The organism is Rhodococcus sp. GXMU-t2271, from assembly GCF_041414735.1.
GTDB classification, from domain to species: domain Bacteria; phylum Actinomycetota; class Actinomycetes; order Mycobacteriales; family Mycobacteriaceae; genus Rhodococcus; species Rhodococcus indonesiensis.
On sequence record NZ_JAUIZP010000067.1, the window covers coordinates 1 to 57,671 of the forward strand.

A 57,671-nucleotide genomic window follows, 5' to 3' on the forward strand; every position below is an offset into this window, starting at 1 on the left:
CATCTACTTCTGGTTCCCGAAGATGACCGGGCGCATGCTCGACGACCGCCTCGCCAAGTGGCACTTCTGGCTGACCTTCCTCGGTTTCCACACCACGTTCCTGGTGCAGCACTGGGTGGGCAACGAGGGCATGCCGCGTCGCTACGCCGACTACCTGCCGTCGGACGGGTTCACCACCTTGAACATCGTCTCGACCATCGGTGCCTTCGTGCTCGGCGCCTCGACCCTGCCGTTCCTGTGGAACGTGTTCAAGAGCTACCGGTACGGGCAGGTCGTCACCGTCGACGACCCGTGGGGCTACGGCAACTCCCTCGAGTGGGCGACGAGCTGCCCGCCGCCGCGGCACAACTTCTACGAGCTGCCGCGCATCCGCTCCGAGCGGCCCGCGTTCGAGCTGCACTACCCGCACATGAGCGAGAAGATGCGCTCCGAGGCCCACGTAGGCTGGGGTTCGCACGCCCAGACCGCCCGCGCGCTCGAGGGGACGCGCTGACATGGAGGACGGACGCCGGTTCCGCCGGTACGCGACGCTCGGCGAGACCCGTACCCGGCCCGACCCGACGGCCCTGCTGGTCGCGATGCTGGTGCTGGCGGTGCTGCTCGCCTCCCCGTGGTGGCTGTCGCCGGTCCCGGCCGTGCTGCTGATCGTCGCGGCGGCCGTCGGAACGGTCGCGGTCGGCGCTACGAGCCGCAGAACCATCGTGCCGACCCGCTGGTCGTAGCTGCACAGTCGGTCAGCCGGACCTGCCGGCCGGGCCCCGACGGTTCCCGGCGGTCCGGCTACCCTCGATCCCATGGGCAGGCAGCGGGAGCGTCGGGCCGCGGCGGGGTCCGGTCGCGGTCCGGCCGAGGGCATCCACGACATCGACACCGGCACCTGTGAACTCGTCAAGGATCGGTACCGGCCCGACGGCTGGGTGCTCGAGGTCAACGGCGTGCCCAGCTCCCATATCGATCTCACCGATCCCACGCTGCTCGAGTTCGAGTACATGCGGTGGATCGCTCACCTGCTCGAGTCGCAACGGCCGCGCGACGAACGGCTGCGGGTCCTGCACCTCGGCGGCGGAGCCTGCACGATGGCCCGCTACCTCGCCGCCACCTACCCGGACGCGCGGCAGGTGGTGGTCGAGATCGACGGCCGGCTCGCCGAATTGGTGCGGGACTGGTTCGACCTGCCCCGCGCCCCGCTGCTGCGGATTCGGGTGGGGGAGGCCCGCGCGGTCCTGACCTCCCTGACCGACGCGACCCGCGACGTGATCATCCGCGACGTCTTCGCGATCAACCGCACGCCCGTCGCGCTGACCACCGTCGAGTTCACCCGGCACGCCCGCCGGGTCCTCGATGCGGGCGGTGTCTACGTCGTCAACTGCGGTGACACCCGGGATCTGACCACCGCCCGGCGGGAAGCAGCCACCATCGGCAGCGTCTTCGCGCACACCGCGATCATCGCCGATCCCGCGATGCTCAAGGGCCGGCGCTACGGCAACATCGTCATCGCCGGTAGCGACGCACCGCTCGGCGAGTCACCGGCACTCGCCCGCGAACTGCTCGGCGGCGGCGTGCCCGCCCAGGTGTGGACCGACGCGCAGGTCCGCCGGTTCGCCGCCGACGCCCGCGTCCTCCTCGACGCCGAGTGCCGCCCGGGCGGCGAAGTCGCGGCCGGCTGACCTCGTCACCGGGACCGGCCCGCGGTCCAGGCGAGCAGGTCCTCGACCGGCCAGGCGTTGACCACGTCCTCGGGTTCCACCCCGCGTTCGGCGGCACGTTCACAGCCGTACCCGATCCAGTCCAGCTGTCCGGGCGCGTGCGCGTCGGTGTCGATCGCGAAGCGGCAGCCGAGATTCAGCGCCAGGTCGATCAGCCGCTCCGGCGGGTCCTGCCGCTCGGGGCGGGCGTTGATCTCCACCGCCGTGCCGTGATCGCGGCACGCCGAGAACACCGCCTCGGCGTCGAAACGCGACTCCGGGCGGGTGCCGCGACCGCCCTGCACCAGCCGGCCCGTGCAGTGCCCGAGCACGTCGACGTGCGGATTCTGCACCGCCTTCAGCATCCGCTTCGTCAGGATCGACCGGTCGGCCCGCAGATTCGAGTGCACGCTGGCCACCACGACGTCGAGTTCGGCCAACAGTCCCTCGTCCTGGTCGAGCGTGCCGTCGTCGAGGATGTCCACCTCGATCCCGGTGAGAATGCGGAAGGAGCTGCCGCTGTCGGCGAAGACCCGATTGAGATCGGCGACGACTCCCAGCTGGTTGCGCAGCCGCTCGGCGGTGAGACCGTTGGCCACCTTCAGCCGGGGTGAGTGGTCGGTCAGCGCGCAGTACCGGCGTCCGAGCGCTGCGGCGGTCCGCATCATCTCGGCGATCGGGCTGCCGCCGTCCGACCAGTCCGAGTGCACGTGGAGATCGCCCTGCAGAGCCTCGAGCAGGCCCGCGCCGCCGCGGCCGATCGGCTCGGCCTCCTCGCGCAGTTGCCGCAGGTAGGCGGGGACGCCGTCGAAGGATTCGCGGATCACGGTGGCGGTCTTCGGCCCGATTCCGGGCAGGGCCGTCCAGCTGTCCGCCCGGCGCCGCGCGGCACGTTGGTCCGGGTCGAGCCGGGCGACGATGTCGGCGGCGTGGCGGTACGCCTTCACGCGGTAGCTCTCGGCGCGGTCGCGTTCGAGCCAGAACGCGACCTCCCGCAGGGCGTCCACCGGGTCCATGCGTCCATTCTGGCCACGGTGGTCCGTAGCGTGGGGCGCATGCGCACAAATGCGAGGTGGCGACGGACACTGACCGGAACCGCGATGGGGGTGGCCGGCGGGACGCTGGTACTGGCCGGCGTCGCGGCCCGGGTCGCGACGCCCGCGGCCGGGCGGTTGTACACCGTCGCCGATGCGCCGAGCGCGCCGGTGGTGATCGTGCCGGGTGCCCGCGTCCGGAACGGATGGCCCATGGCGATGCTGCGCGGACGCCTCGACGTGGCTGTCGCGCTGCTCGCGGACGGCCGCGCGTGCCGCGTACTCGTCTCGGGCGACGCGGCAGGCCGCTCCGGGGACGAGATCGCGGCGATGACCGGTTATCTGGTGGCGCACGGCGTGGGACGGGAAGTCATCGCCACCGACCCGTACGGGCTCGACACGTACGACACCTGCCTGCGCGCCGCGCAGGTCTACGGGGTGACGACGGCGGTGATCGCCACCCAGGGATTCCATCTGCCGCGGGCCGTCGCGCTGGGGAGGCGGGCGGGGATCGACATGGCCGGGGTGATCGCGGAGTGCGACTGCCGGCTGCGCACCCGGGTGCGCAACGTCCTGCGTGAGTATGTGCTGTCTCGTCCGAAAGCACTTGTGGAGATGCATTTTCCGCGCCCTCCGCGCGTGACGGCGACCGCGGGCGAGGCGTCGGCGGGGATCCTCGCCTAGGGTCGTCGCATGCGACCTTCAGCCCTGATCACCGGTGGCAGCCGCGGCGTCGGCGCCGCCATCGCCCGGGAACTCGCCCCCAGTCACGACCTGCTGCTCGGCGGCCGCCGCGCGGAGTCGCTCCGGGCGATCTGCGCGGAGCTTCCGCAGGCGGCCCCGTGGCCGGTCGACCTGCTCGACCACGAGGCGGTGGCTGCGGCCTGCTCGGGAATCGACCGGTTGGACGTGCTGGTGCACAACGCGGGGCTCGCCGAACTCGGGACGATCGCCGACGGCGGAATCGCGCAGTGGCGGGAGATGTTCGAGGCGAACGTGGTGGCGGTGGTGGAGCTGACGCGGCTGCTCCTGCCGGCGCTGCGGGCTGCGAAAGGCCATGTCGTGCTGCTCAATTCGGGGGCCGGGCTGAACGCGAAGGCCGGCTGGGGCGCATACGCCGCCAGCAAGTTCGCGTTGCGGGCCTTCGCCGACGTTCTGCGGCAGGAGGAGCCGGCGCTGCGGGTGACGTCGGTGCATCCGGGCCGGATCGACACCGACATGCAGCGTGCGATCGTTGCGAGCGAGGGCCGAAGCTACGAGCCGGAGCGCTTCCTGAAGGCGTCGACCGTGGCACTGGCGGTGGGGCAGGCCGTTCGGACCCCGTCGGACGCGCACCCGACCGAGATCGTACTGCGGCCCCGCTAGCCGTCGGCGCAGGAACGACAGCGGCCGCGCCGTCGGCGCCGGAACGACAGGGTCGGCGTCAGAACGGCAGTGGAATCACGACCGGCGCCCCGTTCGGCAACTGGATTCGGATCTGGGGTGGCGGCGGTGGGGCAGGGGCCGGTACCGGGGCAGGGGCCGGTGCCGGAGGAGGTGGCTCCGGCGCAGGCGGTGGGGGAGGTGGTGGGGGTGGCGGCGGTGGAGGCGGCGGTGGAGGCGGCGGTGGAGGCGGTGGCGGCGCCGGTGCCCGCGGCGCGGGCGCTGCGATCTCCGCGTCCGGCGCCGGCGGTACGGGTGCCGGTTCCGGTGCGGGCGGCGGTAGCGGGTCGGCAGCCCCGGGCGCCGGCTGCTTGGGACCGGCACCGATGGGCACCGCCAGCAGATTCCCGGTGGTGACGTCGACGACGGTCAGTTCGCCGACCGGCACGGCTCCCGGCTGCACGACGAACAACCGCTCCTCGTCGAGGCCGGACCAGCGTTCCCCTTCGATCTCCTGACCCGAGGACAGAACGGGGGAGAGCAGGGGACTGCCCGGCGCACATCGCACGCGGGGCACTCCCCGGTCGTCGACCAGCACGACGGTTCCGGTCTCGAGGACCGACTGCACGGGCACCGCACGTCCCTCGCGGTACTCGTGATCGGTGACCCGGGTGTCCGCCCGCAGCAGCACCGGTGTCAGGGTGCGCAGGTATCCGCGGGCGTCGGCGATGTCGAACACGTCGAGCCAGGCCTCCCGCTTGACCGGGTCCTGCTCGAGCGTGCCGGCGAGCCGCTCCCGGTCGCACAGCTCACGTTCGAGGCTGCCGCCGTAGAGCCCGGTCCGGTCCCCGGACACCGTCACCGGGCCACCGTCGGGCACGGGAAGCTCGGCCTGCGGTGCCGGTGGAACGGCGACCGGCACCTGATCCGGCAGGAGCAGACCGCTCCACGGATGCTCGCCCCGCGAGGTCGCCAGGTCCAGGCGAACCAGCTCGGTCCGCGACGGACCGTCCGTGGAGCATCCCCCCACGGCGAGCGCAGTCAGCGCGAGTACCATCCCGAATCCGCGCGCAGCGGTGCCGGCGGCCACCCGCCCATGGTAGGCGGAACCCCTCCGCGCCTCGGGTGCTTTCGGTCGGCTTCAGCCGTCGGACGTCAGGCGCACGCGGGCGATCCTGTGGCCGTCCAGTTCGCTCACGGTGAGACGGTGACCGTCGAGGGTGATGCTGTCGCCGAGTCGTGGCAGCCGCTGGAGACGGTGGACCACGCACCCCGCGACGGTCTCGTAGGGGCCCTTCGGCAGCCCGATCCCGGTGGCGCGTTCGAAGTCCTCGACGATCAGCAGACCGTCCACCTGCTGCGTGCCGGCCTGCGCCGGCGCGGACGGGGGCGCAGCCTGCTGGGTGGGTTCGAATTCGTCGCCGATCTCGCCGACGATCTCCTCGACGATGTCTTCGAGTGTCGCGATTCCGGCGGTGCCGCCGTACTCGTCGACGACTTGGACGATCTGGTCGTTGGTGTGTCGCATCAGCGACAGTGTCGCGAGCGCCGGTTTGGAGGCGGGCAGCGAGAGGATGGGCCGGCACACGTCGGCGACGGTCGGGGCGGTCGCCGGATCGGCGAGCAGCAGGTCACGCAGGTGCACGAAGCCCACGACGTCGTCGAGCGACGTGCCGACGACCGGATACCGGCTGTGCGCGCCTGCCAGTGCCTGTTCGCACGCCGCCGGGAGCGGGGTGTCGGCGGGCAGGAAGTCGACCTCGGTGCGCGGGCGCATCACCTCGAGCAGCGATCGCTGTCCGGCGTCGAACACCTCGGCGAGCACCGTGCGCTCGTCCTCCGGCACCGCCGAATGACTGAGCAACAGATCGCGCAACTCCTCGTGGGTGATCTCCTCGGTCCGGCGCGCCGGATCGGCTCCGAGCAGCCGGACGAGCCCGTCCGTGGAGACCGACAACAGCCAGATCACCGGTCGCATCAGGGTGGCGAACCGGTCCAGGGCCGGTGCGGTCAGCAACGACACCCCGGTGGACCGTTGCAGAGCGATGCGCTTGGGGACGAGTTCACCGAGGACCAGGGAGAGGTAGGCGATCACCAGCGTGGTGCCCGTCAAGGCGACGGCGCTCGCCGCTGCGGCGGGCAGCCCCCACGATTCGAGCGTCGGGACGAGATCGGGGGCGATAGTGGAGGCACCGTAGGCGGCGGAGAAGAACCCGGCCACGGTGACGCCGATCTGCACCGCGGACAGGAAGCGGTTGGGGTTCTTCGCCAGCTCGGCCGTCCGGCGACCCCGCCGGCCCCGCTCCTCGAGCGCACGGATCTGGCTCTCCCGCAGAGACACGAGGGCCAGCTCGGTGCCGGCGAAGACGCCGCCGATCAGGACGAACACCAGGACCAGGAGGATGTCGGCGAGCGCGGTCATGGCGGCCACCCGGGACCGTCGGCCATGTCGTGTCACCTCATCGGGAAGACGCGAAATACGACTTCCAGTCTAGGAGAGCCCCGACTATTCGGACACCGGCCGCGCCTAGGGGCGGATGTTCCACGTGAAACAGCTCAGGAGGCGGGGACGGTCTGCATGTCCTCCTGGCTCCAGTAGGCCTTCATGCTGGTGATCCGGGCGTCGTCGTCGAACGTCATGACATCGACGACCTCCATGACGAGGTCCTGCTCGCCGAGATGCGTGGTCAGCCGGAAGAGAAAGGCGACGTTGCCGCCGGCGATCTTCAGGGTGAGCAGCTCGCCGGTCTGGGTGAGCGGCTCGATCATCGCGTAGAACTCGCGCAGGGACTCCTCGGTGGTGCGCACGTCGGTGCCCACCGGGTCCTCGACCGTGGCTCCGGGAGCGTAGAGGGCGAGCACCTCGTCGGTGGTCCCTTTCGCCACCGACCGGATGTAGGACTCGACGGTGGCGCGGATCGCGGCGGGAGTGGGGGCCATGCGGAAACCTCCATTGCTAGAACGCGTTCTAGCAATGGAGGTTAGCAGCGCACGCCGGGACTGGGAATGCCCGGCGTGCGCCGCTGCCTCGCGGCTGTGGGCCCGGAACGGCTCAGGGGCCCGGAACGGCTCAGGGGCCCGGAACGGCTCAGGCCCCCGCGTCGACGGTCGGCAGCAGCCGTTCGAGGACGTCGGCGAGGGTGATCAACCCGACCACCTGTCCGTCGTCGGTGACGGTGGCCAGGTGGTTGCGGGTCTCGCGCATGGTGCGCAGCGCCTCGTACACCGGAACCGTCGCCTCGAGCGTCAGCGCCGGGCGCATCAACTCGGCGGCGGTGATCCCCGCCGCGGCGTGCAGACTGTCCCGCACGTGCACCACCCCGTCCACATGTCCGTTGCCGCGCACGAGCAGGCGCAGGTGCCCGGTGCGCCGGGCGGTGTCCTGGATCTGCGCGGCGTCCGCGTCGGGCCGGACACTGCTCGGGCGGGCGTTGGGGCGGACGATGTCGCCGACGGTCAGCGCCTCGAGTTCGAGGGCGCTGGTCAGGTGGCCGTGGTAGCGCTCGTCGAGGGTGCCCACGGTGGCCGAGTGCTCGACCAGGTGCCGCAACGCGTCCGGGTCCTGTCCGGTACCGACCTGGTCGACCGGGACGACCCCGACCCGCCGCAGGCACCAGTTGGCCAGGTGGTTGAGCTGCACGATCACCGGGCGGGTGACCCACATGAACGCCCGCATCGGAAGCGCGAGCAGGGTCGCCGACTTCTCCGGGTGCGCGATCGCCCAGGACTTCGGGGCCATCTCGCCGACCACCAGATGCAGGAACGTCACGATGATCAGCGCCAGGACGAACCCGGCGACGTCCGCCAGCCACAGCGGCGCACCCCAGTTCTCGAAGGCCGGGGTGAGCCAATGGTGCACGGCGGGCTTGGTCACCGCGCCGAGGGCCAGGGTGCACACGGTGATGCCGAGCTGGGACCCGGCGAGCAGGACCGACAGTTCCGAGGCGCTGCGCAACGCCGCGCGGGCCGAGCGGCTGTGCGGGGCGGCGTCCTCGAGGCGGTGCCGGCGCGCGGCGATGAGCGCGAACTCCACCGCGACGAAGAAGGCACTCGCCGCGATCAGGCCGACCGTCACCGCGAGCACGATCCAGGGGTTACTCATCGTCGCTCACCTCGTGATCGGTCCGTACGGTCACCAGCACCGACGCCGGCACGTGCCGGTCGATCCCACGGACCTCCGCGAGCAGGGTCCGCGTCGGGGGCGAGTTCCCGTGCACCAGCTCCGCCGGATCGGGTTCGAGCGGGATCGCGACGGTGTCGCCGACGGCGGGCAGGCCGCCGAACTCGGCGATAACCAGCCCGGCGAGGGTCTCGAAGTCGCCCTCCGGCAGCTCGTGGCCGAGGGTGCGGGCGACCTCGTCGAGGTGCACGTCGCCGCGGATCACCCAACCCTCACCCTGACGGGTGATCACCTGCGTCTCGACGGCGGTGTCGTGTTCGTCGGCGATCTCCCCGACGAGTTCCTCGGCCATGTCCTCGACGGTGACGATGCCGGCGAAGCCGCCGTACTCGTCGACCACCAGGGCCATCTCCTCGTGCCCCTCGGTGAGCCGGGCCAGCACGTCCGGCAGCGGCAGGGTGGTGGGCACGATCACCGCGGGCCGGCACACCACCTCGGCCGTCCCGGCCGAGGTGTCGCGTGCGAGCAGATCGTGCAGGTGCACGACCCCGCGCAGATCGTCGGCGGACTCACCGACCACCGGGTACCGGGTGTGCCCCGCGCTCATCCGTGTCAGCACCTGCGTGATCGGCTCCCCGGCCCGGACGTAGTCCACCCGCGCCCGCGGGATCATGGCGTGCTCGGCGGTGCGGGTCGGGAAGTCGAGGATCCGGTCGAGCAGCGTCGACAACTCCTTGGGCAGCTCGCCGGCCTCCCGGGATTCGGCCACGATGTGCTCGAGGTCGCGGACGGTGGCCGAGTGCTCCACGTCGTGCACCGGTTCGATCCGCAGCGCGCGCAGCAGCAGGTTCGACGAGGCGTCGAACAACTTGATCAGCCAGCCGAACAGTTTCAGATACAGCGTGGTCGACAGCGCCAGCCACCGCGCGACCGGCTCGGGCCGGGCGATGGCCAGGTTCTTCGGGAACAGCTCACCGAACACCATCTGCACCACGGTCGAGAACAGCACCGCCAGCACCGTGCCAACCGCCACTCCGACTGCGGTGGGGATCCCGACACCGCCGAGGAGTTCGCCGAGGCCGCTGCCGATGAGCGGTTCGGCGACGTAGCCGACGAGCAGGCCGGTGACCGTGATGCCCAGCTGAGCGCCGGAGAGCATGAAGGAGGTGCGGCGGGTGACCGACAGGGCGCGGGCAGCGGCAGTGTCACCGGCTTCGGCACGCGCCTTGAGCCGGGACCGGTCCACCGCCATGTAGGCGAATTCCTGGGCCACGAAATAGCCGGTCAGGGCCGTGATGGCCAGGACCACGAGGATGCCGAGTGCGATACCGAGGGCGGTCAGCACGGTCGGCTCCGATGAGCGGTGACGGGCGGGCCGTCACTCGGGGGCGGGGAGGGTCTTCGAGGTTTGCGCTTGGCGCGTCTCATGGCTCTCTCTGCGATAGACGACGAATTCCTGTCACAGAATACGACGAACCGGGCCGCGGACGAGTTCCCGCGTGCGAGGCCGACCCGGTCACAGCGTCCGGCGTCGAGGCCCGACACCCGGCGCGGATACCGCGCCGGAGCCGCCGGTAGTGCTTGGCTGTCCTGGCACACGGCCACACCACGAGGAGCCTCGATGAGCGAGACCACCACCTTCCCCCTGCCCGGGCACGCCGGCACCCTGGACGCCCGGTGCTGGTACCACGACCACCCGCGGTACGTCGTGCTGCTGTGCCACGGCTACGGCGAGCACGCCGGTCGCTACGAGTACGTGGCCACCCGGCTGGTCGCCGACGGTGCCGTGGTCTACGCCGTCGACCATGCAGGGCACGGGCTCAGCGACGGCGAACGCGTCCTGATCGAGGATTTCGAGAGGGTCGTCGACGACTTCCGCCTGCTCCACGCCAAAGCCCGCAGCGAGCATCCCGGCCTGCCCGTGGTGCTCGTCGGGCACTCGATGGGCGGGATGATCGCCGCCCGGTACGCGCAGCGCTACGGCTCCGAACTCGCCGCGGTGGTCCTGTCCGGCCCGGTGCTGGGCCGCTGGCCCGCGCTCGAAGCGATGCTCGCGGCGGAGGAGATCCCGGACGCCCCCCTCGACCCGTCGACGCTGTCACGCGATCCGGAGGTGGGCCGCGCGTACGTGGCGGATCCGCTCGTGTGGCACGGTCCGTTCAAGCGGCCGACCGTCGAGGCGCTGCAGTACTGTCTCGACGCGATCACCGCCGCCGGTGCTGTCGGCGACGTGCCCGTGCTGTGGCTGCACGGCGAGGACGACCTGCTCGTCCCGATCGCGGGCAGCCGCGAGGGCTGGGCCACGTTTGCCGGACCGCGGTCGACGTCGAAGGTGTATCCCGGTGCGCGGCACGAGATCTTCAACGAGACCAACCGCGACGAGGTGCTCGACGACGTGGTCGATTTCGTGCGTGGTGTCCTTCCGGATCGGAGGTGATCCGGAAGGACACCATGTCACAGCGCGTCAGCGCACCGCGTCACGGCGCGTCAGCGCACCACGTTCACCATCTTGCCCGGCACGACGATCACCTTCCGGGGCGCCGCGCCCTCGAGGAGAGTGGTGATCTTCTCGTCCGCGAGGGCGGCGGCCTCGATCGCCTCCCGAGCCGCGTCCGCCGGCACGGTGATGCGGCTGCGCACCTTGCCGTTGACCTGGATCGGGTACTCGACCGTGTCCTCGACGAGCCACTTCTCGTCCGCGACGGGGAAGGGGCCGTGCGCGAGCGACTCGGTGTGCCCGAGCCGGGACCACAGTTCCTCGGCGAGGTGCGGGGCGACGGGCGCCAGCATGAGCACGAGCGGTTCCACCGCCGTCCGCGGCGCACCGTCCGGGTACGCCGTGGTGAGGTGGTTGGTGTACTCGATCAGCTTGGCGATGGCAGTGTTGTCGCGCAGGCCCGCGTAGTCGTCGGACACACCCGCGATCGCCTTGTTGAGGGCGCGCAGGGTCTCGTCGGTCGGCTCGGCGTCGGTGACCCGCAGCGTGCCGGTCTCCTCGTCGATCGCGGCTCGCCACACCCGCTGCAGGAACCGCTGCGCGCCGACGACGTCCTTGGTCGCCCACGGCCGGGACTGGTCCAGCGGGCCCATCGACATCTCGTACACCCGCAGCGTGTCGGCGCCGTAGTCGTCGCAGATCTGGTCCGGCCCGACGGAGTTCTTCAGGGACTTGCCCATCTTGCCGTACTCGCGGTGCACTTCCTCGCCCTGGTAGAGGAACTTCCCGTCGCGCTCCTCGACCTCCTCGGCGGGCACGTACACGCCACGCGAATCGGTGTAGGCGTACGCCTGGATGTAGCCCTGGTTGAACAGACGCCGGTACGGCTCGGACGACGTGACGTAGCCGAGGTCGAACAGCACCTTGTGCCAGAACCGCGCGTAGAGCAGGTGCAGCACGGCGTGCTCGACACCGCCGACGTACAGGTCGACGCCGCCGGGGTCGTGCGGACCGTGGATCTGCGGACGCGGACCGGTCCAGTACGCCTCGTTCTCCTTGGCGCAGAACTCGTCGCTGTTCGTCGGATCGATGTAGCGGAGCTGGTACCACGAGCTGCCGGCCCACTGCGGCATCACGTTGGTGTCGCGCGTGTAGTGCTGCAGCCCGTCACCGAGGTCGAGCTCGACGTTCACCCACTCCTCGGCCTTGGCCAGCGGCGGCGACGGCTCCGAGCTCGCGTCCTCGGGATCGAACGACACCGGCGCGTAGTCCTCGACGTCCGGAAGTTCCACCGGCAGAGCCGATTCCGGCAGGGCGTGCGGATTGCCGTCGGCGTCGTAGACGACGGGGAACGGCTCGCCCCAGTACCGCTGCCGCGCGAACAGCCAGTCCCGCAGCTTGTACTGGATGGTGCCGGTGCCCGCGCCGGACTCCTCGAGCGTCGCGATGATCGCCTTCTTCGCGTCCGCGACGCTCAGCCCGTTCAGCTCACCGGAGTTCACGAGGGTTCCGTCGCCGGTGTACGCCTCTTGCGAGATGTCACCGCCCGCAATCACTTCCACGATCGGCAGACCGAACTCGGTGGCGAACTCCCAGTCGCGCTGATCGTGACCGGGCACGGCCATGATCGCGCCCGTGCCGTACCCGGTGAGCACGTAGTCCGCGATGAACACCGGCAGCGACTGCCCGTTGACCGGGTTGACGGCGTAGGCGCCGAGGAAGACGCCGGTCTTCTCCTTGCTCTCCTGCCGCTCGAGATCCGACTTCGCGGCGATGGATGCCCGGTAGCCGGCGACGGCCTCTGCCGGGGTGGCAGCGCCACCGGTCCAGCGCTCGTCGACCCCCTCCGGCCACGCACCGGCGACGATCTCGTCGACGAGCGCGTGCTCGGGCGCCAGCGTGACGTAGGTGGCACCGAACAGGGTGTCGGGGCGGGTGGTGAACACCTCGATGTCGTGGCCGGTCTTTGCATCGCCCGCGCCCCGCACCGCGAACTTCACCTGCGCCCCGTGCGAGCGCCCGATCCAGTTGCGCTGCATGGTCTTGACCTTCTCGGGCCAGTCCAGGTACTCGAGGTCGTCGATGAGCCGGTCGGAGTAGGCGGTGATCCGCATCATCCACTGCTGCAGGTGCTTGCGGAACACCGGGAAGTTGCCGCGCTCGGAGCGGCCGTCGGCGGTGACCTCCTCGTTGGCCAGCACCGTGCCCAGACCCGGGCACCAGTTGACGAGGGAGTCCGAGCGGTACACCAGCCGGTACTCGTCGAGGGCGGCGAGCCGCTCGGCCTTCGACAGCGACGACCAGTCGCGTCCGTCCGCGAGCGTGCGGGTGCCGGCGTCGAGCTCGGCGGCGAGCTCGTCGATGCGGCGCGCCCGGTTCTGCTCCGGGTCGTACCAGGCGTTGTAGATGGTCAGGAAGATCCACTGGGTCCAGTGGTAGAACTCGACGTCCGTCGTCGCGACCGAGCGGCGCTCGTCGTGGCCCAGCCCCAGCCGGCGCAGCTGCCGCTGCATGTTCTCGATGTTGGCCTCGGTCGTGGTGCGCGGGTGCGTGCCGGTCTGCACCGCGTACTGCTCGGCCGGCAGTCCGAACGCGTCGTAGCCGAGCGTGTGCAGGACGTTGTGGCCCAGCATGCGGTGGTACCGGGCGTAGACGTCGGTGGCGATGTAACCGAGCGGATGCCCGACGTGCAGGCCGGACCCCGAGGGGTAGGGGAACATGTCCTGCACGAACAGCTTGTCGTCGGGGACGTCGCCGGCGAGCGGACCGACCGGGTTCGGCGCGTTGAACGTGCCACGCTCGCGCCACTGATCCTGCCACCGCTGCTCGATCCGGCCGGCGAGATCGGCGGTGTATCGGTGCTGCGGGGTGGCGTCGGACGACGAGGTGGAGGGCTGCACAGGACGAGTCACGGTGGTCGCTATCTACTTGGCTGACGTCGGTTACCTCCGACCAGGGTAGAGCGTGGCCTGCCCCGGCCCGACCAGCGGCTGCGTCTCCCACGTATCCTCGAGGGGTGTTGATCGTCGCCCTCGTACTGTTCGTGCTCGCTCTCGTCGTCGCCGGGGTCGCCGCCGCGGGTCTGACCGGACGGCTGCCGCGCAACCGCTGGGCGGGTGTGCGTACTGCGGAGGCCCTGCGCGACGATAAGACGTTCGCCCTGGCCAACAAGGTCGCCGCTCCCAGCCAGCTCGGTGCGGCGGGCCTGCTCGTCCTCGGCGGCGTGGGCGCGCTCACGCTCGACACTGTCCCGGGCCTGATCGCCGTCGTGGGCGCCGGTATCGCCGCCTTCTTCACCGCCGGTGTCGGCGGTTCCATCGGTGCCCGCGTCGCGGCCGCCAGCGTGCCGGCCGAGACCGCCGGCTGCGGCACGTCGTGCGGGGCGTGCAGCCTGCGCGGCGCCTGCGAGCCGACCGCCTGAGCAAGGCCACCGCCCGAGCGCAAGGATCTGCGGGAGGGTTCCCGAGCGCGCGTTCGGGCGCGATACTGACAGGGTGACCCCGGCACTGGCCGGCGCCCGATTGAGATCCACGATCCGCGATGCGGCCGCCGCGGCGACGGACTCGACCGAGTTCCGGGAGGTCGTCCTGGACGCGATCCGCGCCCGGGTGCCCTACGACGGTGTCTGCCTGGCCACCATCGATCCCGCCGTGCTGATCCCCACCGCGCTGACGACTCGCGGCTACGAGACACCGCGGGTGTACGCGACGGCCCTGGAACTCGAGTACGGTCCCGATCCGGAGCCGAGCCGCTTCGGCTCGCTGGTGGGGCGGGCGGTCCCCATCCGCACCCTCCGGGAGGTGACGGGCGACCATGTGACGAGCAGCCGCCACTACGCCGACCTGCTCGCGCCGAGCGGCCTGCACGACGAAGTCCGCATGCTCTTCCGCGGTCGCGACGGCGCGTGCTGGGGCGCGTGCACGATGGCCAGGCGGCCGGGTTCTGAGTTCGCCGACGAGGAACTCGACACTCTGGGCGCTGTCCTCGTCGACATCGGAGAAGGGTTGCGCACCACGTTGTTCCGTAGCAGCGCGCATGTCCCGGCCCCGGGCCCGGACGGCCCGGCGGTGGCGATCGTCGGACCCGACGACGAGTTCGAGTCGGTCACCGCTTCCGCCCTCGAGTACTTCGAACGACTCGGCTGGGGCCCGCGCGGCAATCCCGAGACCGGTGCGCCCGCGGTGTCTGCAGCATTGTGGCTGCGGCGCTCGGGGGCGGATGCCACCGTCCTGCGGGCCCGTACCCTCGACGGGGAATGGCTCGTGATCCGCGTCGGACGATTCGACAGCGAGCATCCGCCCCGGCGGGTGCTGATGACCGTGGAACGGGCGCAGCTACCCGAGATCGTCACCCTGGTGGCGGCGGCACACGGACTGACGCGGCGTGAATCCGAGGTTCTCGCCTTGCTCCTCGCCGGCAAGACCCGTCACGAGATCGCCCGCTCGCTGGGCATCAGCCCGTACACCGTGCAGGACCATCTGAAGGCGGTGTTCGCCAAGACCGGCGTCAACAGCCGCGCGACCCTGGTCGCCAAGCTCGCACACACCGAGTACGTGCCCCGTCTGGGCACCCCCCTCGGCGCCGACGGCTTCTTCGAGCAACCGCAGCAGCCGGCCCCGGTGAACTGAAGCCGGCGCCTCGGGGACGGCCGTCACCCCCAGCGGCGCACGCGCTGGTAGCGCGGGTTCCACCAGAAGCGGTGGACGAGCCGCAGCGGCACGGGCAATTCGCTCAGCACCCGGCGCGCCTGCTCGGGGGTGGCGCCCTCGACGACGTACGGCCCCAACTGCGCGATGTCGCTGTAGGCAAGTTCCTTCACCGAGGCCTTGGAGAGCGCGCGCCATTCCGGGACGGTGATCACCTCCCGGATGAGCGGAAACGCGTCGCGCTCCTCGTGCGCGAGGTGCGACCGCAGCAGTCCGACGAGGTCGTCGATGCGATGAGGCACCTGCTCCGGCCCGTGCTCCCGATCGTCGAACGCCGCCTCGAGCGCGGCGAGCGTCGGATCGATGAGAGAGTGCTCGGCCTCCATGTCGTCGAGCACCGCGAGATCGTCCGGCCGGTCGGCGAGCTTGCGGCGCATCAGCGGCCAGATGTGCGTGTCCTCGATCCGGTGATGGTGGTGCAGTTCCCGGCTGAAACCGTGCCAGCCGACCAGCAGCGCATCGTGGACCTCGTCGGTCTCGGTGCCGTAGGTCTGTGCCACGTTCGCCAGGCGTCCGACGTCGCGCCGGAACGCCGCGTGCAGCAGCGTCATCACGTCCATGTCGTCGTCGGTCAGGGCAGTGGACTTGGTGGTGGTCATGTCGGCCTCGATCCTGTCGTGCTCGAGTTCTCTCTACGAGCCTGCAGCCCCGGGCACCAGCCCTCAATCCCCCGTTCGTGGGGGTGGTCGACGACGCCGTTTCCTACGCTGGGGCCGTGACCACCCGCCGCGTGATCGACCCCGCCGGGGCCCTGTTCGGACTGGGCCTGCCCCTCGTCGCCGCCGCGGCGACACTGCTGCTGACCCGGGTGTGGGAATCGCAGCTGCCCCCGCGGATCGCGACGCACTGGTCCGGGTCCGCACCGGACGGATTCACGGACCCGGTCTCGTTCTCGTGGACGATGGCGCTGGCGATCCTGCTGATCGGCGGCGGCTGCAGCGCGATCGCGGCGCTGGCCCCCGCGATGCTGCTGATGCGCCGCTACATGCTGGTGCTCGGTCTCGGCGTGACCGGCCTGCTGTCCACCCTGGGTGCGACGGTGCTCGCGAGCCAACTGGACACCCCGGCCGAACAGGCACGGCTGCCGATGTGGAGTATCGGCGCGGGCGTCGCACTCGGCGGCGCCGCCGGGGTGCTCGGCGCGTCCCGGTTGCGGGATCACCGGGTCCGGCGGCCGGCAACCGGCCGCCCGGATCCGGCGCTGCCGCGGGGGCCGGTCGAGCTGCCGATCGTCGAGCAGGTCGGTACCGGGACGCGCACCACTGTGGCGCTTGCGGCGCTGGTGGTGGCACCTGCCGTCGTCGTGTGCGGCGCGGCGCGCAGCTGGTGGCCACTGGCGATCTTCCTGCCGGTCGCCGCGCTCGTGCTGAGCCTGCTGCGCTTCCGCGTCGTCGTCGACGGCGCGGGCGTGCGGGTGCAGAACCTGGGAATGACGGCGGTGGACTACGACCTCGACGAGATCGTCGGCGCGCGGGTCGCGCACGTGCGTCCCTTCCAGGACTGGGGTGGGTGGGGACTGCGCACCAAGGGGCGGGGCCGGTACGGCCTCGTCACGATCACGGGTCCCGCGCTGGTGCTCACCGTCGCCGGCGGGCAGGAGTTCACCGTCACCACGGCGCAGGCGGAACGCATGGCCGGCGCGCTGAACGCGCTCGCCGACCGTCGCTGACCGACCGTCGGCGGATGCCGCTTCCCGAACACGCCGCGAGTCCGCGGCCGATCCGGTCTAATGGGAGCGATTGCCGACGAGTACAGCGATAGCCGACGAGTACGGAGGCCGACGTGAGCCATCGGAAGCGGTTGCACCCGGACGGAGTCCTCGCACCGGCGTACACCGGACGCCTCGACAGCGAGCCGGTTCCGGCGCTACGGTTGCCGGCGCACTCGATGGACCCGGCGGAGGCGTACCGGTACATCCACGACGAACTGATGCTCGACGGCAGTTCGCGGCTGAACCTCGCCACATTCGTCACCACGTGGATGGAGCCGCAGGCCGGCGTGCTCATGGCCGAGACGTTCGACAAGAACCTCATCGACAAGGACGAGTATCCGGCGACGTCGGCGATGGAGGAGCGCTGCGTGGCGATGGTCGCCGAGCTGTTCCACGCGCCGGGCCTGTCCGACGTCGACCCGGGTACGGCGACGGGCGTGTCCACGATCGGCTCGAGCGAGGCGGTGATGCTCGCCGGGCTGGCGCTCAAATGGCGCTGGCGGGCCCGGCGGCAGGCCGCGGGACAGAACACAGCACGCCCGAACCTGGTGCTGGGCAGCAACGTTCAGGTGGTGTGGGAGAAGTTCTGCCGCTACTTCGACGTGGAGGCGAAGTATCTGCCGATGGAACCCGGACGGTACGTCGTCACCCCGGAGCAGGTGCGAGAGGCGGTGGACGAGAACACGATCGGGGTGGTCGCGATCCTCGGCACGACGTACACCGGCGAGCTCGAGCCGGTCGCCGAGATCGCCGCCACGCTCGACGACGTGGCCGCCTCGGGAGGTCCCGACGTGCCGCTGCACGTGGATGCGGCCAGTGGGGGCTTCGTCGTGCCGTTCCTGCAGCCGAAACTGAAGTGGGACTTCCGGGTGCCGCGCGTGGTATCGATCAACGTCAGCGGCCACAAGTACGGACTGACCTATCCGGGCATCGGATTCGTGGTGTGGCGCGACAAGGAACACCTGCCCGAGGAACTGGTCTTCCGGGTCAACTATCTCGGCGGCGACATGCCCACCTTCACCCTGAACTTCTCGCGGCCGGGAAACCAGATCGTCGGCCAGTACTACAACTTCCTGCGGCTCGGCCGCGACGGGTATCGCCGGGTGATGGAGACGCTGCGCTCCACCGCCAGCCGCCTGGCCGAGCAGCTCGCCGGGCTGGAGGGAATGCGCGTGATCTCCGACGGTACCGCCATCCCGGTGATCGCATTCGAGCTGACCGGCGATCCGGGGTTCACCGTATTCGACATCTCGCACGAGCTGCGGGCGGGCGGCTGGCAGGTGCCCGCGTACACCATGCCGGCCGACGCCGAGGAGGTTGCGGTGCTGCGGATCGTGGTCCGGGAGGGGTTCAGTGCCGACCTCGCGCGACAGCTGTTCGCCGACATCGAACGGGTGTGTACCGAATTGCGCAAGGAGGGTCCGCTCCGGCACTCCAGCGAGCAGCACTTCGCGCACTGAGCTCTCACTTCGCGCACCGGGCCCTCACTTCGCGCACCGGGCCCTCACTTCGCGCACCGGGCCCTCACTTCGCGCACCGAGCCCTGGGGCGTTCAGTTCCGTTCGACCTCGATGGGGTGGGTGGCCAGCAGCGCGAGCGGCAGCGGCTGCCGGCGCAGCACCCGCGCCCACAGGTCGAGCCGGGGCGGCCCGAGGATGTCCTGGGGGAGGGCGGAGATGACCATCCAGTCGTCGTTGCCGAGCTCGCCGTCGAGCTGCCCGGCGCTCCACCCGGCGTAGCCGGCGAAGATGCGGATGCCTTCGACGAGCGGGGCGATGACGGCCGGATCGGAGTCGAGGTCGATCATGACCACCCGCCCGTCGATCCGGCGCACCCCCGGCACCCCGTCGACCGAGACGCCGACGCGCAGCGTACCCAGGCACAGAGCAGAGTCCCGCCGGACGGGACCGCCGACGTAGAGCGCCTTGGGTGCGGCGCTGAGCTCCGTCCACTGCGGCAACACGGCTTGGACCGCGGTGTCGCTGGTGCGGTTGAGCACCACGCCGAGACTGCCCACGTCCCCGTGCTCGACGATGTAGACGACTGTGCGCCGGAAGGTCGGCTCGACGAGGTCGGTGGCCGACACGAGCAGCGTTCCGGGTCGGACGGCCGGTGTCGCCGGTGCCGTGCGGTCCTCGGGTTCGTCCTGATGCTGCGCCACCCCGACATCATCCCACCGTCGCCGACGCGGCGTGGCGGCAAGGCGGGGAGACGTTCAGGAGAGACCGGCGGTCTCGGCGAGTACCGCGAGGTGATGGTCGAACAACTGCTCGGGGTCGGTGAAGGAGTCGGTGCCGTACTGGCCGAAGACCTCGAAGTTCACGGCCCCGAACAGGGCAGCCCAGACCAGCACACCGCGGGCCAGGGCCGCGTCGGGGACACCGGAACCGAGTGCGGCGCGGATCCGGCCGAGATCGGTGGTGAGGCTGTCCGGCACGGCGACGGTGGCCGGGACGCGGAGGGCGCCGGCGGCGTACGCGGCGTCGAGGATACGGAGGAGCCGGACGACGACGCGGGTGCCCGGGCCCGTGGTCTGCTCTGCGGGAGCGTGGTACCCGGGAACCGGACTGCCGAACAACAGGGCGTAGCGCGCGGGTTCGCGTAGCGCCCAGGTCCGCACCGCGCGGCCGAGGACGCGGAACTGCTCGGCGTGGGCGTCGACGGCGACGTCGGCGAGCGCGTCGTCGACGGTGTCGGCGAGTTCGGTGTAGCCGTCGACGACGAGGAGGGTGAGCAGTTCGTCGCGGCTCGCGACGTAGCGGTACACCGCCGAGGAGACGACGCCGAGGTCGCGGGCGACGGCGCGCAACGACAGGGCGGCGGCGCCGTGGGTGGCGAGATGTTCGCGGCCGATCCGCAGGATGTCGGCCATCGTCTGCCGGCGGGCGCGGGCGCGGGGGGTTCCGGTCATGGCTTTCACCCTGCCAGATTCGTGAGCACTGTCAACAAAAGTGAGCACTGCTCTTGACTTTCCTCGCCGCGGCGCGCATTGTTGTCCCCGAACAGAGAGCAGTGCTCACACTTCGAAGGAGCTGGACACCATGTCGAATCTGCAGGTCGTCACCGGCGCCGGTCCCGTCGGCTGGACCGTCGCCGAACAACTCGCCGACCGGGGCCACCGCGTCCGCGTCCTCACCCGGTCCGGCAGTGGTCCGGAACATCCGCTCGTCGAGCGCCGCCGGGTCGACGTCTCCGATCCCGCCCGGCTCGGTCCCGCCCTCGAGGGCGCCGGGGCCGTGTACCACTGCATCCACGGCTCCGCCTACCGCGCCGACACCTGGGAACGCGAACTGCCGGACGCGGAGCACACCGTTCTCGAGGCGGCCGGGCGCACGGGCGCAGTCGTGGTCTTCCCCGAGAGCCTGTACTCGTACAGCGAACCCGAACGGGTCATGACCGAGGCGTCGCCGCGCGCGAGCACCACCGGCAAGCGGGGGGTACGGGCCCGGTTGCTGGACCGCCGTGCCGAGAGCGACACCCCGACCGTCAGCGTGGTCGCGTCCGACTTCTTCGGACCCCACGCCCGCAACGCCCACGCGGGCGAGCGGATGGTGCCGACCGTCCTGGCCGGGCGCAGCCCCCGCGTACTCGGCTCACCCGACGTCCCGCACTCGTTCACCTACGTGCCGGACCTGGCGGCCGCCATGATCGCGGCCGCGTCGAATCCGGCGGCGTGGAACCGCGTCCTGCACGCCCCCACCGGCCCGGCCGGCACCCAGCGCGAACTCGTCGCCGCGTTCGCCGCCGCGGCGCAGATGCCGGCTCCGAAGGTGGGCACGATCCCCACCTGGCTGCTGCGTGCCGCCGCACTGGTGAACCGCGACGCCCGCGAACTGGCCGAGATGCTCTACCAGTTCACCGATCCGTTCGTCATGGACTCCACGTACAGCGAGGAACTCCTCGGCCTGCGCCCGACGCCGCTGCCCGAGGCCGCGGCCGCGACGGTGCAGTGGTGGCGCGAGCAGTGAAGCTCACTTCCCGGTCTGGGACGCGGCCGCCCGCTCGTCGAGGTCCGCAAGGGTGATCGGGTGCCGCGGGGGCTCGTCGACGACGACGGTGCGGGTCACCCGGAGTTCGCCGTCGACGTGCAGCAACTCCCCGCTGCGCAGGTCCGACCAACCCGGATCCTCGTCCATGCGCTCGCTGGCGACCACGACCGCCGGTTGGCGCGCCAGGTGGCCCGAACGCACGCGGACCGTGCCGGCCTCGCTGGCATGCTCGAGGTGGCGGCCTCCGTGCGGGCCACCGGCGGGACGCTCGAGGACGAACAGGTCGTGGGTGTCCGGATACCGCAGCGCCCACAGCTCCGTCGCGGTCGTCAGGACCACGTTCAATGCGTAGACGGGCAGATTTTCGGCGGCCCACCGAACCGCGGCCGTCAGGCCGGCACCGACGTCGCCGCCGTGCTCGTCGATGCGGCGGGTGACGAGCGCGAAGAACCGCTCCGAGTCCGTCTCGCCCGCCACGAGATCGCGGTACGGGCCGAGTTCGGCCTCGAGCCGCGGCAGGTCGCCGAGGACACCGTTGTGGGCGAACAGCCGCCCGCGCTGCTCGAACGGATGCGTGTTGCCCACGTCGAGACCCCCGGTCGAGGCGAACCGGATGTGCGCGACGAACGTCTGGGAACGCCGCTCCTTCGCCTCGGTGGCGAACGCGCGGTCCTCGTACGCCGCCAGCGGTTGCTTCTCCACCACCGGGCGGCCGTCGTCGGCGAACGTTCCGAGACCGGTGCCGTCGGGTTCGCGCCGGCTCTGCCGGGCCAGCGAATCGGACGCGTCGAGCAGCCAGAACGTGGCGTGTACCCGGTGCGGCGCGGCGGTCAGCCCGAACAGTCGGCACATGGCGGTGGGTCCCCTCTTCCGGAAGTTGCCGGTTGCGCCGAGGGTAGGCCGGGGGACGTGGCGGGGGAGGCAGAACCGTCGCAGCGAGACGACCCGCGCCGGACGGATAGTGTCGGACACTGTGCGGGAGTCGAGGCGGCAGGCGTGGCGCTCCACAGCGACGGCGCTGCGCCGGTCGCCCGGACTGGCCCGCCTGACGACCGTCCGCTTCGCCAGTCAGTTCGGCGACGGGCTGTTCCAGGCGGCGCTCGGTGGGGCGATCCTGTTCAATCCCGAGCGCCAGACCGATCCCGCCGCGATAGCGGCCGGATTCGCGGTGCTGCTGCTGCCGTACTCGGTGGTCGGACCGTTCGCCGGCGCCCTGCTCGACCGGTGGGACCGTCGCCTGGTGCTGGTCGTCGCCAACGCCCTGCGCGGCGTGCTCATCCTCGCGATGTCGGCGCTGCTGCTCACCGGTGGCGGTTCCACCCCACTGCTGCTGCTCGCCCTCGCCGCCGTCGGTGTCAGTCGCTTCGTGCTCGCCGGGGTCTCGGCGTCCGTCCCGCATGTGGTGCGTCAATCATGGCTGGTGCCGGTCAATTCCGTGCTCGCCACGGTGGGCTCGGGAATCTCCGCGGTCGGGGCCGGCGTCGCGGTCACCACGATCGGTCTCGTGGGGGAGGGCGACTTCGGTTCCGGGGTGGCCGTGGCGCTCGGCGTCAGTGGATCCGTGATCGCCGCGCTCGCCGCCGGCGGCTTCGCCCGTCACGCGCTCGGTCCCGACCGGGCCGTGCAGCGTCACCCGATCCGCGCCGTCGCCGCCGGCCTGCACACCGGCGCCACGGCGGTGTGGGAGGCGCCGGGCGTCACCGTCGCGATGATCGGCATCGGCGCGCACCGCATCGTCTTCGGCATCGACACGCTCGTCATGGTGCTGGTGCTGCGCGACGCCGACGGTGCCACACTGCCGGGCGGGCTCGTCGGGTTCGGTGTCGCCGTCGGAGCCACCGCCGCCGGGATGCTCGTCGCGGCGGTCGCCGCCCCGCTCGTCATCCCCCGCCTCGGCCGGCCCCGCACCGTCGTCACGGCACTGGCGTGTGCGGGCATCGTCCAGCTCGTCCTGGTCACCGGGTTCGACGAGACGGCACTGCTCGCCGCCGCGTTCCTGCTGGGTCTCGCCGGTCAGACCGTCAAGCTCACCGGGGACGCCGCGATGCAGATCGAGATCGACGACGCCCGGCGCGGACAGGTGTTCGCCCTGCAGGACACCGTGTTCAACATGGCATTTCTCGCGGCGATCGTCGCGGCCGCCCTGGTCGTCGCGCCGGACGGCCGCAGCCCGGTGCTCGCGCTCGCCGGAGTGGCGGTGTATGCCGGCGGGCTCGTCGCGGCGACGGCGGTTCGCCGCCTGCGCATGTGAGTCTCCACGGTTTCGGGCGCCGGATTTGTTAGGTTCGCGGGGCATTTTCCCGAGCATCCCGGAGGAGAACGCCATGGCACGCAGGCACCGCACACCGCTGTCGGCGCTCGCCCTGGTCTCGTTGGCTCTGCCGCTGCTCGCGGTGCCCGGCCACGCATCGGCCGCCCCGCCGGTCAACTCGTGCGGGGAACAGGGCTTCGACCCGGCCGTGGAGCCGCCGGACCCCGGCGCGCCGCAGCTGCCGCGGATCGACATCCCGCCCGTCGTGAAGATTCCCCTGCCGTACCCCGAGATCGTCCCGGTCCCGGTCCCCGGACCGGAACCCGACGACACCCGCGTGCCGCAGGAGCCGTTACCCGCCGATCCGTGCGCCGACCCGTGCCCGGATCCGGGTCTCGCGCCGGACGCTCCCGATGCCCTCTCGAGTGGCTCGAGTGGGTCCGCCGGCTCGAGCGGATCCTCGAGTTTCCTGCCGCGCGTCGAACTCGATCCGCAGCCGGAGACGATCCCGATCCCCGTGCCCGGCCCGCCGGGGGCACCCGTCCCGCCGGCCCCGCCCCGGGAGAATCCGCCGTTCGGGCCGGGCACGGTCACCCCCCGTCCGCCCGCGCCCGTCGTCGGCGACGTCGAACTGGTTTCCCAGCTCACCGGTCCCGGCTCGGAGAATCGCACCGACGCGCGCTGGGCCGTGCACGGCACCGATCTCGGCATCGTGTGGGAGACGCGCCCCGGCGAGGTGGCCCTCGCCTTCGGCGACACCTTCGGTGCGCAATGGTCCCCGCCGGGCGGGGCCGGCGGCGACTGGCGCAGCAACGTCCTGGCGTTCAGCCGCGATGCGGACCTGTCGGACGGCCTCACCATCGACGCGATGGTGCAGGACAGCCCGTGCCACGCCGCGGAGATCCTCGATGCGCGGCATGTGAAGAACTTCGAGACCACCGTCATCCCCACCTCCGGCTTCGCGATCGGCGACCGCCAGTACCTGAGTTACATGTCCGTGCGACGGTGGAGCGTCGTGCCGGGCATGTGGTACACGAACCACGGCGGCATCGCCTACTCCGACGACCACGGACAGACATGGGTGAAGGATCCACATGCCCGCTGGGACAACGTGTTCGGACTGGGCCGGTTCCAGGTGGCGACGATGGTGCCGCACGGCGACCACGTCTACATGTTCGGCACTCCGAACGGCCGCATCGGATCGGTGGGCCTGGCCCGCGTGCCGGTCGACGGCGTGCTCAACCCTTCCGCGTACCAGTACTGGGTACACGACCGCTGGATGCCGGTCTTCGAGCAGCTCGCCACCCCGCTCGCCGACGGAGCGGCAAGCGAACTGTCGGTGCGGTTCGACGCCGCGCGGGGCCGCTGGCAGATGAGCTACCTGGACCCGATCGCCGGCAACATCGTGCTGCGCGAATCGGATTCACCTCAGGGCCACTGGTCCGATGCCACACCGCTGGTACGGACGGCCGACTACCCGAAAGCCTACGGCGGCTTCATGCACCCCTGGTCCGACGGCACGGACCTGTACTTCACCGTGTCGGAGTGGGACAGTTACAACGTCTACCTGATGCGCGCCCGCCTGGGCTGAATCCGGCTGCGCCGCAGCGGCGCCGAGCGAACGTACCGTTCACCTCCGCAGCCCGGCGGAACGGTACGTTCGCCCGGTCAGCGGGCGGCGTGGATGCGGACTTCGGTGGCCTTGACGACGAACCACACCGTCGCACCGGGTGCGAGGGCGAGATCGGCTGCTGCGGACGTGGTGACCTCGGCGGTGATCCCGGACTCGGCGGCGCGGACGAGGACGGTGGCACCGCGGACCTCCAGTTCGTCGACGACGACGGCGAACGAGTTGCGGGGGCTGCCGTGCGGCTCGTCGGGATAGACCGCGGCGGCCGCGGGGGTGAACACCGCGACCGCCGAATCCCCCGGCACGCAGTCGTCGTCGGGCACACCCCGCACCCGGCCGACGACGGTGTCGACGCCGTCCGCGGTGAGGGTGCCGGCGAGCAGGTTCAGTCCCGCGATGCGGGCCGCGAACGCGCTGCGCGGCCGGGACAGCACGTCGCGCACCGTGCCTGCCTCGACGATCCGGCCCCGGTCGACGACGACGGCACGATCCGCGAGGGCGAGGGCGTCGAGCGGGTCGTGGGTGACCACAAGTGCCGTGCGTCCGGCGTCCTTCAAGACCGTGCGCAGCAGCGACCGCACGGCCGGGGCGGCCGTCACGTCGAGGGCGGCCAACGGTTCGTCCAGCAGCAGCAGCCGTGGGTCGGCGGCCAGGGCGCGGGCGATCGCGACGCGCTGGGCCTGGCCGCCCGAGAGCTGGTGCGGCTTCCGGTCGGCGAGGTCCGTCGCGCCGACGGCGGCGAGTTGCCGCCACGCTGCCGCGCGGGCGGCCGATCGGCCGCGGCCGGTGCTGCGGGGAGCGAATGCGACGTTGTCGAGGACGCTCAGGTGCGGGAACAGCAGGGGCTGCTGGGCGAGCAGCGCCACCGCGCGACGGTGCGGCGGCACGGCCACGCCCGTCACCGTGTCGGTGAGAACCCGCCCGTCGACTTCGACGCGGCCGTCGTCGGGCTGCAGCAGCCCCGCGATCACGTTCAGCACGGTCGACTTCCCGGCACCGTTGGGTCCCAGGACGGCGAGCACGGTACCGGACTCCGCGGCGACCGCGAGGTCGACGTCGCGGGACTCGACCCGGGCCCGCAACTGCAGTCCGGTCACAGCCCACCCGCTGTCCGTCGCCCCCGCGCGGCCACGACGATCACGAGCGCGACCACGACGAGCAGCAGCGACAGCGCCACCGCGGCGTCGGCGTCGGTCTCGCGCTGGAGGTAGATCTCGAGCGGCAACGTGCGGGTGACGCCCTGGAGGCTGCCGGCGAAGGTGAGGGTGGCGCCGAATTCGCCGAGTGCCCGGGCGAAGGCGAGGACGGTGCCGGACGCGAGTCCCGGCAGCACGAGGGGGAGGGTGACCCGCCGGAAGACGGTGGTCGGTCGTGCCCCCAGCGTTGCGGCGACCGCCTCGTAGCGGGTGCCGGCGGTGCGCAGAGCACCCTCGAGACTGATCACCAGGAACGGTAGCGCGACGAACGTCTGCGCGAGGACCACAGCCGTGGTGGAGAACGCGATCCGGATTCCGAACAGCTCGAGGTACTCGCCGATCAGTCCCCGGCGACCGAAGGTGTAGAGCAGCGCGATGCCACCGACGACGGGCGGCAGCACGAGTGGCAGCAGCACGAGCGAGCGCAGCACCGGAAGGCCGCGAAAGGTGCTGCGTGCGAGCACGGTCGCCATCGGCACGCCGAGCAGGACGCACAGCACCGTAGCGGCACCCGCGGTGCGCATGCTCAGGGTCAGGGCCTGCAGGGAGGCCTCCGATGTCACCAGATCCGGGAAGTGCCGCCAGTCGACGGCGAGGATGAGCGACAACAGCGGCACGGCGACGAACAGTCCGCCGACGAGCGCGGGGACGTAGATCCACGCCGGCAGCCCCGCCGGACGGACGCGCGTCACGGGGCCGCGAATCCGTACTCGGACAGGATTCGTCGCCCGTCCGGACCGGTGACGTACGCGACGAACGCCGCCGCCGGGGCATTCTCGGCATCGGCGAGGACGGCGACGGGGTAGGTGTTGACGGCCGCGGCGGACTCGGGAAACGGCACGGTGGTCACGGCGTCACCGGCCTGTCGGGCGTCGGTGACGTACACCAACCCGGCGTCGGCCTGGCCGCTGGTCACCTTGCCCAGCACGTCCGTCACCGACGACTCCTCGCTGACCGGAGCGAGGTCGACACCCGTGGCCTGCTCGATACGGGCCGTCGCCGCGCCGCACGGCACCTGCGGCGCGCACACGACGACGTCGGCTCCGGGCCGGCTCAGGTCCACGAAACCGGTTGTGCCGAGCGGGTTGCCCGGCTCGGTGACGATGGTGAGGGTGTTGGCCGCGAAGTCCACGGGATCGCCCGCGACGAGACCGGCGTCGACGGCCTCGGTCATGTTGGCGGTGTCGGCGGTGGCGAGGACGTCCGCCTCGGCTCCCTGCGACAGGCGGGCGACGAGATCCGACGAGCCCGCGAAGTCGAACACGACGCGGGTGCCCGGATTGCGGGCCTCGAATTCCGCACCGATCTCCCGGAAGGGAGCCTGCAGCGACGCGGCTGCGTACACGGTGAGCTCACCCGCGGCCCCGGACGGTGACGCCGGGTCGCCGCCGGTCTCCCCGGCGCATCCGGCGAGGGCGAGCGCGGCGACGACAACTGCGAGAGCGCGTTTCACGATGTCCCTCCGGGAGTCTCGACGATGACGGTCGTGGCCTTGACGACGGCGACCGCGAGGCTGCCCGGTTCGAGGCCGAGTTCCCGGACGGCCTCGCTGCTCATCAGCGAGACGACGCGGTGCGGGCCACACTGCATCTCCACCTGCGCCATGACGGTGTCGGCGACCACCCGGGTGACGATCCCTGCGAACCGGTTGCGGGCAGAGCTGCCCACGCCGAGCAGATCGGGCGCCTCGTCCGCCTGCCGCCGGGCGAACTCGGCGAGGTCGGCTCCCTCGACGATCTTGCGCCCGGCCCCGTCCTTGCCGGCCGGCAGGGTGCCCTGGTCGATCCATCGGCGGACGGTGTCGTCGCTGACGCCGAGCAGCCGGGCGGCGTCCTTGATGCGAATCTGCGTCACGATACAGACATTACTTCCGCATCTGCGGACCTATCAACCGATAGAGTAACGAATCTGCGGATCAGTACACGTCGCGCACGTAGCGCTTCTCCGCGGCGAGCTGCTCGACGTACGACTCGGCGTCCGCCTCGCCGAGCCGGCCGTGCACCTGCACCACCTCGCGCAGCGTCTCGTCGACGTCCTTCGCCATCCGACTCGCGTCGCCGCACACGTAGAAGTGGGCGCCGTCCTGCAACCACTTCCACAGCTGCGCTCCGTGCTCGCGCATCCGGTCCTGCACGTAGATCTTCTGTCGCTGGTCGCGGGAGAAGGCGAGATCGAGCCGGGTCAGGAAGCCGTCGGCGTGCATCGCCTCGATCTCGTCCCGGTACAGGTAGTCGGTCGACGACCGCTGATCGCCGAAGAACAGCCAGTTCCGGCCGGTGTGGCCCAGCTCGCGGCGATCGTGCAGAAAGGCCCGGAACGGTGCGATACCCGTACCGGGTCCGACCATGATCATCGGGGTGTCCGGTGTCCGGGGCGGCCGGAAGTGCGTGCTGCGCTGGACGAAGATGGGAATGTCGACGCCGTGACTGTGGTCGGCGAGGAAGCTCGAGCACACCCCCGCCCGGGCGATGCCCTCGTAGTTGTACCGCACCACCGAGACGGTCAGCTGCACCTCGCGGGGGTTGGTCCGCGGGCTCGACGAGATCGAGTACAGGCGGGGCTGCAACCGCTTGAGCACGGGCAGCCATTCCGCGATCGGCGCCTTGAACGGATACGCCGCGATCACGTCCATCGCCTGCTTGCCCCACAACCACCGTTGCAACTCGATCTTGTTGCCTGGCCGCAGCAGCTTCGCCAGTTCCGCGCTCTGGGTCTGCTCGTGGACGAACCGCAGCAGCTCGGGGGTCACGCGAGCGATCTCGAGGTGCCGGGTCACGGCCTCGCGCAGCGGAATGGTCGGCAGATCGGGGAATTCCACGGGTGTTTCCGGATCGAGCGCCGTGACCTGGAGCCACTCGTCGACCGCCTCGGGCCCGTTGGTGGGCATGACACCCAGCGCGTCGCCCGCCTCGTACACGAAATCCGGGTCGTACAACTCGAATCCGAACTGGCGCACATCCTTCGACGAACCCGACCCGCTGAGCGGCACGTTCCGGGTCAGCCGGGTGACGAGCGGTGCCTTCCGGCTGTAGGCGGGCCCGGACGTCGCCGGCGGTCCCGGGGCGGCCGGGACCGGCACGGTCCCGTCGAGGCGCACGAGTTGCTCGACCGTGGCGAGCCATTCGCCGGCCGGTCCCTCGTAGTCGGGTTCGCAGTCCACCCGCTGCGTGAGCCGGGTGGCCCCGAGTTCGGCGAGGCGCTCGTCGATGCGGCGGCCGTGGCCGCAGAAGTCGTCGTAGCTCGAGTCTCCGAATGCCAGCACAGCGTAACGGGTGTCGGGGAGGCGGGGGGTGTCGTCCCGGTCGAGAGCGTTCCAGAACGCGGCGCCGTTGTCCGGCGCGTCACCGTCGCCGAACGTACTGGTGACGACGAGCAGATCGCGCACCCCGGTCAGCGTGGACACGTCGACGTCGTTCATCCCGGTCAGGGTGACCGACCTGCCCGCGGCGCGCAGCCGCTCGGCGCACAGCCGGGCGAACTCCTCGGCGTTGCCGGTCTGCGAGGCCCACACCACGACCACCGGCGCCGCCTCGTCGGTCTCGATCCCGTCGGACTCGTCGCGGTCCTCCGCGGTGTGCGAGAAGTGACCCGCCAGCATCCCGTCCACCCAGGCGCGGGTGGCGGCCGGCAACGGAGCGGACGCCGGGAGCACGGGGACACCCGCCTGCCCGGACTCCCGGAAACCCGCCAGAAATCCGGTCAGATAGTGCTTTCCGACCTCGTCGAGCACCGGCCGTGCCGTATCTCCCAGCCCGAGTGCGGAGGCGAGACGGTCGGCCGAGGCGTCCGGCGAGTCGTCCCCGGCCGACGTCGCGACCTTGGTCAGCGACACCGCGCACACCTTGAACTCCGGCTGCAGCGACGCGGGATCGACGGCGTCGTTGGTGACCGCGTTGACCGCCAGGTTCTCCCCGAACATGTCGTTCCAGTGGAACGGGGCGAAGCAGCATCCCGGCAGGACCCGGTCGGTGACCACGGCCGGCAGCACCGCCCGGCCGCGACGGGACGCGATCTCCACCTGGTCGCCGTCGGATATCGAGAGTCGCTGCGCGTCGGCAGGATTGACTTCGACGAAGGGGCCGGGGTTCAGTTTCCCGAGCTTGGCGACCTTTCCCGTCTTGGTGAGGGTGTGCCACTGGTGCTGGACGCGGCCGGTATTGAGAACGACGGGGAAGTCGTCGTCGGGCATCTCGGCCGGCGGCATGTGGGGGCGGGCATGGAACACGGCCTTGCCGGTGGCGGTGGCGAACCGCAACCGGGGGAGAGAGCCGTCCCCGGACCTGAGCAGGGTCTGGCTCACGCCGTCGTTGAGATAGCGGATCGGGTTCCGGTCGGTCGCGCCGTCCGGCGGGCACGGCCACTGCACGGGGGTCTCGCGCAGCCGGTCGTAGGTGATCCCGCGCAGGTCGTATCCGGTCTTCGGGTTCCGGAAACGCCTGATCTCCTCGAAGACCTCTTCGGAGCAGGAGTAGGTGAACGCCTCGGCGTAGCCCATCGCGCAGGCGACGCGCGCGATGATCTGCCAGTCCGGCAGGGCCTGCCCGACCGGGTCGATCGCCTGTCGCAACAGCGTCAGGTTGCGCTCGGAGTTGACCATCACCCCCTCCGACTCCGCCCACAGCGCTCCCGGCAGCAGGATGTCGGCGTACGCGGTGGTCTCGGTCTCGAGGAAGACGTCCTGTGCGACGACGACCTCCGCCCGCTCGAGCGCTTCGACGACGGTGCGTCGATTGGCTACGGACGCAACCGGATTGGTACAGATGATCCAGCAGGCCCGGATGTCACCGGCGGCCATCTGCTCGAACATGTCGATCGTGCCCTTGCCGACGGTGGTGGGGATGGCACCGGCCGGCAGCCCCCACTGCTGTTCGACGAAGGCTCGCTCGGCGTCGTCGAGAACGGACCGCTGCCCCGGCAGACCGGGTCCCATGTACCCCATCTCGCGCCCGCCCATGGCGTTGGGCTGACCGGTGAGCGAGAATGGGCCGCTGCCGGTGCGGCAGATCGCGCCGGTGGCCAGGTGCAGGTTGCAGATCGCATTGGTGTTCCAGGTGCCGTGCGTGCTCTGGTTCAGGCCCATCGTCCAGCACGACATCCAGTTGCCCGCCTCGCCGATCCACCGCGCGGCCGTGCGGATGTCGTCCTCGGCCAGTCCGGTGATCTCCGCGACCCGCTCGGGCGTGTAGTCCCCGAGGAAGGCCGTCATGGCCTCCCAGCCTTCGGTGAACTCCGCCACGAAGGCCCGGTCGACGTGCCCGTTCTCGACGATCAGGTGCAACAGGCCGTTGAGCAGCGCCAGATCGGTCCCGGGCGCGATCTGCAGGAACAGGTCCGCCTTCTCCGCGGTGGGGGTGCGCCGGGGGTCGACGACGACGAGTCTGGCACCGGCCTTGACCCGGTTCATCATCCTGAGGAAGAGGATGGGATGGCAGTCGGCCATGTTCGCGCCGCTGACGAAGAACAGGTCGGCGTGGTCGAAGTCCTGGTAGGAGCCGGGCGGGCCGTCCGCGCCGAGCGACTGCTTGTAGCCGGTGCCGGCGCCGGCCATGCACAACCGGGAGTTGGACTCGATGTTGTTGGTACCGACGAATCCCTTCGCGAGCTTGGTCACCAGGTACTGCGCCTCGAGCGACATCTGTCCGGAGACGTAGAAGGACAGGGCGTCGGGGCCGTGCTCGTCGAGCACCCCCCGCAACCGGCGGGCGGTGTCGGCGATCGCGGCGTCGACGTCCACGGGCACCGGGGTGGCCCCGCGTTCGGTGCGACGGTACGCGGTCTCCATGCGTCCGCCGGCGGCCATCATCTCCGCGCTGGTCGCCCCCTTCGTGCAGAGGCGCCCGAAGTTGGTGGGGTGGTCCTTGTCGCCGTACGCGTCGAGCACGCGGCGGGCACCGCTGGCGGGATCGAGGCCGACCTCGAGCACCATGCCGCAGCCCACGCCGCAGTATGAGCAGGCGGTCTTGACCTTCGTGATCTCGCCCTGCATCGAACCGCTCCTCACCTGGGTCGGCCACGTTCCTCCGGCCGGGTCTCATGCTCCCGACCCCGTGTTTCGTGGGCATTAACCGTGGTGAGTCCCCGGTGACATCTGGCTCACGATTCGCCGTCCGGACCGGTGAGAGGGTGCGCGCGCACTCCGAACGCGGGGCCTCCCGCCGGCTGACACAGCCGGCGGGATGCCGCCCCAGGTGTGGAGGATCGGCCGGGGAAGGCCGATCCTCGAGGATCAGGTGAGGTCGAACCGGTCGAGGTTCATCACCTTGTTCCATGCCGCGACGAAGTCCTGGACGAACTTCTGCTGCGCGTCGGCGCTGCCGTAGACCTCGGCGATTCCACGCAACTGCGAGTTCGAACCGAAGACCAGGTCGACGGCCGTGGCTGTCCACCTGACCTCACCCGAAGCCCGGTCGCGGCCCTCGTAGACGTTCTCGGTCGACTCGGACACCTTCCACTCCGTGCGCATGTCGAGCAGGTTCACGAAGAAGTCGGTGGTCAGTGCCTCGGGCCGATCGGTGAACACGCCGTGGGCGGATTGCCCGAAGTTGGCGTTCAGGGCCCGGAGTCCGCCGACGAGCACCGTCATCTCCGGAGCGGTCAGCGTCAACAGGTTCGCCCGGTCCAGCAGCAACCGTTCCGGCGGCTGCTTCTCACCGTCGCGCAGGTAGTTGCGGAACCCGTCGGCCCGGGGCTCGAGTACGGCGAACGACTCCGTATCGGTCTGTTCCTGCGAGGCATCGGTGCGGCCCGGCGAGAACGGGACCGTGATCTCGACACCGGCGTTCTTCGCCGCCTGTTCGACTGCGGCGCAGCCGGCCAGGACGATCAGATCGGCGAGCGAGACCTTCTTCGCGGACTGACCGCTGTCGAAGTCCTGCCGGATCTGCTCGAGGGCCTGCAGTACCTCGGCCACCCGGCCGGGTTCGTTGATCTCCCAGTTCTTCTGCGGCTCGAGGCGGATGCGGGCACCGTTGGCCCCGCCGCGCTTGTCGGTGCCACGGAAGCTCGCCGCCGACGCCCACGCGGTGGCGACCAGCTGCGGGATGGACAGTCCCGACTCGAGGATCTTGGTCTTCAGGGCGGCGATGTCGTCCGCGCCGATCAGTTCGTGATCGACCGCGGGAACCGGGTCCTGCCACAGCTGCGCCTCGGGGACCCACGGTCCGAGGTAGCGCGTGACCGGCCCCATGTCGCGGTGCAGCAGCTTGTACCAGGCCTTGGCGAACTCCTCCTCGAATTCCTTCGGGTTGTCCAGCCAGCGACGGGTGATCGGCCCGTAGATCGGGTCGAACCGCAGCGACAGATCCGTGGTCAGCATCACCGGTGTGTGACGCTTGGACGCATCGTGGGCGTCGGGGACGGCGTCGGCGGCGGCCCCGTCCTTCGGGATCCACTGCCACGCGCCGGCGGGGCTCTTGGTCTTCTCCCACTCGTAGCCGTACAGGGTTTCGAGGTAGGTGTTGTCCCATTGCCGCGGGGTGGGGGTCCAGGCGCCCTCGAGCCCGCTGGTGATCGCGTCCCCGCCGACGCCGGTGCCGTAGGAGTTCTTCCAGCCCAGGCCCATCTGCTCGATGGGGGCGGCCTCGGGCTCGGGACCGACGTGGTCGGCGGTCGCGGCACCGTGGGTCTTGCCGATGGTGTGCCCGCCCGCGATGAGTGCCGCCGTCTCGATGTCGTTCATCGCCATCCGGCCGAACGTCTCCCGGATGTCGATGGCCGCGGCGAGCGGATCCGGATTACCGTTGGGCCCTTCGGGATTGACGTAGATCAATCCCATCTGCACGGCGCCGAGCGGGCCGGACAGTTCCCGCTCGCCGCTGTACCGCTCGTCCCCGAGCCAGGTGTCCTCGGGGCCCCAGAACACCTCGTCGGGCTCCCAGATGTCCTCGCGGCCGAAGGCGAAACCGAACGTCTCGAATCCCATGGATTCGTACGCGCAGTTGCCGGCGAAGATCAGCAGATCCGCCCAGGAGAGCTTGCGGCCGTACTTCTGCTTGATCGGCCACAGCAGCCGGCGCGCCTTGTCGAGGCTCGCGTTGTCGGGCCAGCTGTTGAGGGGAGCGAAGCGCTGGGCGCCCTTGCCGCCACCGCCCCGGCCGTCGGCGATGCGGTACGTGCCCGCGGCATGCCAGCTCATCCGGATGAACAGCGGGCCGTAGTGGCCGTAGTCGGCCGGCCACCACGGCTGCGACGTCGTCATCAGCGCGAAGATGTCCTGTTTGAGGGCCTCGACGTCGAGGCTTGCGAACTCGTCGGCGTAGTTGTAGTCCGGTCCCATCGGATTGGACAGGGGCGAATGCTGGTGGAGGACCTGCAGATCCAGCTGGTTGGGCCACCAGTCCCGGTTGGTCCTGGGCCGATGCGGTTTCGGCTCGGGAGACGGGATTACCGGATTTTCGCTTTCACTGTTGGACACGTCGGCCCTTCCTTCCGGATGCGGTGAATCTGACGGTGATCACGGATGTGACCGCGAAGCGTGAGCTGCCGAGCAGTCGGGGCACGTGCCCCAGTAGATGACCTCCGCCTCGTCGACGTGGAAGCCGCTGTGGTCGGACGCTGTCAGACAGGGCGCCTCGCCGACGGCACAGTCGACGTCGACGATGGCCCCGCAGGACCGGCAGACGAGGTGGTGGTGGTTGTCCCCGACCCGCGACTCGTAGCGTGCGACGGAACCGGACGGCTGGATCCGCCGCACCAGACCTGCACCGGTCAGGGCGTGCAGCACGTCGTACACGGTCTGCCGGGACACGTCCGGCAGACCGGTGCGCACGGCCCCGAAGATCGTCTCCGTGTCGGCATGCGGGTGCTCGTGCACCGCCTCCAGCACTGCGATCCGGGGCCGGGTCACGCGCAGCTCCGCCGTACGCAATTGCTCCACGAATTCCTGCGTCGAGGGCACGGGGATACTATGACGCACTTTTCTGGAATGAGTCATGACTTTGACGCAATCGCAGCATGATCAGAATTCGCGCGTATGCCCGGGGCGGCCGCGGCTACCCGGCCGCTAGGACTTCGGTTGCTGCGACCACCACTTCAACAGCTCGGCCTCGGCCTCGTCGCGATCGAGGGGTCCACGGTCGAGCCGCAGCTCCTTGAGGAACTTCCACGCCTGCCCCACCTGCGGGCCGGGCTTCAGGCCGAGCAGTTCCATGATGGCGTTGCCGTCGAGGTCGGGCCGGACCTTCGCCAGGTCCTCCTGCTCGGCGATCCGCTCGATGCGTGTCTCGAGATCGTCGTACGTGGCCTGCAGCGCCGCGGCCCGGCGCTTGTTGCGGGTGGTGCAGTCCGCCCGGACCAGCTTGTGCAGCCGGGGCAGCAGATCACCGGCGTCGTGCACGTAGCGACGGACCGCCGAATCCGTCCACTGGCCCTTGCCGTAGCCGTGGAACCGCAGGTGCAGGAACACGAGCTGACCGACGTCGTCGATCATCTGCTTGGAGTACTTCAGCGCCCGCATCCGTTTGCGGACGAGCTTGGCGCCGACGACCTCGTGGTGGTGGAAGCTGACCCCACCGCCCGGCTCGTTGCGCTTCGTCGCGGGCTTGCCGATGTCGTGCAGCAGGGCTGCCCAGCGCAGCACGAGGTCGGGGTCGCCGTCCTCGAGGTCGATGGCCTGCCGGAGCACGGTCAGCGAATGCCAGTACACATCCTTGTGCTGATGGTGCTCGTCGATCTCGAGCTTCATCGCCGGGATCTCCGGGATCACCCGCTCGGCGAGACCCGTCTCGACCATGATGTCGATGCCCTCGATGGGGTAGTCACCGAGGATCAGCTTGTCGAGTTCGGCCTGCACCCGCTCGGCGCTGATCCGCAGGATCTCGTCGGCCATGGCCACGATCGCGTCGTGGACGCGTTCGGCCAGCCCGAACCCCAGCTGGGAGACGAACCGCGCCGCGCGCAGCATCCGCAGCGGGTCGTCGTGGAACGACTCGCTCGGCAGCGCGGGAGTGTCGATGACCCCGGCGATCAGGGCATCCATTCCGCCGAGCGGATCGACGAAGTCCTCCGCGCCGGTCGGGCCGATGCGCACGGCCATGGCGTTGACGGTGAAGTCGCGCCGGACGAGGTCGTCCTCGAGGCGGGTGCCGTACTCGACGATCGGATGGCGGGTGACGCGGTCGTACGCGTCGCTGCGGAACGTGGTGATCTCGATCTGCTCCGGTCCCTTGACCGCGCTGATCGTGCCGAAGTCGATGCCGGTGTCCCACTGGTGGTCGGCCCAGCCGCGCAGCAACGCCTGCACCTGCTCGGGTCGCGCGTCGGTGGTGAAGTCGAGATCGGTGCCGAGGCGACCGAGGACCGCGTCCCGGACGCTCCCTCCCACCAGGTAGAGCTCGTGACCGGCGGCGGTGAAGCGCGCACCGAGCGGCGCCAGGATGTCCGACAGCGCACGCAGCGTCGCGTCGGCCCCGGCGAGCAGTCGGGCGCGCCGCTCGGTGTCGGTGGAGGGAGAGTTCACGTCTTCGAACCTTACCGAGGTGGCCGAACGCACCGGTGCGCGCTCCGGACGTGCCTGGTTGAACCGCCGGGCGCGTCCCGCCAACTAGTATCGATGGGGTGTCGCCCGCAGAACGTGCCAACCGCAACCGCCGCACCTCGCGGCGGCGTGGCGCGGGCGCCAAGTCCGGTGGCCGGCCCACCTCCGACACGTCGAAGCCTCACCTGCGCACGGTCCGCGAGACCTCGGCCGGGGGACTGGTGGTCGACGGCCTCGGCGGACCCCCCGAGAAATTGTGCGCGGCGTTGATCGGACGCACCGACCGGCGGGGCCGGCTGCTGTGGTCGCTGCCGAAGGGACACATCGAGAAGGGTGAGACCGCCGAGCAGACGGCGATGCGCGAGGTCCACGAGGAGACCGGCATCCACGGCACCGTCCTCGCCACCCTCGGCAGCATCGACTACTGGTTCGTCACCGAGGGCCGGCGCGTCCACAAGACCGTGCACCACTACCTGCTGCGCTACCTGGACGGCGAGCTCTCCGACGCCGACGTCGAGGTCACCGAGGTGGCCTGGGTCCCGCTGCCGGAGCTGCGCTCACGCCTGGCGTACGCGGACGAGCGCAGGCTCGCCGACGTCGCCGACCAGTTGATCGCCGAGATGGATCCGTCGATGCTGCTCGGACCCGGCGGACCGGAGGCCCGTCTCGGATGACGTCGGCAGCTCGCCGGGCCGCGGCGGCCGTTCTCGCCGTGCTCGCGCTCGTCCTGACGACGGCGGGCGTGTCCGTCGCCCAGCCGCGCAGCGACGCGTCCGATGCGCCGCGCTTCCTGGAACTGCGCATCGACTCGGTGACGCCGACGACGGTGTCCACCAGCAGCGAGCCGGTGGTGACGGTGAGCGGCACGCTCGAGAACGTCGGGGACCGCGACGTCGAGGACATCGCCGTGCGGCTGCAGCGTGCCCCGGCGGCCGGCTCGGCCGAGGAGCTGCGCACCGCGCTGACCTGGGATCAGACCGCCTACGACCGCACGGGCCCGTTCGAGCCGGTCGCCGACGTCCTCGAGCAGGGTGAGCAGCGGCAGTTCCGTCTCGAACTGGCGCTGCGCTCGGCGCAGGACCCGTCGCTGGAAATCGATACGCCCGGGGTGTACCCGCTGCTCGTCAACGTCAACGGCGCTCCCGAGTACGGCGGTCAGGCCCGGCTCGACGACGCCCGGTTCCTGCTGCCCGTGCTCGGGGTGCCCCCGAGCGAGAACCGGACGGACCGTCCCGTGCCGCCGGACACGTCCGCCCCCGTAGGAGTCACGATGATGTGGCCGCTCGCGGACCGGCCGCGCCTCGCGGCGGGGGTGCCCGGCTCGGCGACGGACCCGGTCCGCCTCGTCGACGACGACCTCGCGACGTCGCTCGCCGACGGCGGTCGCCTCGACGGATTGCTCGACGCCGCCGAGCGGGCGGTCACCGCCGAGGACCGCCGCGTCGCCGACGCGCTGTGCCTGGCCGTCGACCCTGACCTGCTTGTCACCGTCGCCAACATGACCCGCGGCTATCTGGTGGTCGAGGACCCCGCCGAGCCGATGGGCGAGACCCGTGACGGGGAGGGGACAGCGGCGGCCGCCGCATGGCTGGAACGGTTGCGTGCCGTCGCCGGCTCGATGTGCACGGTGGCGGTGCCCTTCGCCCAGGTCGACACCGCCGCCCTCGCCGAACTCGACGACGCATCGCTGGCCGGACCCGCCCTCGCCGCCCCCACCGGGATCGTGAACACGATCCTCGGGATCACGACGACCCGTAGCGACGTGGTCTGGCCCGATGCCGGGGTCCTGACCGAGAAGGCGGGGGCGTTGCTCGCCGCCGACGGCCCGGTGACGGCCCTGCTCGCCGACACCGCGGTCGACGCCGCGGACTCGGCCGCCGGCACGGGTCCCGTGCCCGTGCGGGGGGTGGACGGTCTGTCCACCGTCCTGTTCGACAGCGCCGCCGCGACCGCGCTCGCGGCGCTCGGTGACGCACCGCAGACGCCGTCGTTCACCGCCGAGGACGCCCGCTACGACCTCACCGAGGACTCCCCGGCCGCCCGACTGCAGGATGCGCTGGGCGCCCTGAGCTGGCCCACGCTGCGCACCGGGGACGACGCCACCCGGACCGTGTCCACCGGCGCGCCCGCGGTCCCGGAATCCGTGCTGTTCGTGCCGCCGCAGTCGTGGAGCGCCTCCGGCGACGACGCCGCCGCGGTCCTGTCGATGGTCGGCACGCTGATCCGCTCGGGCCTGGCCACCGCGCGTCCGTTCGACACCCTGTTCGCACCGGTGCCCGGCGACGCCCCCACCGTCGCGCTGTCCTACCCGGAGCAGGCCATCGTCGACGGCGCCTCGGCCGAGGTTATGGACACGGCCCGCGAGCAGGCGCCCCGGCTGGATGCGTTCGAGGAGGCGCTCGTCGAGGATCCCCAGGCACAGCTGACACCGCAGCAGTTCACCGCGCCGTTGCGCGAGGATCTGCTGCGGGCGATGAGTCTGGCGGGCCGGCGCGGGCCCGACCCCGGTTCCGCAGCACGCGACGCGGTGCGGCGCGGCGACGAGGTCCGCGACGCCGTCGACGGGATGTTCGCGGGAGTGACCGTGCTCTCACCGGGTGGTGTCTACACGCTGACCTCGGAACAGAGTCCCCTACTGTTGGTCGCGCGCAACGATCTGCCGGTGGGCATCACCGTGCGGCTGCACGTGGACGCCCCGTCGGCGATGAAGATCACCGACATCGGACCCACGCAGCTGCCGCCGCGGGGCAGCCGCACCCTCACGGTGCCGGCGCAGATCAGCGATTCGCGGAAGATCGGTGTCGAGTTCGCCCTGACCACGGAGTCCGGGCTGCCGCTCGGCACCCCGACGAACGTGACGGTACGGTCCAACGCGTACGGCCAGGTTCTCGCGATCGTCACCGGCTGTGCGGGAGCGCTGCTGCTGTTCCTGGCGGGCCGTCGTCTCCTGCACCGCTTCCGCGGCGAGCCCGATCCAGCCGACGAAGGGTACGAGAAGAAATGACCGGGAATCCGACCCGTGAGGACGTCGCCCCGCCCGCCCCCGCGGCGGCGGAGCCGGCCCCGCGCAAGAACCCCGGCCTCCTCGCCGCAACCGGCTCGATCGCCTTCGCCACCCTGATCAGCCGCATCACCGGCTTCGTCAAGCAGGTGCTGCTGCTGACCCTGCTCGGTGCCGCCGTCGCCAGCTCCTACACGGTCGCCGCCCAGATCCCGAACATGATCTCCGAGCTGGTGCTCGGTGCCGTCCTCACCTCGATCGTCGTGCCGGTGCTGGTCCGCGCGGAACGCGAGGATCCGGACGGCGGTACGGCCTTCGTCCGGCGCCTGTTCACCGTCTCCGTCACCGTGCTCGGGCTCGCCGCGCTGCTGGCCACCGCCGCCGCGCCGGTCCTCGTCACCCGGTTCTTCCTCGACGACACGGGCAAAGTGTCGACGACTCTGACCACGGCGCTGACGTATCTGCTGTTGCCGGCCATCCTGTTCTACGGCCTGTCGGCGCTGCTCACCGCCATCCTGAACACCCGGCAGGTGTTCAAACCGGGCGCGTGGGCGCCGGTGCTGAACAACGTCGTCGTCATCACGGTTCTCGTCCTGTACTTCCTGCTGCCCGGGGAGATCACCCTCGACCCGGTGCGGATGAGCGACCCGCATCTGCTGCTGCTCGGCTGCGGCGTCACCCTCGGCGTAGTGACCCAGGCGATGTCCCTGGTGCCGGCGCTGCGCCGCGAGGGGATCAGCCTCAAGCCGCTGTGGGGACTCGACGATCGGCTGCGCCAGTTCGGCGGCATGGCCGCGGCCATCGTGCTGTACGTGCTCATCAGCCAGGCGGGCATGGTGTTCGCGACCCACGTCTCGTCGAGTGCCGACGCGGCCGGCCCGGCGATCTACAACAACGCGTGGCTGCTGCTGCAGCTGCCGTACGGCGTGCTCGGCGTCACGGTGCTCACGGCGATCATGCCGCGGCTGAGCCGCAACGCCGCCGCGGAGGACACCCCCGCCGTGGTGGACGACCTGTCGGTCGCGACCCGGCTGACGATGATCGCGCTCATCCCGATCGTCGTGTTCTTCACGGTCGCCGGCCCGCAGATCGGCACGGCCCTGTACGGCTACGGCAGCTTCGGCGAGGGCAACGCCGAACGGCTCGGCCAGGCCGTCAGCTGGTCGGCGTTCACCCTGATCCCGTACGCCCTCGTCCTCATCCATCTGCGCGTGTTCTACGCGCGCGAGCAGGCGTGGACCCCCACGTGGATCATCCTCGGCATCACCGCCGTGAAGATCGCCCTGTCCGCCCTCGCGCCCGTCGTCGCCCGTAACGACGACCAGGTGGTGCTGCTGCTGGGCGTGGCGACGGGCCTGGCGTTCACGGTCGGGGCGGGCATCGGTGGGTTCCTGCTGCACCGCGCCCTCGGCGATCTGCGGATGGCGAACGTGGGCCGGACCCTGTGGCACGTGGTGACCGCGTCGGCAGCAGGCGTGGTGGCGATGCTGATCGCCGATCGGCTGCTGCGGCTCGGTGCGCTCAGCGACCGGTTCGGCGGCGTCGGTTCGATGGTGCGGGTCGCGATCACCGGCGCACTGATGCTGCTGGTGACCCTCACGGTCATGTGGCTGCTGAAGGTGCCCGAGATCCTGGCGATCACCGCGGCGGTCCGGCGCAAGGTCGACGCGCTGCGCGGTCGCACGCCCGTCGAACCGGAGATCGCCGAGGCCGACGCCGACGAGATCGCCGAACTCGAGGCGAACCGGGAGTCCGAGGCGGAGAAGACCATCGTGTTGCCACGTCTGGACTACGGCGACTACGGGGTGGCTCCCTACGACGCGGTCACCGAGGTGATTCCCGCGCTCCGGGACCTGCCGAGCCACATCGATGCACACGGGCAACTCCCGTACCCTGGTCGACGGCAGGTTCGGACCGCCCGGGACGGATCGCGCCGGTTCGCGGATGCCGGACGGCCTCCCGGTTACCTCCGGGGCGGGCGAGTCGAACAAGAAGGAGTGAGGGTGAGCGACGATCACGCTACCGGTAAGTCCACGGTCGATGAGTCCGCATCGACCGATCCGGGTTCGGTGTCCACGGACGCCGACGGCACCCGGTCCCCGCAGGCCGGCACGCCCGATCGTTCCACCTCGTCCCAGAAGTCCGCCGGCGGGGCGGCCGACGGCCGGTCCGGTTCCGGTCGGCCGCGGCGCGATCCCCACGTCGACACCGGCGTCGTCCCCGTCGGCTCGCCCCAGCTGCCGCCCCTGCGGGTGCCCGGGTCCGCGCCGCGCACTCCGATGCGCGGGCCGAAGCTGATCCCCGGCGCGTCGGTCGCCGGCGGTCGCTACCGTCTGCTCGCGCCGCACGGCGGCGCGCGCGGTCTGCGCTTCTGGCAGGCCCAGGACGTCAAACTCGACCGTGAGGTGGCGCTGACGTTCGTCGACGCCGAGCAGCGCGCGGGGGACGTGACCGGCCCCGACGGCCCGCAGGCGATCCTGTCGCGCACGCTGCGGCTGGGCCGGATCAACTCACCGGGGCTCGCCCGGGTACTCGACGTGGTCCGCGGCAGTTCGGGCGGCATCGTCGTCTCGGAGTGGACGCCCGGCCGTTCGCTGCGCGAGATGTCCGGCACCGAGCCGTCCCCGCTCGGTGCGGCACGCGCGGTGCAGGCCCTCGCGGCCGCGGCCGAGGCTGCGCACCGCGGCGGCGGTGCCCTCTCGATCGACCACCCCGACCGGATCCGCATCAGTGTCGCCGGCGACGCGGTGCTGGCCTTCCCCGCCACCTTCGCCGACGCGGACGTGACCTCCGACGTCCGGGGCCTCGGCGCGAGCCTCTACGGCCTGATCACTGCGCGCTGGCCGCTGCCCGAGCAGGCCGCGCCCGGGCAGCAGCCCCCGGCCCAGACCGGCGGCACGATCGGCGGGATGCGTCCCGCGGACCTGACCGCCGAGGGCATCCCGGTAGAACCCCGCGCGCTGCGGCCGGAGGTGCCGTTCGAGATCTCTGCGGTCGCGGTGCGCGCCCTCGCGGCCGACGGCGGCATTCGGACGGCGGCCACCGTGCAGCACATCCTCGGCCAAGCCTCGGTCGTGGACCAGAAGACCGACATGATCCCGGCGCTGCGGCTCGGGCAGCGCACTGCCGGTGCCACCAACCACGCGCTCGCGGACCCGGAGGCCCTCGCCGAGGAGAAGAAGCGGTCCGAGCGGATGCTGTTCGCGCTCGTCGGTCTCGGCATCACCACCGTGGTGCTCCTCGCCCTGATCGGCTGGTGGATCGCGAACCTGCTCGCGGGGGGCAGCTCCGACGAGCCGCTCACAAGTCAGGACTTCGGACTCACCCCGACCACCGAGGCCCCGTCGGAACCGGTGGCCCAGGCACCGGCGCCGGCCGCAGCCGCGGGACCGGTGGCGGCCTCGGCGGTGTCGGTGTTCTCCCCTCAGGGCACTCCGGACTCGCCGGCGACGGCGCGATTGGCGATCGACGGCGATCCCTCGACGGAGTGGAGCACCGATGCTTACTTCCAGCCGTTCCCCGCGCTGAAGAACGGAGTGGGCCTGATGGTGGCGCTGGCCGAGCCGGCGGCGCTGTCGTCGGTGTCGGTGACGTCGGACAGCCCGGGCACGAAGGTCGAGATCCGCAGCGCGCCGTCGGACCAGGCGTCCCTGGACCAGACCCAGGTGATCGGTTCGGCGACACTGCGTTCCGGCGTCACGGAGATCCCTGTCGAGTCCGAGGGACGCACCTCCGACGTGCTGGTGTGGATCACGGGCCTGAGCACGTCCGGTGGCGGCAACAAGAGCTCGATCGCCGAGGTGACGTTCACCGCCGCCGAGTAGCCCGGCGCTCGCACCCCCGGTAGCCCACCTCGATCGGCTACCATCCGCGCGTGCGAATTTTGGGGGGGATCGCAGGAATTGCCATGTCCGACGCCGAATTGCTGGCGGCGCACGTGGCGGGGGACCGACGTGCGTTCGCGCACCTGCTCGAACGGCACTACGACCATCTGTGGCAGGTGGCGCGCCGCACCAGCTACTCGCCGGAGGATGCGGCGGACGCCCTGCAGGAGGCGTTGCTGTCGGCGCATCGTACGGCGGGGAAATTCCGGAACAACGCGGCGGTGCGCAGCTGGCTGCACACCATCGTGGTGAACGCATGCCTGGACCGTATCCGGCGCAACCGGGCACGACCTACGGTTCCGCTGTACGACGACCACACCGACGTCCGTGACGTACGAAATCGCATCGCGGAGCGGGAGATTGCGCTCGACATCGAGGCGGCGCTGGGCGCCTTGCCGCCGGACCAGCGCGCCGCGGTCGTCGCGGTCGACGTGGAAGGCCGGTCGGTGAGCGAGGCGGCCCGGCGGCTCGGCGTCCCCGAGGGCACCGTCAAGAGCCGGTGCGCGCGGGGGCGTCGTCGGCTTGCGGTGCTTCTCGGCGACCTGCGAGAGACGGGGAACCGATCGTGATCGGTGACCGTCTTATCCTGGTGAGGGCACCCGAGGAGGCGGAGAGGACAGCGGATGACCGAGGACGAGCTGCCGCAGCCGCCGTATTCTGCCGACCTGCTCGCCGATCTGCACGCCGGGGTTCTGGACGACGATGTCGCCGCCCGGTTGTGGCCGGCGGTGCGACGGGATCCGGACGCCATGACGGTGATCGCCGCGCTCGACTCCGTCGGCCGCCGCCTGCGGGCTCTGGGTGAAGCCGAAGACGCCGGGGGGCCGTCGATCCCGCCGGACGTCGCGGCCCGGATCGATGCGGCGCTGACCGCCGAGGCCGCCGCGCGCCGCCGCCGACGACGCGCTGCGGCCGGCGCCGGGATCGCCGCCGCGGCCGCGGTGGCGATCGGATTCGCCGTCGTCGCCCACGGCGCGGACCGTCCCGGGCTTCCGGCGTCGACAGCTGCGCCTGCCGTCATCGCACCCGACACCGACGTACTCGATCCGGCGACGTGGCGCGCGATGATCGGCTCCGCGGACACCGGGCCTCTGTCGGACCGGAATTCCCTCCGGGAATGTCTCGCGGCCAACGGAATCGACGAGTCACGACCGCTACTGGGGGCGCGCACGATCCGCTTCGACGGCCGGGAGGCGGTGGCACTGCTCCTCGGTGACCCCGCGTCGCCGCGGTTGACGGCGCTGGTGGTGGGCACCGGGTGCGGCGCCTCCGACCCGGCCACTCTGGTGGTCCATGGGATCGGTTGAGCCGCAAGAAGTTCAATCGTCGGCGACAGGGATCAGCAGGTCGAGGATCCGTGCCCGCAGGGCGGCCGTATCGTCCTCGGCGGCAACGATGCTCGCGAACATCGCCGCACCCGCGGCAAGGACGAGCACGGCACGCGCGTCGAGGTCGGCGCGGGAGGAGCCGTCGGAGAACAGGGCCGTGCTCGGGCCGCTGAAGTTGCGCCACAGCGTGTTCCGCAGATCTTCGTGATCGCGGAGCGCCCCGATCAGCCCGGGCAGGGCAGCTCGGACGTCGGGGCGGGCGAACAGGTCCGCACTGCCCTGAACCACCCATTCGATCCAGCCGCGGCGGTCCGTCCCCTCGATCGGTGCCAGGTCCGGTGCGGAACCGAGAATCGAGTCGAGCACGAGGTGCGCCTTGGACGGCCACCGCCGGGCCAGCGCCGCCCGGCTCACCCCGGCGCGGGCTGCGATACCGCGCAGGCTCAGGCGCTCCCAGCCGACCTCGAGCAGCATCTCACGGGTCACGGCGAGGACCTCGGTGTCGATACGCGGATCGCGGGGGCGGCCGGCGGGCGCGGGGGAGCGGTCGAATGTGGTCATCACCGGTGATTGTGGCGCACGGCACGTCGCCGCACTATAGTTGCAACACGTTACAGAACCACTGGCATCGAAAGTAGGGGCATGACCTCGTCGCGACCTGCCGTGTTCGAGCCCGCCCGGCTCGGGCCGCTCACCCTGCGCAACCGCATCCTCAAGGCCGCGACCTTCGAAGGCGTCATGCCCGGTGGCCGCGTCACCGACGAACTCGTCGAGTTCCATGCCGAGGTCGCTCGCGGTGGCACCGCCCTGACCACCGTCGCATACTGCGCCGTCGCACCCGGCGGACGCGTGCATCGCAACACCGTCGTCCTCGACCGCGACACCGTCCCGGGCCTGCGGCGGCTCACCGACGCCGTGCACGCCGAGGGCGCGCTCGCCTCGGCGCAGATCGGTCATGCCGGCCTCGTCGCCAACCAGATCTCCAACGGGACGAAGACCCTCGCTCCGTCCACCCGCGTCAGCGCCCCCGCGATGGGCCTGGTGCGGGGCGCGAGCCTCGAGCAACTCGATCAGGTCGTCGCCGACTTCGAGAACGCGACCCGCTACGCCGTCGAGGCCGGATTCGACGCGCTCGAGGTGCATCTGGGGCACAACTATCTGCTCAGCTCGTTCCTCAGCCCGAATCTCAACAAGCGCGGCGATCGCTACGGCGGCGGTCTCGAGAAGCGAACCGCGTTTCCCCGGCGCGTTCTCGAGGCCGTCCGAAAAGCAGCCGGCGACTCGGTCGCCGTCATCGTCAAGTTCAACATGACGGACGGCGTCCCGAAGGGACTGTGGCTGCACGAGAGCCTGCCGATGGCGCGACTGATCGAATCCGACGGTCACATCGACGCAATGGAACTCACGGGCGGCAGCTCGCTGCTCAACGGCATGTACTTCTTCCGCGGCGACGTCCCGATGGCCGAGTTCGTCGCGTCCCAGCCCCGACTCGTCGGACTGGGTCTACGGTTCTACGGGCCGAGGCTCTTCCCGGCCTACCCCTTCGAGGAAGCGTTCTTCCTCCCGATGGCCCGGCAGTTCCGGGCGGAACTGAGCATGCCGCTCATCCTCCTCGGCGGCATCAACCGGATCGACACCATCGAGAACGCGCTCGACGAGGGATTCGATTTCGTCGCGATGGGCCGAGCGCTGTTGCGCGACCCGTACCTCGTCAACAGGTTCCGGGACGAACACGTGCGCGAGGGGCTGTGCATCCACTGCAACAAGTGCATGCCGACCATCTACACCGGAACCCGCTGCGTCGTGCGCGAAGCCCTGCGCGAGGTGGAACACCCCGCCTGACGCACGCGGGATCCTCACGCGGACCGAGGCTCCGCGGCGTTCAGGCACGAGATACGCGCTCCCTGAGTCGAACCCGGTGCGGTCCCTGCCCGGCGCCGATCGCGACGCTCGTGCGTCACACCGCTCGGCCGGAGCACACGGACGATTCGCGCGCCCGGGCTCCCGGCGGGCGTGGCCGGGGCCGTCGACATGCCGGGCATCGGCCGGACGCGCGTGGGGGAGGGGACCGGAAGCCGGGACGACACGGCACGGCTTCGACGGTCATATCGTCAACGTGACGATTCGACCTCCGGGTGCCGGGCTCCCGCCCCAGCCCGGCTGACAGCGGGGCAGAATACGCCGCACTGTGGCGTGACGCACGGCACGCGAGGAACAACACCCCTTACCCTGTTGTTGACCCATGTTGTGGACCACTGACGTTGTGGACCGCTGACGTCCCGGTCACGGGCCTTCAGGCTCGTCCGTCAAGTACCAGCAGGCAGAAGTACCAGCAGACACGGAAGGCTCGCATGACCACTGATTCCACGATCCACGACCTTGTCATCGTCGGTTCGGGTCCGGCCGGATACACCGCCGGGATCTATGCCGCCCGTGCCGAGCTGAAGCCGCTGCTGTTCGAGGGAACCCAGTTCGGCGGCGCCCTGATGACCACCACCGAAGTCGAGAACTTTCCCGGCTTCCGCGAGGGCATCATGGGGCCGGACCTGATGGATCAGATGCGCGAGCAGGCCCTGCGTTTCGGCGCCGACATCCGCTCCGAGGACGTCGACGAACTCGACCTGACCGGCGACGTCAAGAAGATCGTCGCCAACGGACAGACCTACCAGGCCCGCGCCGTCATCCTCGCGATGGGTGCTGCCGCCCGCTACCTCGGCATCCCGGGGGAGGAACAGCTCCTCGGACGCGGTGTGTCCGCGTGCGCCACCTGCGACGGCTTCTTCTTCCGCGACCAGGACATCGCCGTCGTCGGCGGCGGCGACTCCGCGATGGAGGAAGCGACCTTCCTGACCCGCTTCGCCCGCAGCGTCACCCTCGTCCACCGTCGCGAGGAGTTCCGCGCCTCGAAGATCATGCTCGACCGCGCCCGCGCGAACGAGAAGATCCGCATCGTCACCAACGCCAAGCCCGTCGAGGTGCTCGGCGATACCTCCGTCACCGGTCTGGTCCTCGAGGACACCGTCACGGGCGAACGCAGCACCCTTCCGGTGACCGGCATGTTCGTCGCGATCGGCCACGACCCCCGCAGCGAACTCGTCCGCGGACAGGTCGACGTCGACGACGCCGGCTACGTGAAGGTGCAGCAGCCGACCACCGCCACCAACCTGCCGGGTGTGTTCGCCGCCGGTGACCTCGTCGACCACCTCTACCGCCAGGCGATCACCGCCGCCGGCACCGGCTGCTCCGCCTCGCTCGACGCCGAGCGCTGGCTCGCCGAACTGCCGGACCACCACCCGATCACCGTCAACGCCGGATACTGATCCCTTCCCCCCTCATCGAGTAGGAGCCATCGTGGCCGACAAGAACACCGTCACCATCTCCGACGCCTCGTTCGTCGAGGACGTCCTCCAGTCCGACAAGCCGGTACTGGTCGATTTCTGGGCCACCTGGTGCGGCCCGTGCAAGATGGTGGCTCCCGTTCTCGAGGAGATCGCCGGAGAGCACTCCGACAAGCTCAAGATCGCCAAGCTCGACATCGACGCCAACCCCGCTGCGGCGCGCGACTACAAGGTCATGTCGATCCCGACGATGATCCTGTTCTCCGGCGGCAAGCCGGTGAAGACCATCGTCGGCGCGAAGGGCAAGGCGGCCCTCCTCCGCGACCTCGCCGACGTACTCTGAATCACCGTTTTCCACGTCGACACGGATGCGCCCGGATTATTCGTGGTCCGGGCGCATCTGCGACAATCGAACGATGGTCTGGTGGAACACCGGGCACAGCAGGTCAGCAGCACGGAAAGGGCCGAGACATGCACCGACTGCGCTACGGCGACCATGGCCCTGCCGTCGCCGAAATCCGGAGCACCCTCACCGGCCTCGGATTTCTGCACGGCGAGTCCGACGTCGCCGCCGGCGACAGCTGGGTGGGCTCCGATGCGGTGTTCGACCGTGAGCTCGACAGCGCGGTGCGCGCGTTCCAGCAGCATCGTGGCCTGCTCGTCGACGGCATCGTCGGTCCCGCCACGTACCGGTCGCTGAAGGAAGCCTCGTACCGGCTCGGCGCCCGCACCCTCATCTATCAGCTCTCCGCCCCGCTCTACGGCGACGACGTCGCGACCTTGCAGCGGCGTCTGCAGGACCTCGGGTTCTACGTGGACCGGGTCGACGGCTACTTCGGACCGCGCACCCACGAGGCGCTGAGTTCCTTCCAGCGGGAGATCGGTCTCGCGCCCGACGGCATCTGCGGTCCCGAGACCCTCCGTTCGCTGGAGCTGCTCGGCACCCGGGTCACCGGTGGGTCTCCGCACGCCATCAGCGAGGAGGAGATCGTCCGCCGGTCCGGTCCGCACCTGAGCGGCAAACGCATCGTCATCGATCCCGGCCTCGGCGGGCGCGACCACGGCATCATCGTGCGCAGCCCGCACGGCGACATCTCCGAGGCCGACATCCTCTGGGACCTCGCTCGTCGCCTCGAGGGCCGCATGGCCGCGACGGGAATGGAGACCTTCCTCTCCCGGCCGTATCACGCGAACCCGTCGAACATCGAGCGGGCCGGAACTTCCAACGCGTTCGGCGCCGATCTGATGATCTCCCTGCGCTGCGACAGCAGCCCCAACCCGGCCGCGAGCGGTATCGCGAGCTTCCACTACGGCAATGCGCACGGCTCCGAGTCGATGATCGGCCAGGTGCTCACCGGGTTCATTCAACGCGAAGTGACCGCACGCACGCCGCTGCGGGACTGCCGCAGCCACGGCCGCACGTGGGATCTGCTGCGCCTGACGAACATGCCGACCGTGCAGATCGATCTCGGGTATCTCACGAACGCGCAGGACGCCTCGGTCCTGGCCAACCCTCGTTCACGCGACATCATCGCGGAAGCGATCCTCATCTCGGTGAAGCGTCTGTACCTGCTGGGGCAGGACGATCAGCCCACCGGCACCTACACCTTCGCCGAACTGCTCGCCGAGGAGCTGTCGATCACCGAGACCCGCTGAGCGGTTCGCTCAGCGGGCCGCCCCCACGGGCGTGCGGTCCGAGATGCCCGCGACGGTGAGTGCGGCCTCCTCGAGCAGACGGTCCAGGGCCGCTTCCACGCCCATCTTCCATTCGTGATCGCGATCGAGTTCGAGTCGCAACCTGGGGTAGCGGTGGTGGGGGGCGACGACCTCGAAGCCCATGTCCTCGAGGAATCCAGCCTCGATCATGCACTCGGCGGGGGAGCAGTCCCGGGCCGCCGTTGCGCCGGGGACATCGCTCTCCGTCTCTCCGTCGGACCGGTACCCGAAGGCCTCGATCGCGCGTACGTTGCGGCGGATCAGATCGGAGATCACCGCGCGGATCAGTCCCGTGCCGAGGTCGCTGTCCTCCGCGAGCGGTTCGATCCGCATGGTGGTCAGCAGAACGGCATCCGCGCTCACCGGGGAGGTCGGGAACAGGTGGGCACGCGGCACCATGTTCGGCGGGGCGTAGAACGCGCTGCCGGCGGGCTTGTCGTCGAGCGTGGCGACCTGGGCGCAGGAACCCCACTGGAGCATGACCATCGACAGCCACGCCTCCTTCTCGAACTCCGGATCGTAGAACCCGCCCGCGTCGCGTACCGCCGCGGGATCCATCTCCCAGAACACACAGCGTCGGGCGTGTGCCGACAGCTGGTCCATTCCGCCCAGGGTGAGAGTTGTGACTCGAGTCGACACTGGGTTACTCAGCCTCCATGTCCGTATCCTCGACTGTCGTCCTGACGTGCCGAGGCGTCAAGAGGGGTCGGCCTGAGTTTCCATCATCGCCACGATCCGCTCCAGGTCGTCGACCGAACCGAACTCCACGACGATCTTGCCCTTGCGCTTGCCCAGGCTGACCGTGACCCGGGTGTCGAAGGAATTGGACAGGCGCTCCGCGACGTCCTGCAGGCCGGGCATCTGGATGGGCTTGCGGCGCTGCTGAGGCGCGGTGTCCTTCCCGTCGCCGCGATTCGCCAGCATGACCGCTTCCTCGGTGGCCCGGACGGAGAGTCCTTCGGCGACGATACGGGCCGCGAGAACCTCCTGCGCGTCGGGTCCGGCCTCGAGGGACAGCAGGGCGCGGGCATGCCCCGCGGACAGCACCCCCGCCGCGACCCGCCGCTGGACGGGGATCGGCAGCTTGAGCAAGCGGATCATGTTGGTCACCACGGGACGGGACCGTCCGATGCGGGCCGCGAGTTCCTCGTGGGTGACCCCGAACTCTTCGAGCAACTGCTGATAGGCCGCGGCTTCCTCCAGCGGATTGAGCTGGACGCGGTGGATGTTCTCGAGCAGCGCGTCGCGCAGGAGGGACTGATCGTCGGTCTCACGGACGATCGCCGGAATGGTGGCGAGCCCGGCCTCCTGGCCGGCACGCCACCGGCGCTCACCCATGACGAGCTGGTACCGCTCGCCGTCGATCCTGCGCACGACGATCGGCTGCATGAGCCCGAACTCGCGGATGGAGTGGACCAGCTCGGCGAGCGCCTCCTCGTCGAAGACCTGCCGCGGCTGTCGCGGGTTCGGTTCGATCTTGTCCGCGTCGATCTCGAGGTAGACCGCGCCGGCGGGGGAGGGGAGTGGTGCCGGCGTGGGCGCGGGACCGCCGTCGCCCTCGGTTGTCATGCCCCCGGTTTTCGTGTCCTCGGTCCTGGTGCTCCCGGTCTTCGCCGGTGCGGTGGCAGCAACCTTCTTCGACGCGGTCTTGCGGTTGTCGCCGATGATCACGTCCGCCGCAGCGTTGCCGAGACCGGGGGCGGCCGCCGGGCCGGTCGGAATCAGCGACGCCAGACCCCGACCCAACCCGCCCTTGCGTGTCGCGCTCATTCGTTCCCCTGCTTCTCGTTCCGGTACCCACGTGCGGCCAGTTCGCGTCCCGCGTCGAGGTAGCTCATCGCACCGCGCGAACCTGGATCGTAGTCGAGGACGGTCATCCCGTACCCGGGAGCTTCCGAGACCCGCACGCTGCGGGGGATGACAGAGCGAAGCACCGCGCTGCCAAAGTGGGCACGCACCTCCTCCGCCACCTGATCGGCGAGCTTCGTGCGGCCGTCGTACATCGTGAGCAGCACGGTGGAGACGTGCAGCTCGGGATTGAGGTGCGACTGGACCAGCTCGATGTTGCGCAGCAACTGACCGACGCCCTCGAGCGCGTAGTACTCGCACTGGATAGGAATGAGCACCTCTTTCGCCGCGACGAGCGCATTGACGGTGAGGAGACCCAGTGACGGGGGACAGTCGATGATCACGTAGTCGAAGTCCTGGTCGCCCAGCGCAGCCGCGGAGAGGGCGTTCTTCAGACGGTTCTCGCGCGCCACCATCGAGACGAGTTCGATCTCGGCGCCGGCGAGATCGATCGTGGCCGGGATGCAGAACAGGCGCTCGCTGTGCGGGCTCTGTTGGACGGCTTCGGCCGCCTTGACCTCACCGAGAAGCACCTCGTAGCTCGACGGGATGCCGGAGTGGTGCGGCACTCCGAGAGCGGTGCTGGCGTTGCCCTGAGGGTCGAGATCGACGACGAGGACGGTCAACCCCTGGACGGCGAGGGCGGAGGCGAGGTTTACGGTGGACGTGGTCTTGCCGACCCCACCCTTCTGGTTCGCGATCGTGATCACTCGACGGTGGGCCGGTTTGGGGAGAGCGTTCACAGAACTCGGGTGCAGCACCTGACTGGCCCGGTGCGCAGCGGCTCCGATCGGGGTATCCAGCGGGGAGAGTCCCTCGTACGGAATCGGAGAGAACTCGTCCTCGGCGGACTCGGACGCGGCTGCCATCGTCCTCTGCGTCTCGGTTTCACGTGAAACAGCGGATTCAGATCCACCCGACATTGACCGCTCCTTTGTTGTCGACACCCGCACGGTACATCCCCCTCGCGACACCACGCCGGTGATCCGCGCTCGATCGCCGCGGCCGGTCACCGTTTCGGTCCCACGGGGGGTGGAGTGAGCCGAGGCGCAGTGACTGATGCCCGAACTCGGAAAGGGGAGCGCGCCGGCGAGGGTTGGCGACCGTTGCCGGCTCACTCCCTTTCCTCGTTTCGACTCAGTATCCCATCCGCCTTCCGCGGGGGTGCGACGACGTCGCCGACGAATCTCGTTTCACGTGAAACCCGCTGTTTCACGTGAAACCGAAAAGAGCGGGTTTCACGTGAAACAACGCTCCGCCCTCGGCGCCAGATCCGGCGCGAAGGATAGGGCTACTGTCACAGTGACGATTTGAACGAGGGTAGAGGGAAGGGCGCGTGCCGCAACAGATCCGCCCTTCCGGGCTCACCTGACCACTGGCTCCAACAGTCAAGGCCGCCAACAACTTCGGTGACTCTTCCCGCCGAAGAGGTCGACAGGCGGTAGATGTGAACAGGATCGGCCATACCGGAGCGAATTTCGGCCAGGATCGGGGGCCGGAACCGTGACGCGACGGGGAGACCCACCGCGGGTCCTCGAGCCCGGGGTCTCGAGACTGAATCTCGAGGCGGGGGTCACGAGCGGCGCGCGGTCCAGCCTTCGAATGGGGGGCCCGACGGGTGATGAACAATCCACGCCGACAGGCACTCTTCTCGCCTCGAGTCCCTCGAGGCACGCATCCTCTCGAGTGCGATGCTCGAGAGAGTCTTTCACTCGAGAGCGCGGAGCGGTTTCACGTGAAACCGGATCAATGCTTCTTGCGCCGCCGAATCGGCCGCGGCATCCGCTCGGCCTTCACCACGAGGGTGGGTGTCTCGAGCAGACCCACACCACACTCGAGGACCTCGAGGTTGCCGGCACCAAGACGGGCCAGCTCGTCACGGTCACGCTCGATCTCCTCCGCCGCGCTGGAACCCTTGAGTGCCAGCATCCGCCCGCCCTCGTGCACGAGCGGCAGCGACCATTTGGCGAGTTTCGCCAGGGGGGCCACGGCACGGGAGGTGACGACATCCGACCCGCCGGCCTCCTTCACGACGCCGGGCTGCTCCGCACGCCCGCGAATGACGAGCACATTGGTCAGGCCGTGCGCTTCGACGAACTCGGCGAGATACACCGACCGACGCAGCAACGGCTCGACGAGGATCACGTGCAGATCGGGACGGGCGATGGCCAGGGGGATACCCGGCAGACCGGCACCGCTGCCCACGTCGACGACACGTTCACCCTCGTCGATCAGCTCACCGAGCACGGCGCAGTTGAGCAGGTGACGGTCCCACAGTCGGGGGACCTCGCGCGGTCCGATGAGTCCACGCTCCACACCGTCGGTCGCGAGCGAATCCCGGTACTGCTCCGCGAGACCGAGTCGCTCACCGAAGACGCGAACGGCGACCTCGTGAATGCGTCCCTCGTCCTGTTCCACGTGAAACATCCTCTCCCGGCGACCACCTCGCCTCGAGACAAGGGAGGGATCCCGGCGTCGCGCGCCGAGATCCCTCCCTCCTGCTGTCCGGTCGAACTGCTGTCGGTCAGTCCTTGACGACGACGACCCGGCGCTGCGGCTCGGCGCCCTCGCTCTCGCTGGAGACACCGTCGATCCTGGCCACCGCGTCGTGAACGATCTTGCGCTCGAAGGGCGTCATCGGAGTCAGCTCCTCACGCTCTCCGGTCTCCAGGACACGCTTCGCGGCAGCGGTGCCCAGCGCGCTGAGCTCGGCCCGCTTGCCGGCTCGCCAGCCGGCGATGTCGAGCATCAGCTTGCTGCGTTCGCCGGTGACCTGCTGCACGGCGAGACGGGTGAGCTCCTGCAGGGCGTCGAGGACCTCACCGTCGCGACCGACGAGCTTGGACAAATCCTTGCCGCCGTCGATGCTCACGACCGCGCGATCGCCCTCCACGTCGAGGTCGATGTCGCCGTCGAAGTCCAGCACGTCGAGTAGTTGCTCGAGGTAGTCACCGGCGATCTCGCCCTCCTCGACCAGCAGATCGTCCTCGGAGTCGGAATCCGCATCGAGATCCGGCGTCTCGGTGGTCACGTCGGCATCCTCCTGTGCCTTGTCCAGGTCACTGGCCATGATTCGCTCTCTCTTCTTCGGTCAGCGCCGCTTGCGCTTGGAGTTCTTCGAGCCGCCGGGGCGTTTCGATCCGGCCGCATTCTTGGGGGATCCGGACGGCGGCGCGGACGGCTCGGCACCGCCGGACGCGTCGTCCGCGCCCGTCTTCTCCAGGGAGACCTCCGACGTACCAGCGGTGCCCTCCGTACCGGTGGACGCAGTCTTCTTCTTCGTCGTCCGATCGGGACGGGCGCCGGGCTTGGGAGCGTTGTCGCTGCGGCGTGCGATCGCGGCCTGCTTCTTGGCCTCTTCTTCCTGGTCGATCTTGCGGAAGACGATGTGCTGCTGCGCGTAGGTCCAGATGTTGTTGCTCACCCAGTACAGCAGGATGGCGATCGGCAGGAATGGACCGCCGACGATGACGCCGAGCGGGAACACGTACAGCGCCAGCTTGTTCATGATCGCGGCCTGAGGATTGGCCGCGGCCTGCGCGCTCTGCCGGGCGACGGAGGCACGGGAGTTGAAGTGGGTGGCAATGCCCGCCACGATCATGAGCGGAATGGCTACGAGCGCGATGTCGAGCCGGGACGGAATCCCGCCGAACGGCTCGAACGCCACCAGCGATGCCTCGGGCTGGGTGATCCATGCCGAGATCGGCGCACCGAACAGGCGCGCACTGAGGAACGACTGCACGTCCTCCGCGCTGAACGCATAGTTGCCGAGCTGCGCGTTCTCCTCCGGCGACAGGCCGAGCTGACCGAAGCCTTCACCGGTGCGGTTGAACGAGCGCAGCACGTGGAACAGACCGATGAACACCGGCGCCTGCAGCAACACCGGGAGGCAACCCATCAGCGGGTTGAAGCCGTGCTCCTTCTGCAGTTTCTGGAGCTCGACGGCCTGTCGCTGCCGGTCGTTGGAGTACTTCTTCTGCAGCGCCTTGATCTGCGGTTGCAGTTCCTGCATCTGCCGCGTCGTCCGGACTTGCTTGACGAACGGCTTGTACAGGATCGCACGCAGCGTGAAGACGAGGAAGACCACGGACAGCGCCCACGTCGCACCGTCGTCGGGCTCCAGTCCGGGCAGTGCCGTGAAAGCGTTGTGCCAGACCCAGAGGATCCAGGACACGGGATAGTAGATGAAGTCGAGCACGGCTCTATGTACTCCTCAGGTCGTCCAAGGTCGCCAACCAGCGGCGTCGGTCCGAAGTCTTCAGTGCCGGTCAGGGATCCCGGTCGACCGATCGATGCCGCCGCTCGGGCACCGGATCCCAGCCTCCAGGGTGCCAGGGCGCGCACTTGAGCAGCCGGACGACCGTCAATACGGCGCCCACCACGAACCCGCGGGTACGCAACGCCTCGACGGCATACTCGCTGCAGGTGGGGGTGAAACGGCAGGTCGGCATGCGCGTCGGGGACACGTACGTGCGATAGAGCTCGATGCAGAAGATCAACATCCGCGCCGGTGCGGAGCGCACCGACCGCAGTACCTCGCCCGCGTTCATCCCGGCCGCCGCGTCGTCGCGACCAGGCCCAGGCGGGCGAGGCCGGAGCGAACCTGCCGGTCGAGTTCGTGTGAGGACGCCGAGGCGGCACCGGGCAGAGCCCGGACGACGACGTCAGCGCCGGCGGGAACCTCGTCGACGAGCGTCGCACAGATATGACGAAGCCGGCGTGCGACTCGATGTCGAATCACCGCCGGCCCGACAGCCTTGCTCACGACGAATCCGAATCGTGGACCGCCGAAACTCACCACCAGCTCGGCCTGCTCCCGCTCGATCGCGTGCACGACCAGGTCTCGCCGTCCCTGTCGGCGGCCGCGACGAACTGTCTCGGAGAAGTTCGCGCGGCGCCGCAGGCGATACGGCTCAGGTAGCACCCCGAGCTCCCGGAATCGGGATCAGGCGGTGAGCGAAGAGCGGCCCTTGCGGCGGCGCGCCGACACGATCGCGCGGCCCGCACGGGTCCGCATCCGGAGACGGAAGCCGTGAACGCGCGCGCGGCGTCGGTTGTTCGGCTGGAACGTCCGCTTGCCCTTGGCCACGGTCAACACTCCTCGAAGTTCTGTGACGCCGGTCGGCGTCCTCGGTCCAACGTGTACGAAAATCGCATGAACACGTGCCGTACGCGAAAAGAGAACACTGCGTGGCAGCACGGATCCGTCACTGCTGTATGAGTGACTGTTCGAGGCTACTCGGCGGCAAGCACGAAATCAAACCGCGACGACGCGGCACACGCAAGACGACACGCCGCATGCCATTTCCCCCCTCGTCACGTTCGCAACACGAAGTCGCGTGACCCCGTTCATGCTCCGGTACGCTCCCGTTCATGGTTTCGCCGGGGCAGTTCCTCGTCGCCCACCACCTCGGTGAGCAGGGCCGATCACCCCTGCCCCGCGGGCACCGGCGTTGTGCCCGGCCGCCGAGCCGGGCGGGAACCGGAATCCGCAGTCGCTAGCCCGGGGCCACGCGCGCCGGGCGTCTCGAGACATGTCACACTGGACACTTCGGATCCGAGCCGGTCGTCGCGGCTGCTCATCCGTCCGCCTCGACCTCTACAACTCCCCAGCCTCATCCACAGGGCGCCACCCTGTGGTTGTCCACATCTGTGGATAATCGTGTGGAATTCGGATCGAGAGAACTGGGGAGGACGCGACGTGACCGACGAGCCGAACGCGCTGGCCGACGTGTGGCCGGACGTCGTCGCGGAGCTGACCGCCGACGGCGAGGGCCTCAGCAAGGGCCAGAAGGCGTGGCTCGCCCTGGTCAAGCCGATCACACTGGCACAGGGATTCGCACTGTTGTCGGTTCCGTCCTCGTTTGCGCAGGAAGCCATCGAGCGGGATCTGCGCGAGCCGATCCTTCGTGCACTCCACCGCACCCTCGGACATCGTGTGGAAGGACTAGGCGTCCGTAT

52 protein-coding genes (1 of these 52 running past the window's edge) are annotated in these 57,671 nt (G+C 70.2%); 23 read left to right on the plus strand and 29 right to left on the minus strand.

Annotation, left to right across the window (positions count from 1 at the left end; genetic code table 11):
• The 3 genes from QYS60_RS23420 to QYS60_RS23430 form a co-directional block, all read left to right on the plus strand.
• Positions 1-493: cbb3-type cytochrome c oxidase subunit I (locus QYS60_RS23420; RefSeq protein ID WP_371384409.1), on the plus strand; the 493-nt coding region annotated here is incomplete at its 5' end.
• 1 nt (position 494) lies between these two features.
• Positions 495-722 carry a hypothetical protein gene (locus tag QYS60_RS23425; protein WP_289378520.1) on the plus strand — a complete coding sequence of 76 codons (228 nt, stop codon included), beginning with the start codon at positions 495-497 and terminating at the stop codon, positions 720-722.
• Between the two features lie 72 nt (positions 723-794).
• On the plus strand, positions 795-1,667 hold the full coding sequence (locus QYS60_RS23430) for a spermidine synthase (protein WP_054370772.1): 873 nt from the start codon (positions 795-797) through the stop codon (positions 1,665-1,667).
• A 5-nt stretch (positions 1,668-1,672) separates the two neighbouring features.
• On the opposite strand, the gene QYS60_RS23435 is transcribed toward QYS60_RS23430, so the two are convergent.
• The gene (locus tag QYS60_RS23435) at positions 1,673-2,701 is read right to left on the minus strand and encodes a PHP domain-containing protein (protein ID WP_371384410.1); all 1,029 of its coding nucleotides are present in this window, start codon (positions 2,699-2,701) and stop codon (positions 1,673-1,675) included.
• Between the two features lie 39 nt (positions 2,702-2,740).
• Between QYS60_RS23435 and QYS60_RS23440 the strand changes: the two genes are divergently transcribed.
• Positions 2,741-3,403 (plus strand): vancomycin high temperature exclusion protein, encoded by a 663-nt coding sequence (locus QYS60_RS23440; protein ID WP_371384411.1) that lies wholly within the window; start codon positions 2,741-2,743, stop codon positions 3,401-3,403.
• A 9-nt stretch (positions 3,404-3,412) separates the two neighbouring features.
• Positions 3,413-4,084, plus strand: coding sequence for an SDR family oxidoreductase (locus tag QYS60_RS23445; RefSeq protein WP_003935021.1), 672 nt, complete (start codon positions 3,413-3,415; stop codon positions 4,082-4,084).
• Positions 4,085-4,142: 58 nt separating this feature from the next.
• On the opposite strand, the gene QYS60_RS23450 is transcribed toward QYS60_RS23445, so the two are convergent.
• The 5 genes from QYS60_RS23450 to QYS60_RS23470 all read right to left on the minus strand — a co-directional run bounded on the left by QYS60_RS23450 (position 4,143) and on the right by QYS60_RS23470 (position 9,546).
• Positions 4,143-5,171, minus strand: a complete 1,029-nt coding sequence (locus QYS60_RS23450) for a DUF6777 domain-containing protein (RefSeq protein ID WP_371384412.1) — start codon at positions 5,169-5,171, stop codon at positions 4,143-4,145.
• 51 nt (positions 5,172-5,222) lie between these two features.
• A complete protein-coding gene (locus QYS60_RS23455; protein ID WP_371384413.1) occupies positions 5,223-6,503 on the minus strand; it encodes a hemolysin family protein in 1,281 nt (426 codons plus the stop codon).
• Positions 6,504-6,637: 134 nt separating this feature from the next.
• Positions 6,638-7,021, minus strand: coding sequence for a nuclear transport factor 2 family protein (locus QYS60_RS23460; protein WP_371384414.1), 384 nt, complete (start codon positions 7,019-7,021; stop codon positions 6,638-6,640).
• A gap of 148 nt (positions 7,022-7,169) precedes the next feature.
• Entirely contained in the window at positions 7,170-8,183 is a 1,014-nt protein-coding gene (locus tag QYS60_RS23465) for a hemolysin family protein (RefSeq protein ID WP_371384415.1), read from the minus strand.
• A complete protein-coding gene (locus QYS60_RS23470; protein ID WP_371384416.1) occupies positions 8,176-9,546 on the minus strand; it encodes a hemolysin family protein in 1,371 nt (456 codons plus the stop codon). Before QYS60_RS23470 ends, QYS60_RS23465 begins: the two co-directional genes overlap by 8 nt.
• A gap of 276 nt (positions 9,547-9,822) precedes the next feature.
• On the opposite strand from QYS60_RS23470, the gene QYS60_RS23475 reads away from it, so the two are divergent.
• A complete protein-coding gene (locus tag QYS60_RS23475; RefSeq protein ID WP_371384417.1) occupies positions 9,823-10,638 on the plus strand; it encodes a lysophospholipase in 816 nt (271 codons plus the stop codon).
• A 50-nt stretch (positions 10,639-10,688) separates the two neighbouring features.
• Here QYS60_RS23475 and leuS read toward each other — a convergent pair whose 3' ends face one another.
• Complete coding sequence (gene leuS, locus QYS60_RS23480; RefSeq protein WP_371384418.1) at positions 10,689-13,550, minus strand: leucine--tRNA ligase; 2,862 nt, start codon at positions 13,548-13,550, stop codon at positions 10,689-10,691.
• Between the two features lie 104 nt (positions 13,551-13,654).
• On the opposite strand from leuS, the gene QYS60_RS23485 reads away from it, so the two are divergent.
• Together QYS60_RS23485 and QYS60_RS23490 are read left to right on the plus strand one after the other, a co-directional pair.
• A complete protein-coding gene (locus tag QYS60_RS23485) occupies positions 13,655-14,059 on the plus strand; it encodes an SdpI family protein (RefSeq protein ID WP_289381666.1) in 405 nt (134 codons plus the stop codon).
• A 73-nt stretch (positions 14,060-14,132) separates the two neighbouring features.
• Positions 14,133-15,266, plus strand: a complete 1,134-nt coding sequence (locus tag QYS60_RS23490; RefSeq protein ID WP_371384419.1) for a response regulator transcription factor — start codon at positions 14,133-14,135, stop codon at positions 15,264-15,266.
• A gap of 23 nt (positions 15,267-15,289) precedes the next feature.
• On the opposite strand, the gene QYS60_RS23495 is transcribed toward QYS60_RS23490, so the two are convergent.
• Entirely contained in the window at positions 15,290-15,943 is a 654-nt protein-coding gene (locus QYS60_RS23495; protein WP_119700236.1) for a hemerythrin domain-containing protein, read from the minus strand.
• Between the two features lie 116 nt (positions 15,944-16,059).
• On the opposite strand from QYS60_RS23495, the gene QYS60_RS23500 reads away from it, so the two are divergent.
• Positions 16,060-17,013 carry a DUF1648 domain-containing protein gene (locus tag QYS60_RS23500; RefSeq protein ID WP_371384420.1) on the plus strand — a complete coding sequence of 318 codons (954 nt, stop codon included), beginning with the start codon at positions 16,060-16,062 and terminating at the stop codon, positions 17,011-17,013.
• Between the two features lie 113 nt (positions 17,014-17,126).
• On the plus strand, positions 17,127-18,515 hold the full coding sequence (locus QYS60_RS23505; protein ID WP_289380674.1) for a glutamate decarboxylase: 1,389 nt from the start codon (positions 17,127-17,129) through the stop codon (positions 18,513-18,515).
• 92 nt (positions 18,516-18,607) lie between these two features.
• Here QYS60_RS23505 and QYS60_RS23510 read toward each other — a convergent pair whose 3' ends face one another.
• Positions 18,608-19,216: a YqgE/AlgH family protein gene (locus QYS60_RS23510; RefSeq protein WP_289380673.1), complete on the minus strand. Its 609-nt coding sequence runs from the start codon at positions 19,214-19,216 to the stop codon at positions 18,608-18,610.
• A 54-nt stretch (positions 19,217-19,270) separates the two neighbouring features.
• On the minus strand, positions 19,271-19,966 hold the full coding sequence (locus QYS60_RS23515; protein ID WP_003936679.1) for a TetR/AcrR family transcriptional regulator: 696 nt from the start codon (positions 19,964-19,966) through the stop codon (positions 19,271-19,273).
• Between the two features lie 130 nt (positions 19,967-20,096).
• Between QYS60_RS23515 and QYS60_RS23520 the strand changes: the two genes are divergently transcribed.
• Positions 20,097-21,023: an NAD-dependent epimerase/dehydratase family protein gene (locus tag QYS60_RS23520; RefSeq protein WP_371384421.1), complete on the plus strand. Its 927-nt coding sequence runs from the start codon at positions 20,097-20,099 to the stop codon at positions 21,021-21,023.
• Between the two features lie 3 nt (positions 21,024-21,026).
• On the opposite strand, the gene QYS60_RS23525 is transcribed toward QYS60_RS23520, so the two are convergent.
• Positions 21,027-21,896: a class II glutamine amidotransferase gene (locus QYS60_RS23525; RefSeq protein ID WP_003936677.1), complete on the minus strand. Its 870-nt coding sequence runs from the start codon at positions 21,894-21,896 to the stop codon at positions 21,027-21,029.
• Between the two features lie 121 nt (positions 21,897-22,017).
• On the opposite strand from QYS60_RS23525, the gene QYS60_RS23530 reads away from it, so the two are divergent.
• Positions 22,018-23,295, plus strand: a complete 1,278-nt coding sequence (locus QYS60_RS23530; RefSeq protein WP_371384422.1) for an MFS transporter — start codon at positions 22,018-22,020, stop codon at positions 23,293-23,295.
• 73 nt (positions 23,296-23,368) lie between these two features.
• Positions 23,369-24,886 carry a DUF4185 domain-containing protein gene (locus QYS60_RS23535; RefSeq protein ID WP_371384423.1) on the plus strand — a complete coding sequence of 506 codons (1,518 nt, stop codon included), beginning with the start codon at positions 23,369-23,371 and terminating at the stop codon, positions 24,884-24,886.
• Positions 24,887-24,963: 77 nt separating this feature from the next.
• Here QYS60_RS23535 and QYS60_RS23540 read toward each other — a convergent pair whose 3' ends face one another.
• From QYS60_RS23540 to QYS60_RS23575, 8 genes are all read right to left on the minus strand, one after another.
• Entirely contained in the window at positions 24,964-26,022 is a 1,059-nt protein-coding gene (locus tag QYS60_RS23540) for a sulfate/molybdate ABC transporter ATP-binding protein (protein WP_289380669.1), read from the minus strand.
• On the minus strand, positions 26,019-26,813 hold the full coding sequence (locus QYS60_RS23545) for an ABC transporter permease (protein WP_289380668.1): 795 nt from the start codon (positions 26,811-26,813) through the stop codon (positions 26,019-26,021). Before QYS60_RS23545 ends, QYS60_RS23540 begins: the two co-directional genes overlap by 4 nt.
• On the minus strand, positions 26,810-27,574 hold the full coding sequence (modA, locus tag QYS60_RS23550; RefSeq protein WP_289380667.1) for a molybdate ABC transporter substrate-binding protein: 765 nt from the start codon (positions 27,572-27,574) through the stop codon (positions 26,810-26,812). The genes QYS60_RS23545 and modA overlap by 4 nt, the downstream gene beginning before the upstream one ends.
• Positions 27,571-27,975 carry a molybdopterin-binding protein gene (locus tag QYS60_RS23555; RefSeq protein ID WP_124258689.1) on the minus strand — a complete coding sequence of 135 codons (405 nt, stop codon included), beginning with the start codon at positions 27,973-27,975 and terminating at the stop codon, positions 27,571-27,573. Before QYS60_RS23555 ends, modA begins: the two co-directional genes overlap by 4 nt.
• Positions 27,976-28,036: 61 nt before the next feature.
• Positions 28,037-32,107, minus strand: a complete 4,071-nt coding sequence (locus tag QYS60_RS23560; RefSeq protein ID WP_289380666.1) for a bifunctional nitrate reductase/sulfite reductase flavoprotein subunit alpha — start codon at positions 32,105-32,107, stop codon at positions 28,037-28,039.
• Between the two features lie 240 nt (positions 32,108-32,347).
• Positions 32,348-34,534, minus strand: coding sequence for a catalase/peroxidase HPI (gene katG / locus QYS60_RS23565; protein WP_010595419.1), 2,187 nt, complete (start codon positions 34,532-34,534; stop codon positions 32,348-32,350).
• 39 nt (positions 34,535-34,573) lie between these two features.
• Positions 34,574-35,017 carry a Fur family transcriptional regulator gene (locus tag QYS60_RS23570; RefSeq protein WP_010595420.1) on the minus strand — a complete coding sequence of 148 codons (444 nt, stop codon included), beginning with the start codon at positions 35,015-35,017 and terminating at the stop codon, positions 34,574-34,576.
• Positions 35,018-35,122: 105 nt separating this feature from the next.
• Positions 35,123-36,577 (minus strand): CCA tRNA nucleotidyltransferase, encoded by a 1,455-nt coding sequence (locus QYS60_RS23575; RefSeq protein WP_003936667.1) that lies wholly within the window; start codon positions 36,575-36,577, stop codon positions 35,123-35,125.
• A gap of 98 nt (positions 36,578-36,675) precedes the next feature.
• On the opposite strand from QYS60_RS23575, the gene QYS60_RS23580 reads away from it, so the two are divergent.
• The 5 genes from QYS60_RS23580 (at position 36,676) to QYS60_RS23600 (ending at position 44,787) form a co-directional block, all read left to right on the plus strand.
• A complete protein-coding gene (locus QYS60_RS23580) occupies positions 36,676-37,269 on the plus strand; it encodes an NUDIX hydrolase (RefSeq protein WP_003936666.1) in 594 nt (197 codons plus the stop codon).
• Complete coding sequence (locus tag QYS60_RS23585) at positions 37,266-39,599, plus strand: DUF6049 family protein (protein ID WP_289380665.1); 2,334 nt, start codon at positions 37,266-37,268, stop codon at positions 39,597-39,599. The genes QYS60_RS23580 and QYS60_RS23585 overlap by 4 nt, the downstream gene beginning before the upstream one ends.
• Positions 39,596-43,420, plus strand: coding sequence for a murein biosynthesis integral membrane protein MurJ (gene murJ, locus QYS60_RS23590; RefSeq protein ID WP_371384424.1), 3,825 nt, complete (start codon positions 39,596-39,598; stop codon positions 43,418-43,420). The genes QYS60_RS23585 and murJ overlap by 4 nt, the downstream gene beginning before the upstream one ends.
• 83 nt (positions 43,421-43,503) lie before the next feature.
• A complete protein-coding gene (gene sigM, locus QYS60_RS23595; RefSeq protein ID WP_289381737.1) occupies positions 43,504-44,049 on the plus strand; it encodes an RNA polymerase sigma factor SigM in 546 nt (181 codons plus the stop codon).
• A gap of 54 nt (positions 44,050-44,103) precedes the next feature.
• A complete protein-coding gene (locus QYS60_RS23600; RefSeq protein ID WP_371384425.1) occupies positions 44,104-44,787 on the plus strand; it encodes a hypothetical protein in 684 nt (227 codons plus the stop codon).
• 12 nt (positions 44,788-44,799) lie between these two features.
• Here the strand turns inward: QYS60_RS23600 and QYS60_RS23605 are convergent, their stop codons facing one another.
• Positions 44,800-45,369, minus strand: a complete 570-nt coding sequence (locus QYS60_RS23605; protein ID WP_003936661.1) for a TetR/AcrR family transcriptional regulator — start codon at positions 45,367-45,369, stop codon at positions 44,800-44,802.
• Between the two features lie 81 nt (positions 45,370-45,450).
• Here QYS60_RS23605 and QYS60_RS23610 point away from each other — a divergent pair, with 81 nt between their 5' ends.
• From QYS60_RS23610 to QYS60_RS23625, 4 genes are all read left to right on the plus strand, one after another.
• Positions 45,451-46,650: an NADH:flavin oxidoreductase gene (locus QYS60_RS23610; RefSeq protein WP_289381734.1), complete on the plus strand. Its 1,200-nt coding sequence runs from the start codon at positions 45,451-45,453 to the stop codon at positions 46,648-46,650.
• 509 nt (positions 46,651-47,159) lie between these two features.
• Complete coding sequence (gene trxB, locus QYS60_RS23615; RefSeq protein ID WP_003936659.1) at positions 47,160-48,128, plus strand: thioredoxin-disulfide reductase; 969 nt, start codon at positions 47,160-47,162, stop codon at positions 48,126-48,128.
• Between the two features lie 31 nt (positions 48,129-48,159).
• Entirely contained in the window at positions 48,160-48,489 is a 330-nt protein-coding gene (trxA, locus tag QYS60_RS23620; protein ID WP_003936658.1) for a thioredoxin, read from the plus strand.
• 128 nt (positions 48,490-48,617) lie between these two features.
• Positions 48,618-49,802: an N-acetylmuramoyl-L-alanine amidase gene (locus QYS60_RS23625; RefSeq protein ID WP_003936657.1), complete on the plus strand. Its 1,185-nt coding sequence runs from the start codon at positions 48,618-48,620 to the stop codon at positions 49,800-49,802.
• Between the two features lie 9 nt (positions 49,803-49,811).
• Here QYS60_RS23625 and QYS60_RS23630 read toward each other — a convergent pair whose 3' ends face one another.
• From QYS60_RS23630 to rpmH, 9 genes are all read right to left on the minus strand, one after another.
• Positions 49,812-50,501, minus strand: a complete 690-nt coding sequence (locus QYS60_RS23630; RefSeq protein WP_289381728.1) for a GNAT family N-acetyltransferase — start codon at positions 50,499-50,501, stop codon at positions 49,812-49,814.
• Between the two features lie 57 nt (positions 50,502-50,558).
• Positions 50,559-51,632 (minus strand): ParB/RepB/Spo0J family partition protein, encoded by a 1,074-nt coding sequence (locus tag QYS60_RS23635; RefSeq protein WP_371384426.1) that lies wholly within the window; start codon positions 51,630-51,632, stop codon positions 50,559-50,561.
• Positions 51,629-52,633: a ParA family protein gene (locus QYS60_RS23640; protein WP_040782345.1), complete on the minus strand. Its 1,005-nt coding sequence runs from the start codon at positions 52,631-52,633 to the stop codon at positions 51,629-51,631. The genes QYS60_RS23635 and QYS60_RS23640 overlap by 4 nt, the downstream gene beginning before the upstream one ends.
• Positions 52,634-53,456: 823 nt before the next feature.
• A complete protein-coding gene (rsmG, locus tag QYS60_RS23645; protein WP_040782341.1) occupies positions 53,457-54,137 on the minus strand; it encodes a 16S rRNA (guanine(527)-N(7))-methyltransferase RsmG in 681 nt (226 codons plus the stop codon).
• A 97-nt stretch (positions 54,138-54,234) separates the two neighbouring features.
• Positions 54,235-54,780 (minus strand): R3H domain-containing nucleic acid-binding protein, encoded by a 546-nt coding sequence (locus tag QYS60_RS23650; RefSeq protein WP_003936652.1) that lies wholly within the window; start codon positions 54,778-54,780, stop codon positions 54,235-54,237.
• A gap of 21 nt (positions 54,781-54,801) precedes the next feature.
• Positions 54,802-55,908 (minus strand): membrane protein insertase YidC, encoded by a 1,107-nt coding sequence (gene yidC / locus QYS60_RS23655; RefSeq protein ID WP_371384427.1) that lies wholly within the window; start codon positions 55,906-55,908, stop codon positions 54,802-54,804.
• A gap of 70 nt (positions 55,909-55,978) precedes the next feature.
• Positions 55,979-56,260, minus strand: coding sequence for a membrane protein insertion efficiency factor YidD (yidD, locus tag QYS60_RS23660; protein ID WP_010595438.1), 282 nt, complete (start codon positions 56,258-56,260; stop codon positions 55,979-55,981).
• The gene (gene rnpA / locus QYS60_RS23665) at positions 56,257-56,634 is read right to left on the minus strand and encodes a ribonuclease P protein component (RefSeq protein ID WP_371384428.1); all 378 of its coding nucleotides are present in this window, start codon (positions 56,632-56,634) and stop codon (positions 56,257-56,259) included. Before rnpA ends, yidD begins: the two co-directional genes overlap by 4 nt.
• 21 nt (positions 56,635-56,655) lie before the next feature.
• The gene (gene rpmH / locus QYS60_RS23670) at positions 56,656-56,799 is read right to left on the minus strand and encodes a 50S ribosomal protein L34 (RefSeq protein ID WP_003936647.1); all 144 of its coding nucleotides are present in this window, start codon (positions 56,797-56,799) and stop codon (positions 56,656-56,658) included.
• Between the two features lie 612 nt (positions 56,800-57,411).
• Here rpmH and dnaA point away from each other — a divergent pair.
• Positions 57,412-57,671 carry the 5' portion of a chromosomal replication initiator protein DnaA gene (gene dnaA, locus QYS60_RS23675; RefSeq protein WP_371384429.1) on the plus strand. The gene runs 1,387 nt beyond the window's last position, so only the first 260 of its 1,647 coding nucleotides appear in the window; it begins with the start codon at positions 57,412-57,414; the stop codon falls past the right edge of the window.

Excerpts from the sequence above, each read along its gene's own strand:
- trxB (WP_003936659.1), top strand. The coding sequence starts at position 47,160 with ATGACCACTGATTCCACGATCCACGACCTTGTCATCGTCGGTTCGGGT.
- QYS60_RS23435 (WP_371384410.1), bottom strand. The coding sequence starts at position 2,701 with ATGGACCCGGTGGACGCCCTGCGGGAGGTCGCGTTCTGGCTCGAACGC.
- QYS60_RS23495 (WP_119700236.1), bottom strand. The coding sequence starts at position 15,943 with ATGACCACCACCAAGTCCACTGCCCTGACCGACGACGACATGGACGTG.
- QYS60_RS23610 (WP_289381734.1), top strand. The coding sequence starts at position 45,451 with ATGACCTCGTCGCGACCTGCCGTGTTCGAGCCCGCCCGGCTCGGGCCG.
- rsmG (WP_040782341.1), bottom strand. The coding sequence starts at position 54,137 with ATGTTTCACGTGGAACAGGACGAGGGACGCATTCACGAGGTCGCCGTT.
- QYS60_RS23475 (WP_371384417.1), top strand. The coding sequence starts at position 9,823 with ATGAGCGAGACCACCACCTTCCCCCTGCCCGGGCACGCCGGCACCCTG.
- QYS60_RS23650 (WP_003936652.1), bottom strand. The coding sequence starts at position 54,780 with ATGGCCAGTGACCTGGACAAGGCACAGGAGGATGCCGACGTGACCACC.
- QYS60_RS23525 (WP_003936677.1), bottom strand. The coding sequence starts at position 21,896 with ATGTGCCGACTGTTCGGGCTGACCGCCGCGCCGCACCGGGTACACGCC.
- QYS60_RS23445 (WP_003935021.1), top strand. The coding sequence starts at position 3,413 with ATGCGACCTTCAGCCCTGATCACCGGTGGCAGCCGCGGCGTCGGCGCC.
- QYS60_RS23585 (WP_289380665.1), top strand. The coding sequence starts at position 37,266 with ATGACGTCGGCAGCTCGCCGGGCCGCGGCGGCCGTTCTCGCCGTGCTC.
- QYS60_RS23535 (WP_371384423.1), top strand. The coding sequence starts at position 23,369 with ATGGCACGCAGGCACCGCACACCGCTGTCGGCGCTCGCCCTGGTCTCG.
- QYS60_RS23625 (WP_003936657.1), top strand. The coding sequence starts at position 48,618 with ATGCACCGACTGCGCTACGGCGACCATGGCCCTGCCGTCGCCGAAATC.
- QYS60_RS23425 (WP_289378520.1), top strand. The coding sequence starts at position 495 with ATGGAGGACGGACGCCGGTTCCGCCGGTACGCGACGCTCGGCGAGACC.
- QYS60_RS23455 (WP_371384413.1), bottom strand. The coding sequence starts at position 6,503 with ATGACCGCGCTCGCCGACATCCTCCTGGTCCTGGTGTTCGTCCTGATC.
- QYS60_RS23520 (WP_371384421.1), top strand. The coding sequence starts at position 20,097 with ATGTCGAATCTGCAGGTCGTCACCGGCGCCGGTCCCGTCGGCTGGACC.
- QYS60_RS23640 (WP_040782345.1), bottom strand. The coding sequence starts at position 52,633 with ATGTCGGGTGGATCTGAATCCGCTGTTTCACGTGAAACCGAGACGCAG.
- QYS60_RS23515 (WP_003936679.1), bottom strand. The coding sequence starts at position 19,966 with ATGACCGGAACCCCCCGCGCCCGCGCCCGCCGGCAGACGATGGCCGAC.
- QYS60_RS23560 (WP_289380666.1), bottom strand. The coding sequence starts at position 32,107 with ATGCAGGGCGAGATCACGAAGGTCAAGACCGCCTGCTCATACTGCGGC.
- QYS60_RS23440 (WP_371384411.1), top strand. The coding sequence starts at position 2,741 with ATGCGCACAAATGCGAGGTGGCGACGGACACTGACCGGAACCGCGATG.
- QYS60_RS23430 (WP_054370772.1), top strand. The coding sequence starts at position 795 with ATGGGCAGGCAGCGGGAGCGTCGGGCCGCGGCGGGGTCCGGTCGCGGT.
- murJ (WP_371384424.1), top strand. The coding sequence starts at position 39,596 with ATGACCGGGAATCCGACCCGTGAGGACGTCGCCCCGCCCGCCCCCGCG.
- sigM (WP_289381737.1), top strand. The coding sequence starts at position 43,504 with ATGTCCGACGCCGAATTGCTGGCGGCGCACGTGGCGGGGGACCGACGT.
- QYS60_RS23635 (WP_371384426.1), bottom strand. The coding sequence starts at position 51,632 with ATGAGCGCGACACGCAAGGGCGGGTTGGGTCGGGGTCTGGCGTCGCTG.
- QYS60_RS23465 (WP_371384415.1), bottom strand. The coding sequence starts at position 8,183 with ATGAGTAACCCCTGGATCGTGCTCGCGGTGACGGTCGGCCTGATCGCG.
- QYS60_RS23605 (WP_003936661.1), bottom strand. The coding sequence starts at position 45,369 with ATGACCACATTCGACCGCTCCCCCGCGCCCGCCGGCCGCCCCCGCGAT.
- QYS60_RS23460 (WP_371384414.1), bottom strand. The coding sequence starts at position 7,021 with ATGGCCCCCACTCCCGCCGCGATCCGCGCCACCGTCGAGTCCTACATC.
- QYS60_RS23600 (WP_371384425.1), top strand. The coding sequence starts at position 44,104 with ATGACCGAGGACGAGCTGCCGCAGCCGCCGTATTCTGCCGACCTGCTC.
- yidD (WP_010595438.1), bottom strand. The coding sequence starts at position 56,260 with ATGAACGCGGGCGAGGTACTGCGGTCGGTGCGCTCCGCACCGGCGCGG.